Below are 57,671 nucleotides of genomic sequence, written 5' to 3' on the forward strand. Positions count from 1 at the left end.
CCTTCCCGAACTCAGAAGTGAAACCTCTTAGCGCTGATGGTAGTGTGGGGTTACCCATGTGAGAGTAAGTCATCGCCAGCTCATTATTCGAAACACCCCCTGATATCTCAGGGGGTGTTTTTTTATGTGGGGAAAAAGGGAAGAAAAAAATAATAAGAAAAGCAGAAGAAAAAACAGGGAAATGATAGATATTTAAAAAGAATAAGGCCGATCAACAATAAACTCGTCTAGAACTCTTTTATATCATTTAAAATGTTTTGCTAATGAAAATGTGTAATAAATCAATATAATAAAATCGTTTGTCTCTTTAATAATATATAGGGTATTTAAGATGTTTTTAAAAAAATTATTAGCTACAGTTTTATTTGCATTTGTTTCTTTCAATACTACAGCCGGTGTGTATCAGGGTAAACTAAGTGAATGTTTGGTAAATAAAATTTCAGCAAAAGAGAGTCAGAACTTAACAGCTTGGATTTATTTGGCATTTTCAGCACATCCAGAAATTTCTAAATATAGTAAAGTAACGCCAGTTGAGATACAAAAAATTGATAAAAATATGGCTATTCTATTTCAAGATTTATTTACTAAACGTTGTAATGCTGAAATCAAAGCTGTTACAGAAAATGAAGGAACAAATGCTCTAGGTAAAGCATTTGAACTATTGGGAAATCGTGCAGCTGAAAATCTGATGAAAAATCCAATTGTTGAAAAACGTATTGCATCATTTGCGCAATATTTTGATGAAGATAAAATGCGTCAATCTATGAAATAATTGAAGAGATTAGACCTAACAAAATTTATCCTCTTAAGCTTAGTTAGGTCTATATGGTTAAATAAAAGATTAAATTTTTAGAAATTATAAGGAACTTTTTAAATTATTTTGATGTTCTTTAACTTGTTTTGCATAACGTTTGCCTTGTTTTTTCATTTTTCGATTGGTGTTATAAGCAGTAGGTCCGACATTATAGTAGGCTAAAGCTTTTGGAATACTACCTGCCGCATTTTTATATTTAGTTAAAATAAATGACCCACAATTAATATTGGTTAATTCGTCATATAAATCCCCAGGGCATGTTGCTTGCCAATAACGTGGCATCACCTGAGTTAAACCGACTGCACCTGCAGGAGAACTGACATAAGGGCGGAAAGTTGATTCTTGGCGAATAACGGCAGCCAGTAGTAAAGGATCTAAGTTGTATTGATCGGCAGTTTGCACAATGTAGGGTGACACTCGATTTGCAGTTTCAGGATTGACTGAATAGGCCTTTTGGATCCCTGATGAAAGTTTAACTGCACGTTTTTCTACAGAGCCACCACCTAGTGATGAACATCCAGAAATCAGGGTTACAGATATAATAACAGTTGAAAACTTTAAGCTGTGAGCGTTTAGGAGCGACGAAAGACGAGTTGAAAGGCGAGTTTTATTCAGTACATTCTGCATTTATATTCACTTTAAAATAATCATGGCTAAGTGTAATTTCTAAAGCGATATTATGAACTGGAGACTTAGAGGTCAATATTTTCTTAAGATGCTCTGTACAGTGAAATTGTAAGAATTGATGGAAATGTACTCAAATTACATGATTTTTTAAGTGAAGAGAGAAAAACAGATCGTGTTAATTGAGTCAGTATTTCTCTCTTTACATTCTTACTTAAGATTGTGGGGCATTCAAATCCCGAGAACTTTAGTTATAAAAAACTAGAATATCCACTCATTAAATATCCCTATTTGGAAAAGCTATAACTCTTTTCAGAGGTATTAGTGGAATCTGAGTTTAAAGCGTTTTAAGCATCCAAATTTCGCATGCTTGGCTATGACCTGTATTGCCCTTGGGAGCTTGTAAGTGTTGAAATCCTACTTTTTCATAAAGTTTCACTGCTTGCCCAAGTGTATGTGTAGTTTCTAAATAACACGCTTTAAAATTATGATCTTTGGCGAATTGAAAACAAAGTTCTAAAATATCTTTGGCTAAGCCATGACCACGTAATTCAGGCATAAAATACATTTTTTGGATTTCTAAAATGCTTGAGTCTCCAACTAAAGGAGAAAGGCCCCCACCACCTAAAATTGTACCGTGTTGATTTTCAATAACCCAATATTGTGCATTTGCTTGCGTATAGACGTGATATAAATCATCTAAAATTGGATCTGCAACGGCAAATCCTGATTCAGGTGCTAATCCAAATTCTTTGGAAACTGTGCGAATGACATTGGCAATGCTTACATTGTCTTCAAGTTGAAGTGGTCGGATCTGAAACATAATCATCGAAAAACAAAAAGATGGATTGTTTATAGACTGATCCTATAAAAAAATCCATCTCTAAGTTTAAAATTACTCAAGCAAAAAATTACTTTAATTCGCTTGAACTTTTACCCAGTTCACGACGTGCAACGATTAATTGTTGAATTTGCTGTGTGCCTTCAAATATATCGAGGATTTTTGAATCACGTGCCCATTTTTCTAATAATTCATCTTCGCTATAGCCGACAGCCGCTGCGAGTTCTACACACTTTAACGTGATTTCATTACCTACACGGCCTGCTTTTGCTTTAGCGATGGATGCTTCACGTGAGTTTGGTTTTTTGTTGTCGGCCATCCATGCGGCTTTGAGCATGAGGAGACGTGCTGCTTCCCAGTCTGCTTCCATTCGATATATTTGTGCAGCAATATTCGAGCTTTGTAAGATCGGTGTTGAATACTGCTCATCTAATTCATCTTTAAAGATTTCTTTAATTCGCTCTAAAGATGCCTTGGCACAGCCAATAGCCATCGCGGCAACGAGTGGGCGAGTATTATCAAAAGTTTCCATAACCCCAGCAAAACCCTTTGCTACATCAATTTCAGCATTGCCTAATAAGTTTGCAGCAGGGACACGACAATCTACAAAGCTAATGGCAGCCGTATCAGAAGCTTTAATACCCAATTTATGTTCTAGGCGTTCTACAGTCATGCCCAGCGTACCTTTTTCAACAACAAAGGATTTAATCGCTGCACGGCCTAATTTTTTATCTAGCGTTGCCCAAACCACCACGGAATCAGCACGCTCACCCGAGGTGACAAAGATTTTTTCCCCATTGAGAATGTATTCATCGCCATCTTTCGTCGCTGTTGTCCGAATAGCAGCAGAATCAGAGCCGCAATTGGGTTCTGTAATGGCCATAGCGGCCCAAGTTCCTTTTAAGCGTTCTAGTTGTTCATCATTGGCTACTGCTGCAATAGCCGAATTTCCAAGCCCTTGTCGAGGCATACTGAGCAACAGGCCTGTATCTCCATAGCACATCTCGATGATACTGAGGGCTGTCGACATATTGACACCGTTTTTATTACCAGTGTCTGTGTCACCACGTTTATTGACGGCAGCACCTGCATTCATGCCATCTCCGCCATCATTCATACCGTCGACGAGGGAAGATAACATGTCTAACTCTTTAGGATAGGCATGTTCGGCTTTGTCATATTTACGTGAAATAGGACGTAGAACATTTAATGCGACTTCATGGGCTTGGTCGATCAGCAATTTAAATTTTTTCGGATTTTGTAAGTTCATGGACATTTCCTTGTTTTTATTTTGCTGAATTAAGCATGCAAGCCAGATTGAAGAATCGCTGTGGCACGTAAGTCTCGATACCAACGTTCTACGGGATGTTCTTTGGTAAAGCCGTGACCACCTAATATTTGCACGCCATCGGTCCCAATTTTCATCGATTTTTCAGCACATAGCACGCGAGCTAAATAGGCTTCACGATGAAAAGGCTTGCCGGCTTCGGCTAGGCTTGCTGCATTGAGGATGAGCATATGCATGGCATCAATTTCGATTGCCATATCTGCAATCATAAATGCCACACTTTGACGGTGCGAAATTGGCTCTCCAAAAGCTGTACGTTCGTTTGCATATTGAATGCAATATTTTTTGACTGCAGTTGCGGTGCCAACAGCCATGGCACACCACATTAAGTTGCCAAGATCGATAAATGAGGTGTAATTGAAATCTTGATCTCCTAAGCGTTGGGCAGGGGTCTGATCAAATTTTAAAGTTACCGTTTCAGTGGCTTTCAAACCCATAGCAGGTGTTTTTTTTGCGCTAATGCTTTGGTCGCGTTGCACAATAAAAACTTCAGGCTGTCCATTGAGCATGGCACTCACTAACAGCACATCTGCCTGTTCGCCTAGAAGGACTAAGGTTTTCTCCCCACTGATTTTATACTGCTGGCCATCAGCAATCGCGTGAGTTTTAAGTTGATAGGGATTAAATGCCGCTGTTGCCTCTTGAACCGCAAAGCTTGCACGTAGGGCTGAATCATCTGCAAATGCCGCTAAGTAGGTTGCTTGAACAGATTCGGAACCCCATTGGGTAATGGCGTTGATACAGCTAAACGTCGACAGTAAACCTGCTGTTAAACTAAAGTCACCTTCAGCCAATTGTTCAGCAATTAAGATATTGCTAATGATATTTTTTTCTGCCGCGACGCCACCCAAATCTTCAGGTAAGGCATAATAATTTAGACCTAGATCTTGGATATGTTGCCATAACGCTTCAGGAAATCTTTCCTCTTGATCGGCTTGATGAGCAAGTGGATACAAGACTTCTGTGGCAAACTGCTGCATCGCATCAGCAGTCATTTGTTGTTCTTCAGTCAGGTTTAAATCAAATAATGATTTTTGTTGATTAGGCAAACGTTGCTTATGCACATCTTTGTTGGTCTGAAATACTTTTTGCGTCTGGCTCAGGGTTTTAAAACCAGCTTTTGAGCTTTGATACAAAGATTTTTCAACAAATTTGCGCAGTTTAAACTGATCGAGTACATCACTTCCGGCAATTTTCGTTAAAAGTGAGAGTCCAAATCCTTGTGCCTTGTTTACCATATTGGTCATTGTTGTTTTCCATTTGCGCTGTTCTTATTTAATGCTGACATGCCAAAGATAGAAAAACCATGTCATAAATGACATGCATGATTGTCAAAGATAAACGGCGAGATTAGGTGGGATTTGATAGCTAAATGATTAATTAAGAATAGAAAAGTAAAAAGGCTTAAAAGTGTTGTTATTTTAAAATTGACTTGGCTGACATTTGAGTCAGCCAAGTTTTAAGGTCTGTATTGAATGATTATTGATATTTTTGAATCATACGACGAACATTGGTTTTTGCTTCAATGACGGTCATAAAGGTATATGCACCGATAAATTTACGGCTAATAAACATAAACTCTTTAGGTGGAACTGAGAAATAGCGAGATGCCATCGATTTTGACGCTTGTTGCATCACACGGCTATGTAATTGGCTTTTTTTCCAGTCATAGCGTTGTTGTTCGTCCATAACACCAGCAGGGATGTTTGGGTTATTTTCAGTGCTACTAAATGCCTCTGTCGCTAACAAAAAGACTTTAGCCATATCAGGTTTAATACTTTGTGGAATACCATCAAAGAACTCATAACCTGTCATCGCTTTGACCATTTGCTCAGAGCTGTGATGGTAACCCGCGGTAATCAAATTACGCGCAACGCCTAATAGATGCTCATCGAACTGACGGATCGCACCAAAGTCGAGGAGAACAATTTTATCTGGCACATCCGCACCATTGCCTAAACGGACCAAATAGTTTCCGAAGTTAGGGTCGGTTTGCATTTCACCCCATTCAAAAATTTCGCGTACGGCAATTTCAAGTGATGCTTCACCTAAGGCATTACGGCGCTCTTGAGGAAGTGATAGCATTACAGGGCTATTAATCGGCACACCACGTTCAAAGGTCATACACAGCACTTGAGGTGTTGAATAACCTTCAATGATTTGCGGGACGATATATCGTGGATCTTCTTTTAAGCGTGCAGCAAAACGGCGTGTGGTATCTGCTTCGATTTTATAATTTACTTCACGATGCATCATTTCACGAACTTCATCAAACCACTGATCAAATTCACGCGTTTGGGGCACCATTCGTGTCAGTTTGAGCATGTTTTTGAATAGATTCATATCTGAATCGATAGCATCAGCCACACCCGGATACTGGATTTTTAATACCAGTTCTAAACCATCAGATTTACGTTTTGCACGATGAACTTGTGCCAAAGATGCTGTACCAAGCGGCTCATGATCAATCACGAGATCATCAAGTTTTGAGCCAAGTTGATTTTGTAATTGTACTTTGATGGCTGGCCATGCCAATGCGACTGTTTGATTGTTAAGGGTATTGAGGGCTTGGGTGATTTCTTCAGGTAGAAAATGTTCACCATACAACGCCATCATTTGCCCAATTTTTACAATTGAACCTTTTAATTTACCAATTTCTGCGACGAGATATTCAGCCTGATCTTTCATGGCTTTTTTACGCTTTTTCTCTTTTTCTTCTTCACTCGAAAAAATAGAAGTGGCGTTTGATGCTGCCCAACGAGTTCCCGCAAGTAGCGATGCCTTTGCGATAGATAAGCGTCGATCCATAGAAGACGTTTTCAAGTGTTTGAGCTTATCGTTCTGATCTGACATGTAAATTAAATCCTTTAATCAGCAATTCGCAGAAAAATACATTGTAGCTAATTTTAACGTTTCTTAACGTATTAAAATAGTTCAACTTACTGAATATGCAGTAAGCATTTGCAAACTTAAGCAAGATGCCACGTAGACAGGCACATTGGAAAAGAAAACTATAAACGATATTTGATTTTTACCGTATCGTTTTGCATCAATGCGGCTTTATGTTCTTCAATATGTTGATGAATAAGATGTTGGACAGATTCGTCTTTAAATCCGGCAGCATAACCTTTGACAATAATAATGCTCGGTAAGCTAAAAAATAGGGTACGTGCGTTTTCTAGACTCGCATCAGGGAAAACTTGATGTTCGATCAGCAGTTGCTGAAAAAATGCCTTTTCAGTTTGCACGTTTAAAGACTGAGTGTCTTCCCAATAGCTTTGACGCATAGCCATGAGGTTATTGTGCTTATAGCTCATTGGAGCTCCGCATTTAAAATTTAACTGTTTGTATGGGGATGATTTTAAGAAAATAAAGCTTAGGATCAAGTACAAATTGCTAAACAATTGAGCTTGAATTGGTTTTTATTCGTAATTTTCATCTAATTAGATTTTATAGAATGCTGAAAGGCATAAAGTACACATTTCATTTCAGCGAATGTATCAGACCTCATATATACGGTTATGAAATGCTTTCAAGCGGTGAATAATGCCGTATTTTTATTATAAATAGCATTAAAACAAGGTATCATAGGGCGTTTAAAAAATTATGAACTGGAGACGCCTTAAGTGGATCGACCGACTATTAGCCCTGAACATTTACAGGAAGCAGCTGAAAACCTATCTACAATTCGTGATTATATCCGCTTTGGGGTAACAGCTTTACGTCAATATGATGCCCACTTAGGACAAGGTACAGAAGACTATTTTGCTGAAAGCTCAGCATTGGTTTTACAAACGTTATCTCTAGATTGGAATGCAGATGCGGAAATCTTAGATGCGAAATTATTGCCAAGTGAAGTTGCAGAATTTTTAGCATTGTTAGAACGTCGTATTAATGAAAAAGTTCCGACGTCTTATTTACTAAACTTGTCATATTTCTTTGGTAAGCCATTTTATGTCGATGAACGTGTACTGATTCCACGTTCTCCAATTGCAGAGTTAATTGAAAACCGTTTTGCGCCATATTGCTTAGGTGAAAATGGCGAAATGGGTGCTGCGGTTAATAATCTACCTGAAAATGCCAGTCCAAAAACTCCTCAGCGCATTTTAGATATGTGTACGGGTTCAGGTTGTATCGCGATTGCTTTAGCTTATGCATTCCCAGATGCTGAAGTTGATGCAACAGATTTATCTAAAGATGCACTTGAAGTGGCGCAAATTAACTGTGAACACCACAATAAACAATATCAAGTGGCTTTACTTGAGTCTGATTTATTCGCCAAAATTCCAGCAGAAAATCAATATGATTTAATCGTGTCGAATCCACCGTATGTGGATGCTGAAGACATGGCAGATTTACCAGAAGAATTCCACCATGAACCTGAAATGGCGCTTGCTGCGGGTCAAGATGGTTTGGATCTTGTACGTAAAATGTTGGCACAAGCTGCAGATTACCTGACTGAAGATGGCTTAATTGTGATCGAAGTGGGTAACTCAGAATGGGCAATGCGTCAAAACTTCAATACCGTTGATTTTTATTGGTTACAGTTCCAAAAAGGCGGTACAGGTATCTTTGCATTGACTGCTGCTCAATGCCGCGAATACCGAGATTTATTCATTCAATCTGTTCAAGCATAAGGAGTCGTTTGACATGGCAGGTAATAGTATAGGGCAACTCTTCCGTGTAACGACTTGTGGTGAATCTCATGGCGTTGGTCTGATGGCCATTGTAGATGGGGTTCCACCGGGTATTGAACTGACTGAAGCCGATTTGCAAAAGGATTTGGATCGTCGTAAGCCGGGCACATCTAAGTTTGCGACTCAGCGTAAAGAACCCGATGAAGTTGAAATTATTTCAGGCGTATTTGAAGGCAAAACAACCGGTACATCGATTGGTCTATTGATCCGTAACACAGATCAAAAATCAAAAGATTATGGCAACATTGCGCAAACCTTCCGTCCGGGTCATGCAGACTATACGTATACACATAAGTATGGTTTCCGTGATTATCGTGGTGGTGGCCGTTCGAGTGCTCGTGAAACTGCGATGCGTGTTGCTGCAGGTGCGATTGCTAAAAAATACTTGTTTGAAAAATTCGGCATCGAAATTCGTGGTCATGTAACGCAAATTGGTACCGAAAAAGCACAGAAATTGGACTGGAATGAAGTTCCGAATAACCCATTTTTCTGTGGTGATGCAGATGCCGTCCCACGTTTTGAAGCTCTAGTAACGTCACTTCGTGAACAAGGAACGAGCTGTGGCGCTAAACTGGAAATTATTGCGACACAAGTGCCAGTTGGCTGGGGCGAGCCTGTATTTGATCGTTTAGATGCAGATATTGCACATGCTATGATGTCCATCAACGCTGTAAAAGGTGTTGAAATTGGTGATGGCTTTGGTGTTGCCGAGCAGTTTGGTCATGAAACCCGTGATGAGTTAACTACGGATGGTTTCTTGGCAAACCATGCTGGCGGCATTTTGGGTGGTATTTCGAGTGGTCAGGACATTCGTGTTGCGATCGCCTTGAAACCAACAGCTTCCATTACTACGCCGGGTAAAACCATTACGATTAATCGTGAAGATACAGATGTGTTGACCAAAGGTCGCCATGATCCTTGTGTCGGTGTTCGTGCGACACCAATTGCAGAGGCGATGTTGGCAATTGTGCTTATGGATCACTTCATGCGTAACCGCGCACAAAATGCGGATGTAGTCGCACCATTTGCCCCAATTGAACCCAAGTGAGGAAACAAAGCGCTGCTTTGTTCCGAACGCGGTTGGTGAGTAGCGTTAGCGAGTCACAGTAGATAAATAACAAAGCGTTGCTTTGTTCCGAACGCGGTTAGTGAATAGCGTTAGCGAGTCACAGTGGATAAATAACAAAGCGTTGCTTTGTTCCGAACGCGGTTAGTGAATAGCTTTAGCAAGTCACAGTGTATAAATAACAAAGCGTTGCTTTGTTCCGAACGCGGTTGGTGAGTAGCGTTAGCGAGTCACAGTGGATAAATAACAAAGCGCTGCTTTGTTCCGAACGCGGTTGGTGAATAGCTTTAGCAAGTCACACTGATGAGAAAATTGCATAAAAAAACCAGACAATTGTCTGGTTTTTTTATTTCGGTAAACTAGGCCTATGAAAATAAATAGCAAAAAAATATGAATATACGAAATGCTTTACTTGGTGATATTCAGCAGCTTGAAAGCTTAATGAATACAGCCTATCGGGAAAATCATCCCAAGAGTTGGACGACAGAACATCATATTGTTCGAGGAAATCGAATAAATGTGTCTCAACTCAGTCAACTCTTACAAAAAAGGGATTTTCATTTATATGTGATTGAGTCGGTACATGCGCAGATCATGGGGTGTATTGGTATTCAAATGCAGGGGAAGAGCTGTGAAATTGGTCATTTTGCAATTCATCCAAATGAGCAAGCTCAGGGCTTAGGAAAAAAATTATTGCAATTTGCAGAACAACAAGCGATGTTGATGGAACCCAATGTTGAAGAATTTGTCATGTATGTGATTGATCGGCGTTTAGAATTAATAAAATATTATCAACGACGTGGCTATAACATAACAGATGAAAATCAAGCCTATCCTCTTCATCTAGAGGTGGGTCAACCGATATGTGAACTGACAATTAAACAATTAATTAAACGAATAAAATAAAGATCATGTGATGCATTTGATCAATTTATAAAGCGAGATGAATAAAAAATCCCCAAAAAACATACACTAACTTTTGGGATTTTGATTTTAGACTATTTGGGCTTAAGAGTAAGCACGTAAAAATAGTCGGTAGGCATCTGATGATTTTTGGTTTTTTAGCATATAGTGTGCGATTTCACCTTGGTTGGTATTCATAATCACCGCAATATCTTTTGCGTCACAAAATTGTTTAAGCACAGTATCTGGGATCATCACGGTATTAGAAGAATCAATCACATTTGAATTATCTAAGCGACGATAATTTGTTTGACCTATTGCAGGATAAGACAATACTTTGCCGTCGATCACAAAAGATATTTCATTCATATCAAGCTGCTGTTGATCATAAGAATGCAGTGAAAGTGCATACTCACCTTTATTCTTTTGCTAATCAATTGCAAGTTCAGGACATTTTTGTCCAGTACAGTAATTGACCTCGAGTAATGGTTCGTTGGATTACGTTACTGTTTTCAACGGTATTCACACCTTTTAGCTTCAAGGTTCTTGTTTCAGGTTTATTTTTAGGTACGGTAATACAACCTGTGAGTAGTAGGAGTGTAAATCCTAGAACTAAATAATTTTTCATGTGTTTTTCCATGTTAGCGTTATTTTTATAAGCAATATTTATTTTGGCGCATATTCACACAGAAAAAACAAAAAAGTAAAATACATCACACTTTTCTAGTTTTGTTTGAGCACTGCTTTGATATAAGTGGTCGATATTCAAATAAAAAATATTATTAAGTGATGTAAATCTTATTTCATTGAAATTTAGATAACTTAAGTAAGATCTGTGATTTTGCGCTATCAATCTGCTCGGGATTGGTTTGTCGAGACAATTGGTCACGTGGTTTTTCGCCTAAAAAATATTTGATCCGTTCAGCATTCGCACCCGATGGATGGGGAAGTCCTGCTAAAATCTGCTGATCTTTTAAATAGCCTAAGCTGCTTACATAATTTAAAACCTCATCTACACCTTTGCCTAGCGGAATATAAATTGCGTTCGGAAGCTGTTGAATCATAGGAATAAAATAATCATCAATATGTTGTTTTAATAATTCATTTTTCAACATTGCGGGCGTTGAGCCTGCATAATTTTTTCCATTGACCAAAATACATTGCTGTAAAACCGAACACATTTGCACCATATCTTGATGATTGCTAAATAGCTCTGCAGTGGTCTGTATGCCTAATTGATTCTGTAATCCAATATGATCTAGCAGTTGAGTTAAATTTTTACGAATAGGACCACTAAAAGCACCACTATTCTTGGCAAGTTTAAGTATGTTTTCCTCAGATAATTGCTGCTCTACGCCGTCCTTCGCTGCAATTAATGCATTACGCCATTGTTGTTGGCCTGGGCAGATGCCGACGATGACCACTTTTGCATCATGATTTATGGCCTCGAATGGTGCATAAAAGCTTTGAATAGTTCCCAGAGTTTTAAGACGGAGTAAATCACTTTGAGTTAATTCTTCAATAGAATGTGTTTTGATCACAGATGCAAAGCAAGAGAAAAGGGTAGAATCCGACATAAAACTTCAATCTTTCTAGATATAAATTTCATTCAGTATTTTAAACCTTTATTTTAAAGATGAAGTATTTAGGTATAAAAAAATTGATTTTAAATTTATAACCTAACAACTTAAATCGATATAAAAATATTATTTAACAATATTGACCCAAATAGGACTTGAGATTTGGTACAAATATTGCTCATATCTAACTAAGGCAATACCAAGATGAATGCCGAATAAAAAAACGAATGGATGATTGCAGGAGAGAAGCACAGATCGTGCTCGCCGAAGGAGCAAGTTCCCCCAGGAAACTCTCAGGCAAAAGGACTGTAATCATATAAAAATCTGGAGAGAAGTAGGCTAGACCTACTCACCGAAGGGGAAGGTTCACATTGCTTCGCAAGGAACCAAAGCTCTCAGGTAACAATGACAGATGGGGCGAACATAGGAAATATAATTTCCAAGGAGCCTATATGTGTCATATTGTTGTGATTGGTGCAGGTATTACTGGGGTAACGACAGCTTACGAACTCGGATTACTCGGTTATCGTGTCACTGTGGTCGATAAACATCTTTATCCTGCGATGGAAACGTCGTTTGCCAATGGTGGACAATTATCAGCGTGTAATGCTGAAGTCTGGAACCAAAAAGCAACGGTAGTGAAAGGCATCAAATGGATGTCACAAAAAACCGCGCCATTATTATTAAATCCAAGTTTTAATCTACACAAATATTCATGGCTCTTTGAGTTTATGGGGCATATTAAAGATTACCGTGAAAATACTCACGAGACCGTCCGTCTTGCATTGATGGCACGTCAGCGTTTATTTGAAATTGCTGAGCATGAAAACTTGCAGTTTGATTTAGAAAAACGCGGCATTTTACATTTCTTTCATAATCAACATGATTATGAGGTGGCGACTCAAGTTAATAATATGCTCTGTGAGGGTGGCTTAGAGCGTCATCCTGTGACATTAGCTGAAATCCGTGACATTGAGCCTAGTCTGACAGGTGAATACTATGGTGGATTTTATTGCCCAGGGGACGCCACGGGCGACATCCATAAATTTACGACGCAGCTTGCCAAAGCAACAGAACGCTTTGATGTGAAATATATGTGGGGCTTTGAGGTGACTGACTTTGAACATCATGCAAAAGGTGTCAATGTTCAGTTAAAAGCCAGTGATGAAAATATGGAACATCCTGATGCAAATACCTTACTTGAGGCAGATGCTGTGGTGGTCTGTGGTGGTGTAGGCAGTTATGAACTTGCGCATAAACTCGGTGACCGTGTAAATGTCTATCCAGTCAAAGGATATTCAATCACCATAAACTTAAATGATGAACAAAGTCAGACCAATGCGCCTTGGGTGAGTCTGTTGGATGAAAGTGCCAAAATTGTGACTTCACGCTTAGGGGTAAATCGACTACGTGTTGCAGGCACGGCAGAGTTTAATGGCTATAACCGAGACATTCGTGCAGATCGCATTCAGCCCTTAATTGATTGGTCGAATCGTAACTTTAATCTATCAACAGAACATGTGGTGCCATGGGCGGGTTTACGACCAATGATGCCCAATATGATGCCTGTAGTGCATGCAGGTAAGCGTGATCATATATTCTATAATACAGGGCATGGTCACCTTGGATGGACTTTATCTGCGGCAACAGCTGCAATGATTAGCCAGCAAGTGCAGCAAACACATCCGATTTAACTGACATATTGTAGACATCAAAAAATTGTAGATATCAAAAAAGCCTCAATGTTGAGGCTTTTTTGTATGTTTCTAAGTCATTTGAAATTGATCTTAATCATATAAGCGATAAATCCCTGCAAAACGTTCACAGCCTTTTTGTTCAGTTTTTACTGAGAGTAAGGCTTTACTGTAATTGAACTGATATTTGCAGTCGTGTTCATTATCTGTGATTTGATTTTTTTGTTCGGGTGTTGTGTAAGCTAAAAATGGAATGGTTTGTGTTTCAACTCGATTGTTCGGATTACGATAGGCAATGCCTTCGATTTTGATGCTGTCTTTGCCCAGTTGATGCACTTTTAAATGTACAGGTGATGTCGCAAAATGGCCATTTTCAAATTTAAGATAATGCTGCGTTAAACTTTGGTTCATTGAGGTATAAATATTCAAATCTTCATAGCGAAGCTCGAATTGTTGTTTAAAACACTCCAAGTTTTTGCATTGCTGAACTCGGCTGTACCATAATTTTTGCGTATCTATCAGCAAGCGTATTGGGGCATCGGTAATCAACTGCGCTGTTAAAAAAAGCCCATCTAGCTTTTCACGTTGTTCTTCAAAACCGTTAGAACAGTAATTTTTTTTTGCATGAGTATTGGCATGATCACAGTCTATCTTTTCTGCATGCGTAAACGTCGCTAGGCCAGAACCTATGAGCAGAACCAGTCCGAATTTTTTGATGATATTTATTTCAGTTTTCAACAGCATGATCGCTTATACTTTCACTATGTTGCGCTTGCCCACACTATAGCGAAATAGAAAGCGTGAATACAAGATTTCAATCATTATTTTCTCAAGGAACTCAAGCATGATAGCTCAAATTCGTATCGGTCAGGGCATGGATGTGCATGCATTTGAAGAAGGTGACTTTGTAACGCTTGCTGGTGTTCAAATTCCACATACACATGGACTCAAAGCACATTCAGATGGTGATGTGGTACTGCACGCGCTTTGTGATGCATTATTAGGTGCTTTGGCACTTGGAGATATTGGTCAGCATTTTCCAGATACAGATCCAAAATTTAAAGGTGCCGATAGTCGAGTACTTTTAAAACACGTCTACCAACTGATTTTAGATCGTGGATATGTACTTAATAATGCTGATATTACCGTGGCTTGTGAGCGCCCTAAACTAGCAAAACATAATTTAGAAATGCGTCAAAGTATCGCAGATGTTATGGATGTTGAAGTCACACAAATTAGCATCAAAGCGACCACCACCGAAAAATTAGGGTTTACTGGTCGCCAAGAGGGTATTCTTTCTACTGCAACAGTACTGATTTCTCACGCAAAATGATCTGGATGGATCAGTGCATGTTGTAAATCTTGAGTTGCTTTACGGCCTTGAAGTTGTAAGGCAACCGCATGGATTAAACCTGTCCATGTTTCATTGGGTTCCCAAATTTGATGCATCAAATCTTGAGCCTTTGGCATATCAACATCCATATAGTATTGACGATATAAATACATCAAACTGCTGACACGGAAGTTTTTCGCACAGTGTAGCCAAACCGTTTGACCTTGAACCAAATGGTCAATCATATCGAGTACTAAAAGGCATTGATCATCTGAAGGGGTATCCCAAGAGATCGGAACTTGGATATAGTTCAGGCCTAGATCTAGGCAAATGCGGTCTTCATGCTCGATATGATTGGATGCATCGGTTAGTGCTAAATTAATAACCGTTGAAACACCATATTCTTTAATCGTTTGAAGCTCAGAAGGAGATGGTTGACCGGACGTTAATAAGTGTTCATGTATATATTGGAAGTTTTCAATGTGACTTAACGCATTTTCGATTTCATTCATCTGACAAATAATCCTTCAAAGTAAAACGCCATCTCGAAGATGGCGTTTTTCATTCACTTAGCGTGTCGGTAACACGTCTTTAAGTGCTTCATGCATCTCTAACAAGACTTTTTCAGTCGTATCCCAATCGATACAGCCATCAGTCACTGATTTACCATATTCGAGGTCACAGAGGTTGGCAGGAATATCCTGACGACCACCTTTTAAGTGACTTTCTACCATAATACCCACGATTGACTTGTTTCCGTCAAGGATTTGTTCAGTAATATTTTTGAGTACAAGGGGTTGTAGGTACGGGTCTTTGTTTGAGTTTGCATGACTGGTATCAATCATAATTTTGCCACTAACTTTTGCTTTGGCTAATGCCGCTTCAGCATCTGCAACTGAACCTGCGTCGTAGTTTGGTTTACCGTTACCGCCACGAAGTACAACGTGTGCATATGGGTTACCACTGGTACGAATAACAGAAACTTGACCTTGGTCGCTTAAGCCCAAGAAGCTATGACCATGTTTAACAGATTGCATGGCATTGGTCGCAACGGTTAAACCGCCATCTGTACCATTTTTAAAGCCAACTGGTGAAGAAAGCCCAGAAGACATTTCACGATGTGTTTGGCTTTCAGTGGTACGCGCACCAATCGCTGACCAAGAGATAAGATCTTGGTAGTACTGTGGTGAGTTTGGATCGAGCGCTTCAGTTGCACAAGGCAAACCTTTTTCATTCAATTCAAGTAAAAGTTTACGACCAATACGTAAGCCTTTTTCGATGTTGAAAGAGTCGTTCATATCTGGGTCATTAATTAGACCTTTCCAACCAACAGTGGTACGTGGTTTTTCAAAATACACACGCATCACGACATAAATCGTATCTTGGATTTTGTCACTTAAAACTTTTAAACGGTCAGCATAATCATGTGCAGCGACTGTGTCGTGAATTGAACATGGACCAATGACAACAAAAAGACGTTTGTCATTTCCATCTAAAATATTACGTACAGTTTCACGGCCCTTAAGGACTGTTTGATAGGCAGTTTCAGTCAGAGGTAGCTCTTTTTTTAGTTCTGCAGGAGTAACAAGAGGCTGAATGCTTTTTACATTCACGTCATCAATGTCGTTTTGGGTAATAGAATTTGACTGTAAAGTATTCATTGCCGTCACTGGTTTGATTATACAAAAGGTTGTTTCGTGAGCCGAATATAACATGAATATAGCATTCAAATGTTATAAAAAAGATCAATAAGTCTCTGAAAAAAAAGTGATGAATCGGGCAGTTAATTTAAACCTGCTGACTATTCACCGTCGGTGCGATCAACATTGCAGTTGTTGGTTTTTCGACAGGTTTTGATTTTACTGGATTAATGATGAAATTCATGCCTAAAACAAACAAGGTAATGCCTAAGACTTTACGAATGACTTTTTCAGGTAAACGTGAGCTGATTAAAGTTCCGACCACAATTGCAGGAATAGAACCAACCAATAACCAACCCAATAAATGAAAATCGACATTACCTGAGCTCATATGACCCAAGCCTGCAACCAGTGTAAGAAGCACGGCATGTACGACGTCAGAGCCGATAATACGAATCATTGGTAAATTCGGGAACATAAGTACCAAAGCCATAATACCGAAGGCACCTGCACCCACAGACGATAGGGTAACGAATACGCCTAAAATAATGCCCATGATGATGATATATGCACGCTTATTTTTAGCTTGGAAATTGATACGTTCAAGATCCGCACTCATATCATCCAACTGATCAGTTTTTCGAAATTTATTAAAGAATTTTTCGATATGACCACGGAAAATAATTGAGATCCCTGTAATCGTCAGCATAAAACCCAAAAACATGGTTAACACGGTTTTGTAATGTGTCGATTGGCTGAGATAGTTTTCCAGTACCCAATGGGTCGCAAATGACGCAGGGATACTGCCGACTGCAAGCCAAATGACAATGGTCCAAACGATATTCATTTTACGGGCATGGACTAAAGAACCACAAAATTTTGAAATTGCGGCATACAGTAGATCTGTACCGATCGCAATGTGGGGTTCAATTTTATATAGGCTAATCAGGATCGGGGTCATCAATGAACCACCACCAACACCGGTAATACCTACGCAGAAACCTACAATTACACCTGCCAGAATGAACTCTAAAGGACCGACCATCGCTGAATGCCAAATATCAAAAAACGTGCATATCTTATGACTAATTGATATAAGTCGTTGTCTCGATTAGTGATTTGCTTGTGAAAAAAATAGATAAAGAATGTCATTAATTTTGAAATAAATGAATTTTATCTAAACTAAGTTATTGATTATGGTTTTCTCAAGTAGTTAATAGTTAAAATGGAGATTATGCTGCAGTGAAATCATAAATTTTGAATATAAGGCTTTGAATATCTGAAGTGGATATCCAATACCTAAATGCACTGTAGGTTTTCAATTCTAAGCTTTTGATTTGTTATTTATCGATATATGCAACAGTGTATATAAATTCCACTGCTGCTAAGTCTCATACGCCTTAAAAAGATAAGGTTTCGCCATTATTCCAATATGAGTAGAAGGACACTGACCAGACATTTTAAACATGCGACAGGACTACCTATTGTCACTTGGTTAAACAATGAAAGACTGCGATATGCGGCTGAATTGCTTGAAGTGACAGATTATTCGATTGATAAAATTGCGGAAAGCGCAGGTTTTAATACCGCAGTGCTATTTCGTAAATTGTTTAAGAATAAATACGGTACAAATCCGAACCATTGGCGGAAAAATTTTAATCAGCAGCTAAATAGCAGTGATGAATATTCCTAAAATGTTGAATTAAAGACGTGCAGCTTTTTTTTGGAAATCTATTAACTTTGTGAAGGACTCGTATAGAATCTATAGCTAAAGAACATTGAGTTAAAAGGACAGACTTTTGCAAAATCGGAAACTGAAAATTGGCATCGTGGTTGGGGAAGTATCCGGGGATACATTAGGCGCCAAGCTTATCCGCAGTTTTCGAGAGCAAGGGATTGATGCGGAATTTGAAGGCATCGGCGGTCCGCAAATGATTGCAGAAGGTTTTAATAGCTATTATCCGATGGATATTTTATCGGTAATGGGGATTGTTGAGGTCTTAAAAGATATTAAAAAACTCTTTGCTGTACGCGATGGTCTGGTTGAAAAATGGACTGAAAATCCTGTCGATGTTTTTGTGGGGATTGATGCGCCGGATTTTAATTTGCGTTTATCTAAGAGCTTAAAGCAAAAACAGCTACCAATTAAAACAGTACAATATGTTAGCCCTTCAGTGTGGGCGTGGCGTCAAGGGCGTGTACATGGCATTAAAGCAAGTATTGATTTAGTCCTTTGCTTATTTCCATTTGAAAAAGCGTTTTTCCAAAAATGGCAAGTTCCGGCTGCATTTGTCGGACACCCATTGGCAAGTCAGTTGCCTTTAGATAATCCACTCGTTGCGGCTAAACACGAGTTAGGCTTAGATGAGCATCAAAAACACATTGCATTACTTCCGGGCAGCCGTCGCGGGGAAATTGAGCGCTTAGGGCCTTTGGTGCTGTCTGCCGCACAGATTTTGACGGAGCAGCATCCAGACTATGTATTCCTGATTCCTGCAATTAATGATGCACGTAAACAGCAAATCGAAGTGTTGCTCAAGCAGTTTCCTGAAGCATTACAAGCCAAAGTTCGCTTGATGGAAAACACCGATACCGAATCTAAAATTGGCCGTCTGGTGATGAACGCATCGAATATTGTCGCTTTGGCTTCGGGTACAGCGACTTTAGAAGCGATGCTTTTACACCGTCCAATGGTGACCTTTTATAAGTTAAATTGGCTGACCTATCATGTGGTGAAATTGCTGATCAAAATTCCGTATTATTCATTGCCAAATATTATTGCGGGCAAAAAGGTGATTCAGGAACTCATCCAACATGATGCAACGCCTGAAAAATTAGCAGCAGAAATTGAAAGCTTGATGGATGTTGAAAAATCGCAAATTCAAGTGATGCAGCACATCACCATGCATAAACAACTGCTTTCAGGTAACAGTGAAAACCCTGTGGAAGCGATTTTAAAGCTTTTAGATTAAACCTCTAAGGTGACTCAGTTTTTGCGAGTTGATGCTGCTGTCGATACTGGCTCGGTGTTAGATCATAAAACTTTTTAAAAGTTTGGCTAAATGCTGTTTCAGATGAGTAACCGATACGATGGGCAATTTGCTGAATAGTCAGTTGCCCCATTTGTAAGTGCTGTGTCGCCAGTCGCAAACGATGTTGCTGCAAATAGGCGAGTGGAGATTCACCGAGCATTTGAGTGAATAAACTGGCAAATTTAGAACGTGACATGCAACATTGTTCTGCCAAGCTTTCGACGGTCCAAGCATGCTGTGGTTGTTCATGAATCGCGGCCAAAGCGTTGGATAATTCAGGATGACTTAAGGCATGCAACCAACTGCTTGAATCTGACAAGGCTGCAATATAATCACGCACACATTCGATAAATAAAATACTCACCAAATGATCCAAAATTTTGTCGCGGCCTGGACGGATCTGATTCGCTTCAACGGCCAGAAAATGTAAGCCAATTTGCAACCATTCAGGTGCGGTACTGCTCATGATGTGTGGTGTGTGTAATAGCGTGGGGAGTGCATTCACTAAAGGCTTTGCCATAATGCTGTCGACATGTCCACGGATCGCGAGTACAAATAATTCTTCTGCTTCATGAGATTCGGCAGAATTTAATTCAATGGTTTTATTTCGTTGCTCTTGAAACAGTGGTGTGATGTTCACTGATTCGACCAAGATATCAGACTGTATAGATTTGCAGTGGTGGTTTTGCCCTGACGGAATAAGGCAAAGATCGCCAGCTTCAAGCAAAACCTGCTCTTGATCTATATGCACAACACACTGACCTTGAATCACCACATACGCAACCATGGCATTGTGATCTTGAAAATGAAAAGCCCAAGGATGCTTTGATCTCAAATAAATATATTCAGATCGGTGGAGATGAATATCATCAAAAATTTTACTTAAAGCATCCATATTTCAAATATTTACTCATATTAATTTTGTATTTATAGATGGTCACTATGTGTTTAAAGGTCAACATTTATCCTTAAATGCCAAAGACGATCGCATATTTTTTTTGGACGCTTAAAACTGTTCTGGCTGCCCATATTTTACGAATATAAACACAGAAGAAGTAATTAGGGAAGTCTAGCGCATGAATGCACCAGTAAAATTAAATGAACAGCAGCTCGCTCAGTTAGAAAGCAAAATCGGTAGTGTTTTAGATAAAAAACGTTATGGTTGGCTATTGAGTCCAGGTTTACCTGTCATTGGTATGGGGATCTTGGCGGGTTATCATTTTGGTCCAAAACCGACAAAAAAACTATTTGCCATGGGCGGGCCGCTTCTATTGCATGTCATTATTCCTGCACTGGATGCACTGATCGGTGATGATGCCAATAACCCGACAGATGATGACATTAAAGTTTTAGTAAATGATCCTTATTATGATCGTATCGTCAAATTATTTATTCTACTGCAAATGGCAGCGAATGCTTTTGCTGGCTATGTGGTTACCCGTAAAGATGTTTCAATATTAGATCAAGTTCTACTTGGGATTTCGATGGGTGCAATTAATGGCGTCGGTGTAAATACAGCACATGAACTCTGCCATCGACCACATAAAAAAGACCATTACTGGGCACATGCGACGCTCGCACCATTAGGTTATAGCCATTTCCGTATAGAACATCCATATGGACACCATAAACGTGCGGCAACTCCTGAAGATCCTGCATCTTCAAAAATGGGCGAAACCTTTTATGAGTTTTGGCCACGCACTGTATTTGGTGGAATTAAATCGGCGGTGCAGATTGAGAAACAACGTTTAAAACGTAAAGGTTTAAGTTTCTTTTCGAAGGAAAATGAACTGTTTCATGGTTGGGCGATGAGTGCAGGTTTTCATGCCTCGATGCTGAAAATGTTTGGTAAAGGCGTGACACCGTATTTAGTTACACAGGCCTTTTATGGAATCAGCCTTTTTGAAATTATTAATTATATTGAACATTATGGCCTGAAGCGTGAGCAAAAACCGGATGGAAGCTATGCGCGCACCATGCCTGAACATAGTTGGAATAACAATAATATTGTGACCAATCTATTTTTGTATCAATTACAGCGACATTCAGACCATCATGCATATCCGACTCGTCCATTTCAGGCTTTAAGACATTTTGATGAAGCGCCAGAGTTGCCTAGCGGCTATGCCACTATGCTAATTCCTGCTTTAGTACCCTCTATTTGGTTTAAGATGATGGATAAACGTGTCTATGATCACTACCAAGGCGATTTAACTAAAGCCAATATTCATCCTAAACGTCGTGCAAGTATTTTTAAAAAGTTTGCAATTTCAGACATTTAAATCGAATACCTGATAAGAAGAATCCCAAGCTTGTTTGCTTGGGATTTTTTATTGTGCGTATTATTAACCGATGCTACGCAGTAACATCAGAAGCGCACGTTGATTCAAATAAAAGAACGATACACGGTAACGTCATCCGCAATTGTTTGAGACAGGACTAATTGTAATCAAAAATGTTTCTGCGATTCTTTGAATAATTTGCCGCTAGTGAACTATTTTTACGGTGAGGAGCAATGCTCCGCAAGATTGTTTCCTTATGAAGCACGCTTCTCATTTTGCCGAATAAGAAACAACGCTTCGTAAGAGTATCTCCAGCCGAAGGCTAATACCTTTATTCAATCCTTAGATGTAAGACTCCGTCGCATAGACTTAAAAATCATTTTTAAAATGTAAAATTAATTCTACGTGCGTAACATCATTTAAAATCCCAAATTTTCTGTTTGAAACTTAGTCATTTCTTAAGACCACCAATAGCGCAAAATGTGGAAAAAAATCGGTGCAGAAAAGCAGATTGAATCAATTCGGTCGAGCATGCCACCATGGCCTTGGATAAGTTGTCCCCAGTCTTTTACACCACGATCGCGTTTAATGGCTGACATGACAAGACCACCAAAGAAGCCAAATATGCAAACAATAAATCCAATACATGCAGCCTGTAGATAGCTAAAGGGTGTAAGCCATGACATAGCAACACCTAATGCAGTGGCTAAAGCAATGCCTCCGATTAATCCTTCTACGGTCTTAGATGGTGAAAGTATCGGTGCGACTTTGTGCTTTCCAAATAGCTTGCCACAGACATATTGCAAGACATCGGAGGCTTGTACCACCATGATCAGCCAGATTGCTAGCCAAATTTTTTCACCCTCAAATCCGGGAAGTTTGAGGTTTAATAGCGCAGGCACATGCGAAATACAGAATACGCTGATCATCAGACCCCATTGAATTTTTGAACTGCGCTCTAAAAATCGCGTGGTATCTTCGGCTTTGAGTGTAGCGATAGGGATAAGAAGAAATACATACAGCGGAATAAAAATCGAATATAGCCCGTACCAGTCGATATACACCAAGTAATACTGGTAAGGGATGACAAAATAAAAAGCGATCAATAAAGGAAGATAATCACCGCGACGGGTTGGAAGTAAGCTGATAAATTCACGTAAAGCAAAGAGTGAAATCAACGCAAACAGGATCACAAAGGCAATTTTGCCTAATGAAATTGCTACACCAAGTACCAACAACATGACCCACCATGCATTGATCCGCGCATTTAAATTGTCGATGACCGGTGCCGGCGCATAACCCGCTTTAAATTTTAGTATTGAGCCAATGGTTGAGGCAATAATCAAAATAACCGCAAAGATACCAAACAATACATAGGTCATTTGCGCATTGGTGAATTCCATTATTGATACTCCAATGCTTTTAATTTGAGTAATTCGTCCTGAGCGTAGTTTAAAAACTCAGTTTTACTCTGTTCATTATGGGCTTCTAAAGGTTTGCCAAAAATAACGGTAGATAATAATGGCAATGGTATAAGCGCGCCTTTAGGCATGACACGTTTTAAATTAGAGATCCATACCGGTACGATTTCAACATCAGGAAATTGATTTTTGAGATGAAATAAGCCGCTTTTAAAGGCTAATAATTCAACGTCATCATTTAAATTTCGAGTACCCTCAGGAAAGAAAATAATCGAGTCACCTTGAGCTAATACGGTTTTGATCGGTTCTAAGGGGTCTTGATTTTGCTCTCGATTTCGCTGAATAGTGACGCCAGTAAACGTGTCTTGAATGAGAAAACGTCGAAAGCCATCTTTTAACCAATAATCCGAAGCCGCTACAGGACGGGTCCTCCGTCTGAGATCTGTCGGCAGTGATGACCAAAGTAAAATAAAGTCGATATGGCTATTATGATTTGCATAATAAATACGCTGTTTCATAACCGGTTTGCACCCGACCCAGAGACTCCGCGCACCCGTGAGCAGCCGCGCACCACGACGAGTGAGAAAGGCAATATAGCGAGCAATTGAACGGCTTAAAAAATTACCTTTCATTGGTGAGTGAGCATTCCCTGAAGTGTCTAATGGATTTGGCATGGTTTCAAATTATTGTGAATTATTTATACAGTAAAAATATGCAGATGAATGCGATGTATTGCAAGCAAAGCACAAAGATCTGCCATTTAAATAAAGCCAGACAACCTAATTCACGCAGCTCCCATGCGCGACCACATTTATTTGCAGGCATTAATTTTAAGTTGATTAAACTTAAGTCCAGCTCCTTGGTGGTTTGTTCAAGGTTTTGAGTTTGGCTGTATTCAGCGACAGTGGCTAAAAGTGCCGAATCAAATTTGATTCTCAGGCTTAAATAATGTTGTATTCCGAGCAAAACTAGACAAATTAATATATATAGCAAATCGAATAGCATCACATTACCAAACTGGATAATGAGCCAGAGCGTGAGGATCGCTGCTACATAAGCTGAAATGAGCAATCCAGTGGTGGATTGCAACAACTTTGATAGCACCACAAGTTGTAAATTCATGGTGCAAGTCCTTTAAGTTTTAAACGATAAGTATTTAAATGTTTTATTTGCGGTGTTTTAAGCACAACCCAAGGACGGTTATGGCGAATAATCCGTAAAACATCTTCGACTGAATATTCAGGATGTTGTTTCAATAATAATGCAGCAACTACAGCACTACTTCGTGAATATCCCAAAGCACAGAAGACCAAGATGTTTTGTGCTTCATCATTGTTATTAGATTTCAAGAATAGTTCTAAAGACTCTACAGCATTATGTAGCTGATTGGCCTGTAAAGGAATCAGGTCTAAACTCAAGTTTTGAGCATAGGAGCATTTTGGATAAGTGGGTAATTCTGCGCAACAATCGAGTAAAGCATCATATTGCTGCATGACGTGTTTGGACGGATAGCGACCTAAATAAATATAACTCTGATTGATTTTGATGATTTTAGAATCTTCAGGATGGCGATAGGTCCAGATTCGGCTATTGATCCAAGCAAATACAAAGTAAGGCGCAAACAATATTTTTGCAGCAATGGTCATATCACCATGACTGAGTTTTTGAAAAAAATGGGGACGATTGAATAAATATGCAAACGAAACTAAAAGCAGACTGCTTGCAGGATAGAGCAGCCAAAGCCACCAACCTTTTGCATGTGCGATTGCGCTACACAATAAGGCAGCAAACAGATAAAGGATGCCGATTTTAATGTGCTTTAAGCTTAGCCGACTTTGTTTATTTTGAACCCATGGCGCAGAGCCAGCCATCGGGAATAGCCATAAACATAAGGCACCGACCAATAAACCTGTTGGAATATCTATAAAATGGTGCTGCCAAGTGGTTAGAACTGAGAGACCAATCAAAAAGGACCAACCATCTACCAGATATTTTAGCTTACCTGTGCTATGCCGACGGAAAAAATCCCAAAGTATCACCAGTAGCACAATATGCAGAGAGGGTGCTTGATTAAACGGTTTATCAAAGCCCATCAAGACATCAAACCACAGCCCGAAAAAACCTGTGAGTTCGGGGCGCTCAAAGCTAAAACGTAGCGGGAAAAGTAAAAAGCAGCTGATTGAAAGGATTTGTGCCGAAAATAGTCGCAGTACATGTTGTTTTAATTCAAACTTATTCCAACAAAGTAATAAAGACAAACCATAGAACAGATCAATCGACCAATACGGCACAATACTCCATGGCCAAAGTGGAATATATTTTTCCCATTCAAAGACGATAACAGGTACGGAAGCTAAGCCCGCAGCGTATTGATTGGCAAAACCATAACTTAAGAAGAAAAAAGGTGCCAGAAATGCCAAACACAGTAGGCCGTATTTCCAAGTTCCTTTTTCAGTATCCAGTTTATGCATAAGATTGACCGTCCAAGCTTAAATTTTTTGTGCAACGGAAACGGTGAAAATACCAAACTCATCAATAACTTGATCGATTTTTTTGAAACCAGCTTGCTCAACTAATGCATCCATTTCTGCTTGTGAGCGTAAACGCATCACCCATGCATCTCCTTGGCGATGTGAGGTCAGAGCACGGGCAATAAACTCTTGTTGCGGATGCCAAATTTGACCTGTGTAGATGAGATACCCATCTTTCTCAATGGCCTGACATAAGCCGGATAAGGACTGTCTGAGTAAATCATTATCACTAAATAATTCGTATAAACCTGAGACCACGGCTAGAGTGGGTTTAGGTTCAACACTGGCTAATGAAGTGGCATCAAAGGCATCCGCTTCTACAAAATTGGCAATCTGGCTTAAACCTCTTTGCTCAATCATTGCTTGACCTGCTTGTACATTGATCGAGCTATAGTCTCTAAGCAGGATGGATTCAGGCTGTTGAGGCAGTTTTTGTACAGCATCTAAAATATATCGGCCATGGCCTGCAGCAATATCCATAATCCGTACCGCGTGTTGGGCATCATTTAACTTAGAAGCATATTTCGTTAATAGCGCTTCAATATTTTGTTTTCTAACGCGAATACCACGCCAACCAATCGCATTTAAATATTGTCGATCGATGATTTTACCCAGTGCATTTTGGCTTTCTGATTGATCTCGATAGACAAAATCTAAGGTACTGCCGGAGTCATATCCTGTCTCTTCACCAATTTTTAAACCCTTGGAAAAGAGACTACCAATTTTAAGATTTTGTTTGGTTAAGCTCCAAAATGCATGTTTTAAAGAATGTTTTGGAAGCGTTGAACTTAAGGTTTCTGCTACAGCACAGCTCGGGCCAATTTTATCGGCATCTAAAAGTTTAGGTGCGGAATAGGGTTGTTTAAAACATTGTTGAATAAAGCGATAGATTTTATCTGTGGCGATTTTGCGATGTTTTTCACCCAAAGTATCATGATAAAAACCATCTAAGACGTGAAATTCCTTCAATGGATGAGGGAGTTTTTGATAAAACGCCAATTGCGGTTTTTGATGCACCACGAAGTCAGATCCTGAACATAAGACTTGAGTAGGAACAAAAATATTTTGTGCATCTTTAACGATTCGATCTGAGGCTGCATATAGACCCAGCAGCATACGGACCGATATGGCCCGAGCGATTTGCGGGTCAGTGTCATAACTCTGCGCACGTGCAGTATCGTGCGTCAGCATTTTGGCTTTGACATAACTATTAATAAAAAAGTTGCCAGCGAATTTATTGAGAAGTGTTAAGCCAGGTTTTGCAAAAGGCACATAGAGTTTGATGTCAAATGCAGGCGAGGCAAGGCATAAAGCACGAATTTTAGGGGCATAATCATGCACCCATGTCGCGGCTAAAACAGCGCCAACGCTTTGAGCTACAATTGCTATATTTTCTGATCGAATTTGGTAATTTTGTTCTATATGCTGAACAAAATATTGAATGTCTTGAACGCATGCAGAAAAGCTCGGTGCATCTCCTCGTTCACCAGGAGTATTACCGTGACCTCGCGCATCCCAAGCGAAAAAATCAAAATCAGGCAAATTCAATTCATTGACCAAATGCGCCATTCGTCCCGAATGTTCATGGCCACGATGAAATAAGATCACCGCTTTTTTCTTACGGTTGCTTTTTAAACTGCTATTTTCCCAATGTTGATAAAACAAGGATGTTCCATCATGGCTCGTAAAGGTATGCTGAGTATTGTTATACATTGTGTTGTTCTCAAAATAATGAATCGACTGACGATCTAAACTGAAATTTATTGTGGGTTGATAATGCTATTTTTAATGCGGTTATAAATCGTAATAAATAATAAAAAGATGGTAATAATCAAAATACTATTGCAGATAAGAGACAATGTATTTAAGCCAACATTCAATATAGAAGAGGTCACGATGATGACGCAGATGATGCTAAATACAAAAGCGCGGTCACTTTTTCCCATTGGACCATCGTAACGACGTTCTTGCCCCACTAATGGCGCCATCACACCGGTATATTCGGCAAGTATGGCGAGAAAACAGGTTAAAATAAGTAATTCAGCTTGAATAAAAGCAAAACAAATTAAACTAAAATAGAGTGCTGAGTCGGAAATCACATCACATAATTCATTATAAAAAGCACCGAGTTTGGATTGTTGGTTGAACTCACGTGCCAGCATGCCATCTATGGCATTGAAGCCCATTCGAATAAGCATCCACACGGGGAAAATCAACAGTAAAATGCCAATACCGTTGTGAGAAAAATAGATATAAATAAAAAATGCCACAGCTAGCGAAATGAACATTGCCAGTAGTGTTACTTGATTTGCTGTAATACCAAGATGATGAAGTGATTTAACCAAAGGTCGAAGCAGGTTTTGAAATGCAGGCTTAAGCTGGTAGATCGAAGGCATATTATTGTTATAGCGGTATGATTTGCATGAATTTTATACGATTGATGCTTAACTTAACAAGAATTTGAATGTTAAAGATTGTCACAAGGCTGACGATTCGCCTGTATAACGCATTAAATTTTCTTGTGTGGTGCTTGCGACTAATTTTCCATCTTGCCACATTTGCCCATGACTAAGCCCACGTGATTGCGAGGTTCGAGTGGTATTCATGTCATAGAAAATCCAATCATCCACCCGAAAGGTATGATGAAAATACATCGAATGATCAAGGCTGGTTGCGATGAGTTCAGGAGACAGATAATTTAAACCATGTGTTTTGAGCGCCGCAGAATATAAATTATAGTCTGAATAGTATGCTGCAATGGCCTGATGTATATGAAGTTGGTCAAATTGGGCATCTAAGGCATCATGGAGTTTTAAATATTCTGCATATTGATTTTGATTTAAGACAGAAGCTTGACCGGACGGTGGCAAATCTGTCAGCACGTATTCAATTGGTTTAGATATAAGCTGAAAAGGCTGTAAAAATGTGGATAGATATTCAGGTGAAATAGATGATTGGATTTGCGCTTTATAGAATTGCTCCTCTTTGAGGCTACTTGGTGGAAATTGTTGGATCAAATCTGGTTCAGGTATTTGATACTGCATACCCATTTCGTTTTTCATATAGGACAACATCACCATATATATTGGTTTGCCATGCTGTATGGCGGTCACTTGTCGTGTAGAAAAACTATGGCTATCACGTAAATTTTCGACTTTAAATAATACGGGATGATTTGCATGACCCGCAGAAGTAAAGTTGGCATGTAAAGAGTGGAGTGGGAGTGTACAGGTATAGGATGCACTGACTATGCTCTGAGCAAGTAATTGTCCACCAAAAATATGGTCACCAAACAGTGGTTTACTTTGTGCTAAAAAGTAGCCCTGCTCTTTGGGCACTACAGATAATAATTGGATGAGGTCTTGAATCAGTGTTGTCATCTTTTTTTGAAATTTTTGCTTTGTTTAAATGTATTCAACTCGAACTTATTGCACAAGCCATGTTCATGAAAAATATAAAAGTCTTCGCCAGTCTTTCTAGAATAGGCTTATAATCGAGTTTTCCTAGTTGTCCGAATGGAATGACGAAAAAGCAATGACACCTGCATGTAAACTCTTAAAATCTAATAAAATCGACTTTACCATTCATGAATATGATCATGACCCAGAAGCAAAAAGTTTTGGTTTAGAAGCTGCGGAAAAACTAGGCTTAACGGTCGATGAAGTATTTAAAACATTGATGGTTACGGACGATAAAAATTACTTTGTTGCCGTATTGCCAGTGGAATATCAGCTGAATTTGAAAAAAGTGGCCACAGCATTTGGCTGTAAAAAACTCAAAATGGCCGATCCAAAAGATGCAGAGCGTTTAACTGGTTATTTGGTTGGTGGTATTAGTCCAGTTGGACAGAAAAAACGCTTAAAAACTGTGATCGATGCTTCCGCACAGAACTTAGCTAAAATCTATGTCAGTGGTGGTAAGCGTGGTTTGGATATTGGTTTAAAACCCGAAGATTTAGCAAAAGTTTTGGGTGCAAACTTTGCTGATGTGATTGATGATTAAATGTGGTTTTTGACTACTTAAATTTAAGTGAATTTAGAGGGAATACCTTCCACTTCAAAATCTATAAAATAACAAAAGCCGCATAGAGCGGCTTTGTGGTTCGATGATGCATCAAGTGTACGGAAGAGATGCTTAGGAATATAATCACAACTCATCTTCTCTTTTAAGCGAAAATTTAGTTATCTCGGAACAGCCGAAAAATTTTGGTTGATGATAATTACAACTTTTACTATTAGATTTTCAGCTGCTGTCTGGGGTGTTGATTAAATGTTCGATACTTATTTTTCTGCATAATATTTCAGGTGCAAGTTTATTAATTATGCACAAAATCACGAGAGATAACTTTATTTTAATTCAACATAACTTTCAGTGTTTACAAGCTTTATTAAGTAGTTTTGTTTTGTATTTAAAGTGAGCCCATTCGCATCTTTTAAATTTGATGTATGCAGGGCAATTAGACATTTTTGCGTGCCACAATGGATAACTTTAGCTTTAGCTGGATATGTAATAGTTAGTTTTTTAGCTTCGAGCCAATCAGTAATGAGGGCATCGTCAATGATAATTTGATTATGTTTTGTGCTATTAAATTCATTTTCAGCTTCTTTACGGGCATCTTTACCAATACTAATAACATAAAAAGTAAATGTGAAAAATAAAATATAAAAACCAACTAAATATGCATAGTAAATTCCACCACTTTGAACAATTTTATCAATTTTTTCACTGTGTTCTATGACTTCAAAATTATGAAATTTCTCTGATGAATCAATGGCGTCTTTAGCTGCAGGTTTTATGATATTGAGCGTAAATTGCCCAAGAGAAATCCAAAATAAGCCTACAATTGATAAAGGTTTTTGTATTTTGCTATTAATGGTATAGATAAAAATAGTTAGTAAAATTTGCCACAATTTTACTAAGATCCTTTTAAAAATCAGGTTGAAAATAAAGAGAAGGATAAATGTAATAAAGACAAATATAAATTTTATCATCACTTCATATAAATTATTTTGGTAGACAGTATGTACCAAAGCAGCGAGTAAAAGTATTAAGAAGCCTACTACTAGCCCTGACATACCGTTTACCCATCCATACATTAGATAGTCTTGAATAGATATGCCAAGTGAAACTTGATTAAATCCGTAGTAGCTGATTAAACCATCGTAGTAAAAGTAACCGCAAACAAATAAGTAAATAGTAAATATTGTTGTAAAGAGGGCTATATCAAAACTGAAGTTAAATTTCATATGTAATGTTTCTTGGATCCGCTTATATGCTTTTTTAAGTGCTTAGGTGAATAGTATTAAAGCAAAGTTAGAAGTGCAAATTGAGAATTAGACCTAGATCAGGGTATCTAAGATGTTTCTGTAATAGTGGACGAAATTGTCTTAATTCAGTTAGTACAAAATGCTCGCCAAATGTGGGTTTATTTTTAGCTTTGAATAACGAAAATGTATGTAGTCGCAGAAGTAGAATTTAGTAAAACTTCATGTTTAGAGGTTGATTCACTAATAGCACTTAAAGGTGTTTAATTATAAAAATACTTATAAAAAAATAGGTATTTAAAATCCGACTAAAACAGTTGTATTTTAATTTAAAAGCTGTAATTTGAAAGAGCGATCTAATAAAGAGACAACAAAATGCCTTATTCAAATACTAAAGCGATTATTGAGCAAATCTATAATTTTGTATTAGAAAAACATGGTTTAGCATCTAAAAGTCGATTTATGCAGTTATCGATTTTCTTTAAAGAATTACATGAAGGGGATGAGTCAAAATTTACCGCAGATAGGTCTTTTTATTACAAAGGAATATTTAACAACAGAGAAAAAAGTGTATTTGCGAATGCTGCGCCAGACTTTTTTGATAAGCACAAGTTTTTGGATTGGGTTGTTAAATCAATTGATTGATTTCAACCCAATCGTTGGAGTACATAATTCATGCTGTATAACCAGTCTGAATAGAAGATATGGATCAGAAATCAGTAGGTGTTTGTTATGAAATACATGCTTATAGTCAATAAAGATGCATGATCAGTATGATGCCAGTAAAGTCTTCAATGATTAAAATTTAACTGCACATTTCGTTCTTTGATTTAAATAAAAGCTTGGTTCAAAGCAGAATATAAAAACCCATGTAAAAGACATGGGTTTTTAGTTTAAGTTGCACAATGTGATAATATGGCTAAAAAATAAGCAACATGATTTATTTGTTCTATGCTAAATGAGAAAATTATCATTTAGTTCCATATCAAAAAATTGTATAAATAAAAACAGAAAAGTTCATATCAAAAAAATTAATTTTTAAATACATAGAGATAAGACCAAATTTGCAATCCTGTAGCAAATCTTCACATAAATGCAATTATTAACAATAATGATTATCATTAACATAGTTTCACGCTGGCCAGCGTACTAAGCATGACTTGCACAGTTAAAGAAACATAATTACATGACAAAGCTTGGAAAAGCTTAAAAATAGAGGATATGGTCAGATGAAAGAGCTTGCTAATCGCTTGGCGATGCAGCATCTTGTCAATGCATACTCACAAGAAACCGGTAAAGGTATTTTGCTGGAAAAGTATCAACAGAATTCATCACAATTGACGTTTAGCCAAGGCTTGACGTTGTTATGCATCCCTTTAGATTGCATTCAATCACAGTTATTTGTACCACTATCTTATGTCAGCCTTGTTGGTAGACATCGTCTTGCAGATCTCCCACACGTCTTTAACAAGGGACAGAAACAGTCATTTAGTATCACCGCGATCGCGAGTTTATTACTTGAACAGCTCGTACAAGAGTCAGGTCATACACTGGATGCTTCATCATTATTGGAGCGTTGGATCGAAAGTCGTGAAGCGCTTATTCAATTTTTGACACTACGTGAACATGATTTTGAGGCTTTGGTCCAAGCGGAACAAAGTTTCATTGAATCGGAACAAGCTTTAATTTTAGGGCACAGCATGCATCCTGCACCGAAAAGTCGGGTTGGTTTTGTGCATGAAGATTGGGAAAGGTATTCGCCAGAAGCCAAAGGTCTAAGCCAACTGCATTATTGGTTGGTAGCTCCAGAATATATTCAAGAAGGTTCAGCTTTAGATCAATCTATATCAGCGCAATTGAAAAGTGAATTGCAATGGCATTTATCAGAAACAGATCAAGCACTACTGAATGCTTATTCGCATTATAAGTTATTGCCTTTGCATCCTTGGCAAGCACGTTATTTACAGTCAAAAGCATGGTTTAAAAGTTTAAAAACCAAATTAAAAATTATCGATTTTGGCGAGAAAGGTTGGGTATTTTCCCCAACAACTTCGGTACGTACACTAGCAAGTTTTGCAGCACCGTGGATGTTGAAACCATCGCTATCGGTAATGATCACCAATTCAATCCGAGTCAATCTTGCCAAAGAATGCCACCGTGGTGAAATGACCCATCGACTTTGGCATTCAAGTCTTGGTGAACGTATTTTAAAACAATGCCCAACGCTCAAAGCGGTGAATGATCCTGCTTGGATGGCATTGAGCATAGATGATGAAATCGTCGATGAAACTATTTGCATCTTCCGTGATCAGCCTTTCAGGGAAAAGCAGCAGGTGAGCTGTATTTCGTCATTGTGCCAAGATCATCCTGCACAGCCTAAAAACCGTTTTAATGCCTTATTTGAACAAATCGCAAAACAACAACCTGAACTTGATCAAAGCGCCATTGCGATCAATTGGTTTAAACAATTCTTAGCTATCAGTCTAAAACCATTGATGTATTTGTATCACCAATACGGAATGGCCTTTGAATCACATCAGCAAAATGTCTTACTTGAGCTGGAACATGCAATGCCTAAATATCTATGGCTGCGTGACAATCAAGGCTTTTACTATATTGAAGAACTTGCAGGTGAAATCTTAAGCGCGTTTCCAGAGTTGCAAGAAAAAGCGCATGCCGTGGGTTCAAAAGCCTTTGTCGATGAGCGCTTTAGCTATTATTTCTTTGGCAATACTTTATTTGGAATCATCAATGCAATTGGTGCAACTGGATATGTTACAGAGCAAGTGTTGATATCGATATTGCAAAATGAACTGTTGGACTTACATCAGGTTTATCCAGAGAGTTCATTGATTCATTCATTATTGTATCAGCCAACCTTGCCGTATAAGGGCAATCTGTTGACGCGCTTGTATGAGCTGGATGAATTAATTGCCCCAGTCGATCAGCAATCGGTTTATGTACAGTTGCCAAATCCTTTATGTGTGGAACAGAAGGATGTGCAATATGCTTGATTTTATTGGGATAGGCTTAGGGCCATTTAACCTTAGTTTGGCGAGTTTGCTACATAAGCAAAATCATTTGCAGTATCAATTTTTTGAAAAGAAACCACAGTTCGACTGGCATGCGGGTATGCAATTGCCCAATACAGTACTGCAAGTGCCGTTTATGGCCGATCTGGTTTCCATGGTCGATCCAACCAGTCCTTTTAGTTTTTTAAATTACTTAAAGGCGCAGCAGCGTTTATACAAATTCTATTTTTTAGAACAAGCTCAGATTCCTAGACGTGAATATAACCATTATTGTCAATGGGTTGCAGACCAACTAGAGCATATTCAATATCAATCAACCGTAAAAGCCATTTATGCCCAAGAGCAAGGCTTTGAAGTCATGGTTGAACAAGATGGACGTTTTAGACGTTATCAATGCCGAAATTTGGTCATTGGTTCGGGGAATGTTCCGCATTTACCACAGTGTCTAAAAGACATTCAACAGCAATATCCAGAGCGTTGCTTACATTCTGCAAATTATTGCAATGCAGCGTTAAATCACATGAAAGGGAATGTGGTTGTACTGGGATCAGGCCAGTCTTCGGCCGAAGTCTTTATGGATCTGTTTGATCGTCAATATTTGCAGGATCAGACGACAACAGCGCAGTTTAAATTGCATTGGCTGACCCGTTCTAATGGTTTTTTCCCGATGGAATATGCGCCGCTGGGTTTAGAGCATTTTAGTCCGGATTATACTACGCACTTTTATCAACTAAGTCCTGAAAATAAAGCCGAACAACTGAAACAACAAGGTTTGTTATATAAGGGCATCAGTGCAAAAACCATCCGTGATATTTACCAAAAACTATATCACCGGAGTATTGGTCAAAATATTCAACAGACGCATTTACATGCTCAGGTGGGTTTGGTCGATGCCGAGCCTCATGGTGCGGGCATCCGTTTGCAGTTTCAGCATAAAGTCACGGCAGAACAATTCTATCTAGATGCGGACTTTGTCGTGGCTTCAACGGGATATCACAGTCCAGAGTGGCAATATCTCAAATATCTAAAACCACTGATTCAATGTGATGAATTCGGTCGCTGGAAAATCAGTCAGGACTACCGCGTACAGCATGACGCTGTTGGGGAGATCTTTGTTCAAAATCAGGAAATGCACAGTCACGGTGTCGGGACTCCTGATTTAGGGTTGGGTGCTCACCGTGCAGCGATCATTGCCAATCAATTATTGGGTTTTGACTTATACGATTTAGGTGATCAAGCGCAAAGTTTCCAACATTTTTCACCCAGTGAAAATGCTGAAATGCACAGTATGGGCATTGTAAAGAAATCAGCGCCAACCAATATCCAAAGACCATTTTCCGTAAAAAAAACCATTGCCAACTATGCAATGAACCGCAATACAACAATGCCGAATAAGCAAGAACAGAATGCGGTTAAACTCGAGAAATTATAATGACATTTGCAAAATTACAGATAAATCAAACGCAGTGGCGCCGTGCAGGGCAAAGACTGATTGAAATGGCGATTGCTGAATTTTTATATGAAGAAATTATTCAAATTCAGCCAGTGGAAAATAACACTTGGCAACTCAATCTGGATGATAAAACGTATCAATTTGAAGCGACTCAGTTTCTGCTTGGGCATTGGCGTATAGTTGAAGGGAGTGTTCGAGATTTAGGTGATTCGACAGCACAGCCCGCATGGAATCTACATGAATTTATTCGTGCCTTTTCAAATCAAGCTGAAGTGAAACCTTTTACCAAGGCCTATTTGATTAAAGAAATGAACAATACATGGTTGGCTGAAGCACATGTTTTTGATGAGCAAAGATTGCTGAGTCAGGCTGTGCTGTCAGCGCCACACTATCAAATTGAAGGCATGTTACGTGGACACCCATGGCTCATTATGAGTAAGGGGCGTATGGGCTTTGGCTATGATGATTATTTAAGCTCAGCACCAGAGATTTCTCCAACGGTCAAAGTTCTGTGGTTAGCTGTTCATCGTGATTTAGCTGAGTTTCGTTCGACCGAGGCTTGGTATGCGAAAAGCTTATATCGCCATGAATTGAATTCTGCGCAATTACACGATTTTCAACAGCAATTGGCGGACAACGCCTTAAATGCTGCTGAGTATTTCTTTATTCCTGTACATGCATGGCAATGGCATCAGTGGTTAATCCCGACCTATGCCAATGAAATCGTCGATCAGCGCATTGTAGAGCTGGACATTGGACAAGATGACTATGCGCCAATGCAATCAATTCGTACTTTATGCAATACCAGTCATCCTGAACGTCATTATGTAAAGTTACCTGTCAGTATCTTTAATACGGCGGTATATCGAGGTTTGCCTTCAAAACGAAATTTAGCTGCACCTGCGGTGACCGCTTGGCTGAAGGACATTCAACATCATGATGTAGACCTGCAAAAAACACAGGTAGCATTTTTGGGTGAAGTTGCAAGTTTAACTTTGCAACAGCCATGTTTTGATCAGATAGACGGTGCGCCTTACCAATTTAAAGAATTGTTTGGTTGTTTATGGCGTGAAAGTGTCGAGCCATGTATTGGTGAACACCAGTTAGCACTTTCCCAAGCAGCATTGTTGCATCGAGACATAAATGGTCGGTCTATTTTATCCGTGTTGATTGAGGCTTCAGGTTTGACCCCTTTGCAATGGCTGAAACGTTTTGCTGAAGTTTGTGTAACACCGCTACTGATTTGTTTATACAAATATGGTTTGGCTTTTTCTCCCCACGGTGAAAACACCATGTTGATCCATGAAAATGGCTTACCGAAAAAAATGGTGCTGAAGGACTTTATTGATGATGTCAATTTAGTTGATGAAGATTTTCCTGAACTCGAAAATTTACCAACTGAAGGGCAAATTTTACTGCGCCATCCTGCTGAAGAACTTAGTCACTTTATCTTTACAGGTTTGTTCATGGTGCATTACCGCTATATCTCTAATGTCTTCCTTGAAGATTATCCACAGCATACAGAACTTGAGTTTTGGCAAACCATCTCCACCGTGATTGACGAATTTCATCAGGCACATCCTGAATTGGCAGATCGTATTGAAAAATTCAGTATGTTCCGTCCACGTTTCGAGAAAATTTGTCTGAACCGTGTTCGACTGTTTACTACCAGTTATAACGACGAAGCAGAACGACCAGTACCTGTATTTTTAGATCCTATTGCAAACCCTGTGAGTCCAAGCACTTTAAATCAGTGGGCGAAACAACAGCATACCGCCGAACAGAAAACGACAACTAATCGTATTGCGTCATAAACAGATTTTTGAGCTAAGAACAGAAAAGATTAAACAAATTTAAAGGACGACATCATGACAACGTTATCACGACAACTACCTGATTTTTATGAATACCATGAGAATGAGACGCAATACTACTTACGACAAATGCAATATCCAGAAGATATGGCTTTGGTTCATAAATGGATGCATGAACCGCATGTTATTCCACAGTGGCAGCTCAATAAGTCAGAAACTGAACTAAAAGTGTATTACGAAAAAATGCTGGCAGATGATCATCACCGAATTTTGATTGTGGGGGTAAATGGTGAAGATGTGGGCTACACAGAGATCTACGAAGGAAAACGGGATCGATTAGGTTTGTACTACGACGGTGATGAGCTTGATCTAGGTTGGCATTTGTTATTTGGTGAAAAGTCCGTTTTTGGTAAAGGCTATTTACGTCCCGTCATGCGTTTATTGAGTTTTTATATCTTTGAAAATGCTGCATCAGCCAAGATTGTGGGAGAGCCTGATCATAGTGTGAAGCCTTATGCCGTCGTAGTTGAAGACATGTGCTATGAAGCGCAGCGCCTAATCCCAATGCCTGAAAAGACCGCCATGTTGTATTACTGCTTTAGAGAAACATTTTATTCAAAATTTGGTCATTACTTAAACGACTCCAAGGCATTTCAGCATCAGCAACTAGCTAAGGCGGTGTCATGAGTTATCGCTGCACCCACATGCACATACTGGACATGCGCTTTTCAGCGCATGTTTCAGTGGAAGAGTTTGAACAATGGTTGACTCAAGTTGAGCGCTTTTTTCTGAAAAGTCAGCCCTTTGTTTTGGTTATGCAAACGGCTGAGGGAACGACTTTTCCTGAAGAATATCGGCAAATACAGGCCGTTTGGTACAAGAAGTTTAAACATCTCTTTTTTCAATATTGTTTGGGTCTGGTGCGTATTGCGCAAGATCCAGATGACTTCAAACGTTTAAATACACCCGCGCTGCATGCAGCGTGGCGTGTGCCTTATTACGTTTCATTAGAACAGTCTGATGCGCTGCAATGGGCAGTGCAGAGGTGGATATGCAACAACACTCAAGAAAATTAAATCATGCAATTTCACCATCTCAAATTTCAGTCCTGAGTTTGAGCGTCGTGATTATTTTGTACTTAGCACATGCATTGCCTTTGTATTTTTACAATGTGGCTTTGCCTGCCATTTTACGACATCAAGGGGTAGATTTACGCTGGATCGGCATGTTATCGCTGCTTTATATTCCATGGGCATTCAAGTTTTTTTGGGCGCCTTGGATCGATCAGCTCTATGTCAAAAAACTCGGTAAACGTAAAACATGGCTGTTGTTTACGCAAATCGCATTGGTACTGGGGGTACTGGTTTTAGCCTTTACGCAGTTTTCTTATGGGCTGACTTTATTTGTCATTGTTGGTTTATGGATTTCAACGTTTGCGGCAACGCAAGATATTGCGATTGATGGTTATACCGTAGAGAAATTTACCGAAGGCAATTACCGTCTGGGCAGTATGGCACAGAGCATTGGGGTGGCCGTCGGTAGCATGCTTGGTGGCGCTGCAACTTTATGGATTTACCAATATTGGGGTTGGCAGTCAGCGCTCACAACTTTAGCGCTGCTGACATTTTTAACCATGTTTGCTGTGTTTTTTATTCAAGAAGAACCACAAACTCAAATTGCCAAAGCCAAACCAAGCCTACGACAAGCGTTTAAACGACCTGCGATTCGTTGGGCCTTGCTGCTCATCGTTTGTTATCGCGTGGTGGAAGCACCCGCTATGGCAATGCTGAATCCCATGTTGATCGATCAAAAATGGTCACTGTCTCAGATCGGGGTGTTGATGTCTGTGGTCGGTGCCGGTGTCGGTCTGATTGCAGCTGTTAGTGCAGCTGTATTGCTGAAAAAAATCAAAGCGACGCAATTGTTGGTCTGGGCAGGATGGTTACGTACATTGCTATATGCCGTCATTGGGGCAGCCGTTGTATTGGAGTGGTTGAATCAATGGCATCTGCTTTTAGGTCTATTTGTCGTGTTGATGCTAGCCATTCGTTATATCGCCATGACATCACTCTATGCCTATTTCATGCAGACCAGTTCTAAAGAACAGACGGGTACCGATTTCACCATATTAGTGTGCTTTGAATTGCTCGTTTACTTCATTAGCGGTGCATTTTCAGGCTTTCTCGCAAAATCATTAGGCTATGGACATTTTTACTTGGTATTGGCAATTGGCTCAGTAATCAGCGTCTTAATTAGTCAGCGCATTGTTTTAAAAACACAAAATTTTAAAACTCAAACACTTCCGACTCAATCGGAACTCTAAGAAATGGAAAAGAATATGAAACGTTTAGCTCTACCGATGCAACTGACGTGTCTCAGCCTTGCAATTTGCACTCAGCTTTATGCACAAGACGTCACAACGGACACAGCACAAAATACTGCAGTTGAAACACAAACTGCAGTAGCTACTAAAATGGCACCGATTGTTGTGACGGCAACTCGTTCTGCGAAAAGCATTGCAGATATTGCGGGTACGGTGTACAGCATTCCTAAAGAAGAAATTGAAAAACAAGCCAATGCAGGTAAAAGCACAGCTGATATTGTTGGTTTATTGGTGCCATCACTGACTCCATCGAGTGGTACAACGTCTAACTATGGGATGACCATGCGTGGACGTGTGGTGCAATACATGATCGATGGTGTGCCGCAAACGGGATATCGTGATGGATCTCGACAACTGGCGAGTATTAGCCCGTCGATGATTGAACGAATTGAAGTGGTCTCTGGCGCAAGTAGTATTTATGGTTCAGGTGCGACAGGCGGTATTATCAATATCATCACCAAACGAGGTGGATCTGAACCGCTGAGTTTTGAAACGAAAGTCGGTGTTACTTCTGGTAATAACTTTAAGTCTGATGCTCTGGCTTATGAAGCTGCACAAACCATGAACTTTAATCAAGGCAATTTACGCGGAACTTTAGGTGCAAGCTATACCAAACGTGGTGAAATACAAGATAGTCATGGCAACCGTATTGGACCTGAAATTGCACAAACAGACCGTCAAGATACCGACACTTTAGATCTAAATGGTCGTGTCAGTTGGAAAATTGCCGATGGTCAAACGCTGAGTTTTGGCGCGCAATATTATAATGATGAGCAAGATAGTGACTATGGTCCAAATTTAAATGCGCTGCGCTCACAGCCCGTGGGTGGCAAGCTGCCGTTGTCATTAAATGCGGTAAAAGGCTTACAACTTGCTGAACAACCACAAACTGAACGTTATAGCGTCAACGCACAATATGAAAATCAAGATATTTTAGGCCACCGTCTAAACGCTGAAACCTATTATCGAAATGAAAAAGCACGGTGGTTCCCATCTGCACGTCAAATGGCACCTGAACTCTTCTTGGTGTATCAGTCAGAAACCGATATCGATGTTTTAGGCGCGCGTGTTGCTCTACAAAAAGATCTTAACTTAAATGGTCGTGAACTGGGTTTAACCTATGGTGTGGACTATGAAAATGAAAAAGATCAACAAAATATCCAAATGTATGACAGCGCAACGTTTATTCAAAGTAATGGTTTGAGTTATCAGCCGTTTAACTACTATGCCTTTGGCCCAGATGTTGAAACAGAAAAACTTGGCGTATTTGCCCAAGCGCAATATGAATTAACCGACCGACTTGGCTTACAAGCAGGCATTCGCCATGAACGTGTAGAAAGCGATGTCGATTCATCTGTGCCTTATATGGAAGCAATTACTGCAGATTTAACCCCAGGTTATGTGGCGAAAACACTGAATGGCGGCAAAGTAAAACATGATGCAACGCTGTTTAATGTTGGCGCGGTGTATCACTTAACAGATGCACAGCAAGTGTTTGCTAATTTCTCACAAGGTTCAAACTTGCCCGATGTGCAACGTATGCTGCGCGATGTGCCGGCAAATTCTGTGATTAATAGCCAAACCATTGACCCGATTAAAGTCAATAACTATGAACTCGGTTGGCGTGTACAAAATGCCGGTGGTTTAAATGCAGGAGTCACGGCTTTTTATAATGACTCAGATAAAAGCCTGAAATTTGGTGCGCCGAATTACACCATTGATGTTATTGATACCGATGAACGTATCTATGGTGTCGAAGCCAATGCCAGTTATGAAGTTCAACCAAATTGGACGGTTGGGGGCACAGTTGCATATACCACGGGCCAATTTAAAAATACCCAAGGTGACTGGCAAGAATTGGATGCCATTCGTGTAGCACCTTTAAAAGGTACAGCATTTTCAGAGTGGCAATTTGATAATGACATGAGCCTACGTGTTCAAGCTTTAGCGATTGGCGGTACAGACAAAGCCCAAAAAGACGCTGTGAAATATGGATCTGCTCCAGCAGCGTCAATTAAAGGCTTTGCAACGATGGACGTGATTGCCAATGCAAAAGTAGGACCGGGTAATGTGGGCTTTGGTGTCTACAACGTGTGGAATACGGATTATAAGTCGGTATACAGTCAGTCGGTTGAAACTGTCTATGGCCCAATTTCTAGCCTAGCGGCTCAAGGTCGCACCTACGGTTTAAGTTATACGGTGAAATACTGATTTAAAGCCTGAATCAGGTTTAAAGCACGGTATCGTGACTTACAAAATAGAGGTGGCTTAAGTCACCTCTATTGTTTATAACGTAGCCATTAAAAATGGATAACAAAAATAATGGATCGAAATAATAAACTGTTTATTGCTGCCAGTCTTGCCAATGGTGCAAGTTTCTCGATGATATTGCCGCTGTTGGCGCCATTGGTTCGTGAGTTAAAATTTTCTGAACTACAAGGCGGTGCGATGGTTTCCGTCGGTGCGCTGCTGATGGCTGTTGGTGCCATTTACATTTCAAAAAATCAATCCAAGTTTTCGATTTATCAGTTGTTGAGTATCGGTTTTGTGGGCATGGCAGTGACATGGGGGCTATTTACAGCCCTGTTGATGTATGGCCTTACTGTTCATATAGGGATGTTGCTGCTGTTTAGTTTATTGATGTTGTCACGCGCAGCGACTGGGGTATTTATGGCGATGCCACAGATTGCCTTGCAAACTTATGTGATGACCCGTTTTAGCAATGAGCAGCAGCGTTCACAAGCAATGTCAAAATTCGGTGCATTAAATAGTGCAGGCGTGATCATTGGTCCATTTCTAACCACCTTGCTGCTGGGCTTTGGTGGAATCATGACGCCGCTTTGGGCAGCAATCATTATTTTAGCGTTGATTTCTGTGGTCTTGGTGTTCAGCTTTGACCGACATACCGAACAGCATAGCGTTGAAAAGCTAGTGACAGAAAAGCATGAGGCAGCATCTACGGATTTGAGCATTCAGCAATGCTATCCATGGTTAATGTTGGGATTTAGTCTCTATCTTGCCATCGTGACCGTAAATTTAACGGCCGGGTTTTATATTCAAGACCGCTTTAATATGACTGCTGCAGAAGGCGCAGTGCATTTTGCAGAATGTTCTCTTGTCGTCGGTATTGCTTTGGTGATTATGCAAACGCTGATTTCTAAGTATTTAAATTGGTCCGTATATCGCTTACTGTGGGTTGGGCTGTTTAGCATGGCAGTAGCCTTGCTGATTTCGGTTTTCACCAATGAATTACGGATATTTCAAGCCACGTACCTGTTATATGGTATATCGGTAGCATGTTTAATCCCTGCATTTACAACGGGTGCAGCGCAAACGGCGCCCAGTGCGTTACAGACTAAGGTGGCAAGTTGGTGTACAGCCACTCAGGCTTTGAGTTTTGTTGTCGGGCCACTGATTAGTACGGGTTTATACCAGTGGCACAAAGAATTTCCGTATTATTTTTTATTTTTAGTGATGCTTGGTTTAATCGTATTCTTTTTATTTCAAACCAAAACTCAAACCGTGAAGCGAGTAACTGAGTGAAATATGCAGAGACTTGTATACTTACTTCAATAGGTCGGTGTGAAGATAGGCCTATCCTGACAACAGTGGGTTTTGATTACATGATGTTACTTGATCAGCGATTGATTTTACAAAATAGATTTTAAAAGCAAGCTTTTTGATTAAAAAATAACCACAATTGTTTCATTAATTCTCAAAGTACTGAATCAATAGTTTTCTCCGTTATTCTTTTCACATAAAAAATAACGGAGGTTAAATGCTTAAATTTAATAATGATTTGGTTCTGGGCGCCATTTTTGATATGGATGGAACAATGTTTGATACTGAACGTTTACGGTTTCAAACATTGAAACAGGCATCTCTTGAATTGACCGGTGTTGAGTTTTCCGAATCATATCTGATGAATTGTTTGGGGCTAAGTGCACAAAGCGCGCATCGATTGGCCCAAGCCGAATATGATGAAAACATTCCATACGCAGATATTCGCAAACGCGCAGATGAATTAGAGCTGGAGCATGTTCGTCAGTTTGGTGTACCGATCAAAAAAGGCTTGGTTCAAGTATTAGAACGCTTACGCAAGTCAGGACTGAGGATGGCCGTGGCAACATCGAGTCGCCGTGCAATCGCAGAAGAATATCTCATCAATGCCAATGTGTATAAGTTCTTTGATGTCTTAGTTTGTGGCGATGAAGTTGAAAATGGTAAGCCGCATCCAGAAATATTTATACGTGCTGCCGCAAAGCTGAATTTAAGTCCTGCTGATTGTTTGATGTTTGAAGATTCTGAAAATGGTGTGACTTCAGCCTTTGACGCTGGCGGTATTACCGTACTGTTTAAAGATATTAAATCACCCAATGAAAACATGCTGTCCAAAGCCAAATATTATTATGAATGTATGTATGACTGCTTGACGGAACTTGACCCGTTCACCGCGCATTTAGAGATGCCACTTGTGCAAGAGGCTTTTCCACAAACACTCAATCAACTCACAGTCGGTATTCATGGTTTTGGGGCGATTGGTGGTGGCTATTTAGCTCAAATTTTGTCGCATTGGGATGGTTATACTCGCCCGAAAAAAATCTATGCATCGACTCGTAACCCTTTATATCGTTCTGCGGTCAATGCATTTGGTACCTATAGTATTCGCTATGGTCAATTGTCTTATGACGAACGTATTGAAAACATGGCAGTCATTGATGCTGAAAATATTCAGCAGATGCAAGAGATGTACACAGAGTCGAGTTTGGTTGCCATCTGTTTGCCTGAAAAAGCGATTGCGGAAGAAGCCAATACCATTGCACAAGGCCTGTATGCACGACATATTGCACATGATGAAAAAGCCATAGAACCTATAACGATACTCATCATTTTGAACAAAGTCGGGGCAAAACAATTATTAATGACACATTTAAAACAGGCTTTAACTGAGCTTGCAGGAGCTGTCGTTGCAGAGAAAATCATGCAACAACACTATTTTTGCGACACCGTGGTCAACCGCATGGTATCTAAGTTAAGTGACCAAAACTTATATCGTCAGCTCCGTATAAAATATAATATTTTCAAACAATTTCAATTGGATGAAGTCGAAGCAGATGCTCAATTAGACTTAGAAGATGCGACGAAATTAAATCCAGATCAGGAACGTCAGGCTACTTTATATGTTGAGGATATGCGCCGCAATTTCCACCCAAGTCATATATTGCAAAGCATGGATTTAATTTTATTCAATGCTGAGTCTGACATGCCGATCTATGTAGAAAATAACAGTCCTTTGTTAGAAAAAATGCGTCAAATGATTTTGGTCGATCATATTGAAGATATTCAGCTAATCAAAAATCGCTTATGGAATGGCGTACATGCCATGTTGGCTTGGCAATCTGCACTGTTCAATCATCAAACCATAGGTGTGGCACTTGCAGATCATCGTGTTGATCAATTTATGCATGAACTCATTGACGAGGTGCAGGCTGGTTTAGCACGATGCTTACCTAATCGTGCTTTTGATTTAACACGACTGGCAGAAAGCTTTATAAACTCTTGTGAACATGCGTATAAAGATCCATGTGCGCGTGTGGCACGAGATCCTTTACGTAAACTTGCAATTAATGAACGAGTGTTGGGATCGTTGGCGACCAATCTGAAATATGGACTGGAGACAACACATCTACAGCAAGGGATTGTCTATGGTTTAGTGTACGCCCTAAGTGTAAATCAATGTTCGATGGAACAGGTTATCAACTTTATCCAGTTGCAATTTTCAGAACTGAAAAAGACCAACGAGCTTGAACAACTGGAACGTATTGAACAGATTGAGGCCAATGTAATGATACAGTTGCAGCATTTTTCTGATCAGTCCACAGAGCAGTTTACATCTTGGAAAAACCATGCTGTAACGCAAGATCAGAAAGATACTGCGAAATTTGCCTAAAATATAATGCTTATCTGTGCGCAATGTATATTGAATCAAAATGCTGAGTATGACTCGGCATTTTTTTCTTACAAAGAAGCTTTAGATGAATGAATTTCAGCTTTAAATGAATATTACTAAATCAAAATTGGGCAAAGTCTGTTTTGATTCATGCTTTAATAAAGCAGATTAAATTTAAAGTGATTTATCTGTGTTTTTAAAACCCTCAATGCAAGTCGTACCGACGCTCAATCAGGATTATCCCGATTGGCATCAAGGTCGTCAGCACTATGCTTTGTGGTATCTAGAAATACAGGATCCTGAATTATTGGCATATCTCACAGCACTTCGAGCGCAGTTTTCAGATATTTTATACACGCCGAATACGCGCCAATTTCATATCACCGTGTTTATTTGTGGTTTTTTTGAAGAGTTAAATAAAACCCAATTAATCGATCATTCTGAACAACGATGGAATGATAATTTCTCAGCAGATGAGTTGGCACTGCATCAACAACAACTTCGACAGTTATCGCTATCTAATATTCGGCTACGTACAGGTCAGATCCATAGCTTTCAAAGCGCACTGTTTATTGAAATTTTGGATTTAGATCGTAAGTTTGATCATCTACGTCAAGCTTTCAATGTAAGCTCGAATGAAATTGCACCGATCGAATATTGTCCGCATATTACATTGGGCTTGTATAAACAGGCATGGAATAGCGATGATATTTTTGAAAGAATCCAACAAGTTGAACAGCACAGCTTTGATTTTGAAAGCAAGCAACTGACTTTTGGTCATTATCAGGCTCAAGTATTACAAGGGGCATTGAGTGCTTATTATCAACATCAGTTCAGACAAAATATAGAGATGGCACAATCATGATTCATTTCATTTTGGGTGGGGCACGTTCAGGTAAGAGCCGACTTGCAGAACAAAAAGCTAAAGCGAGTGCTCAAGCCGTCATCTATGTCGCTACGGCACAAGCATATGATGAGGAAATGCAGGAGCGAATTCAGCATCATCAAGCTGACCGTCCTGAGCATTGGGGGCTGATTGAAGAGCCTCTATATTTAGCCGACCGCTTAATTGAAATAGACCAAGCTCATCAAACCATTCTTATCGATTGTTTAACGCTGTGGATGAGTAATTTATTGCTGCATGAACAAGCAGATTTTCAACAGCAACAATGCCAAAAATTACTTACAGTGCTGCCAATATTAAAGTCAGACATTATTTTAGTCAGTAACGAAACTGGACTGGGCGTTGTTCCCATGGGACAAATCAGTCGAAAATTCGTCGATGAATCTGGGCGCTTACATCAACAAATTGGTCAAATCGCTGACCATGTGGTGTTTTGTGTTGCAGGTTTTCCAATGATCTTAAAAGGAGATAAAGCATGAACTGGTGGCAAGAACCCTGTCAAAATCCGAGTATCGAAGCTAAGCAACAGGCGGTAAATCACCAGTTACAGCTAACTAAACCTACGGGCTCGCTTTCAGAACTTGAAAATGTAGCGGTGCAACTTGCATCATTACAAAACACGGATCAGCCTAATATCGATTTCCCATGGATCACCATCTTTGCAGGTGATCATGGCGTGATGGAAGAAAATATTTCGGCCTACCCACAAGCTGTCACACGCCAAATGCTACAAAACTTCACGACCGGTGGTGCATGTATTAGTGTCATTGCACGTGAGTATCAAGCCAAACTACAAGTGATTGACTGTGGTTCGGTAGGCGAAGCTTATGAATATGCAGGGGTAGAGCGCTACTGTATTGCAGCGGGTACAGCAAATTTTGCTAAAACTGTTGCGATGAGCGAATCACAATGTATTGAAGCGATGAATCTTGGCCGTAAAAGTGTTGAAGATGCTATCGCTGCACGTGCGTCTATTTATGTCGCAGGGGAAATGGGCATTGGCAATACTTGTTCTGCTTCTGCTGTTGCATGTTTTTTATTTAATGAGCCGGCCGAAAAACTGACAGGTGTTGGTACAGGTATTCGTGCTGAACAATTGGCACATAAGAAACAAGTGATTGATCAAGCTTTAGCCTTACATCAGGACTATGTTGGCCAAGATGTCTTTAAAGCCCTATGTGCCGTAGGTGGTTTGGAAATCGCCGCGATGGTTGGAGCATACATTCGCTGTGCGCAATTGGGTCTGGCAATGGTCGTTGATGGATTTATTAGTACGGTTTCTGCCTTGGTCGCTGTTCGTTTAAATCCTGCTGTACGTGAATGGATGCTTTTTGGTCATCAATCGGCTGAATATGGGCACCAGCGTTTACTTCAAGCCCTTGAAGCTGAACCACTCTTAAAGTTGAATTTACGTTTAGGTGAAGGCAGCGGTGCCGGTGCGGCCTTGGGTTTAATTCGTTTGGCATGTCGTTTACATAACAACATGGCGACTTTTGCACAAGCTGCTGTGATTGGTGAAAAAGTTTAAATGGAACATTTCCGTTTAGATATATTGCGTCATGGTGAGACTGAACTGAGCCATACCTTACGTGGCTCTACAGATGATGCTTTGACGCAAAAAGGTTGGCAGCAGATGCAGCAGACCATAGATGATGTATTGAACGTCATTCATACACACGGTTTAGCGAGCTGGGATGTCATCATTACTTCTGACTTACAGCGCTGCCGTTTATTTGCTTTAGATTTGTCTCAACAACTTAAACGTCCAATGTTTGAAAATGCGAAGTTTCAAGAAATGCATTTTGGCGACTGGGAAGCGGTATCAACCAAGCATATCTATGAAAACACTCCAGAGTTACTCGCACAGTTTTGGCAAAGTCCCAGCACATTTACGCCACCGAATGCAGAAAGTCTTCAGCAATTTCAACAAAGGATCTTAAGCGGTCTAGATGAGCTAGTCTTGCAGGCTCAACAGCATCATTGGCAACGCGTTTTATTGGTTTCCCATGGTGGTGTGATTAAATTATTAAAATGTATGGCACAGCAAGGTCACTTAGATGATTTATTAAAAATGACGGCTGAATTGGGACAATTAAATTCATTTCTTGTTCAAAATCGCGCAAATATCCGTCTTTTGGAGCAAAGTGAATGACACCTTTTTGGATTGCTCTACAGTTTCTCACGACTTTTCCGATTCAACTTAAAGCGATGCCATCGAAACAGCAAAATGGACAGTCTTTACTGTTTTATCCAGTGGTGGGATTGCTGATCGGTGGCATTCTTGCCTTGCTTGCTTTTACATTTCACAGCCTGCCAATCATCTTACTCAGTAGCATTTTGCTTGTGGTTTGGATTTGGCTCACAGGTGGGTTACATCTAGATGGTTTAGCCGATACGGCAGATGCATGGGTCGGTGGCTTTGGTGATGCCGAACGTACACTTAAAATCATGAAAGACCCTGCATGTGGGCCGATTGGTGTGTTGAGCCTCGTCGTGATTTGCTTACTCAAATGGTCGGCGCTTTATGTTTTGCTACAACAGCAAATGTATTTGGCATTAATTGTATTTCCAGTATTAGGTCGTTTAGCCCCTTTATTTTTGTTTTTAACAACTCAGTATGTTCGTGAAAAAGGCTTGGGCTCATCGATAGCAGCAACTATTCCACGAAAGTCGGCATACCTGGTCTTTATACTCTGCCTAAGTGCATGTTTGTATTTTAGCTGGACTGGAGTGGTGAGTATATTCGCGTTTATTTGTACTTTACTGTATTTGCGATGGAAATTTATTCAGCGTATAGGTGGCGTAACGGGAGATACAATTGGTGCAGCGATTGAAATTACAGAAGTGTCGAGTCTCTTAGCGTTTGTCATAGCACTACATTATGTAATTGCTTAGTTTTTACAGTGAAATGACTTAACTCCTGATTTAAAAAAAGCCCAGCTATTGCACTGGGCTTTTTATTTTATCCCAACAGATAAATGACTAAATGAATAAGTGATGGCCCAAGCAATACCATAAAGACCCCAGCTAGTACCATGCTCAAGCAGGCTGCAACACCTTCTTCTTTATGACGTGATAACGCCTTACTTGTACCAAATCCATGTGCAGCATTGCCAAGAGCCGCACCTTGCGCAAAGCGTGAATGCAATTTAAGCCCAGCCAAAACTAGGTCAGCCAAAGCCACGCCGGCAATCCCAGTAATCATGGTAAATAGAATCACCAATTCGACTGACCCCCCAATATTCGAGGTAAGTTCCATGGCAAAGGGGGTAGAAATGGAACGTGCCATTAAGCTATAAGACGTTTCTTGGTCAAACTGAAACAACTGTGCCAAATAAAAAGCACTGATAATTCCTGCTAACATGCCAATCACGATGCCCAAACTAATACTCAGCGCATGCTGACGGATAATTTGCCGATATTCATAGATGGGAATAGCAAAGGCCACAGTTGCCGGGCCGAGCATCCATACAATCCATTGGCTTTCTTGCATATAGGTGTCATATGAAATATGAAAGCAAAGCATGAGTATAATCAGCACAAACGGGACGAATAGTGCAGGGGAAAGAACCATATACGGTAACTTACGATGTAGCTTTTTCGCCAAAATATAACCGACAAGGGTCAGGACGAAAAACAATACAGAGATGCTGTTCAACCCAAAATCGTTCATAAGGTTTTTCCTGCTGTGTTGACATCATGATCTGTCGCAGTTTGGTGTTTCGCTTTAAGTTTTGCCTCGAGTTTAAAGCCCCAATAAACCGTAAATGCTGTAAACACCATGACACAGACGGTACCCAGTACCACGGCTAAAATTAACTGCCAGCCAGAGCTGAGTAATAAATCTTGATATTTAATTAATCCAACTACACAGGGGATAAAGAATAGAACCAGTTCAGCCAAAATAAAATCTGAGCCTTGTTTGATCCACTGCATTTTAAATAAACCACTCAACAATGCGGCTAAAAGGAGCAATAAACCAATCACGCCAGCAGAGATCGGCAAGTTAAACCAAGATTGAATGCAAGAGCCAATCCACCAGATCAATATCAATAAACTTAGCTGCGCTAAAGTTTTAAGAAACTGGGTAAATTTGGAAGTAGATTGTGGAAACGTATCCATGAGACGACAGTAGAATAGGAGATGACGCTATTTTAAAAGTGCATACCCTGTATAATTATGAATAATTAATTATTAATTATGCTTAAATGGAATAATAATGGACATTAAAAGCCTAAAAGTCTTTGTGACCATCGTACAAAAACAGAGTTTTAGTCATGCAGCAGAAGCGCTTTTTGTCACTCAGCCGACCATTAGTAAATTAATTCGTCAGTTAGAAGACGAGATCGGCGTGCCTTTATTTCATAAAGGAGAAGCAGGTCGAAAAAGGGAAGCACAGCTCACCTATATGGGAGAGCAGATTTATCAGCATGCCTTAGTGATATTGAATGAACAACAACGGATGCTTGATACCGTTACCCAAGTTCGTGCCTTAAAACAAGGTAAATTGACCCTAGGTTTACCGCCATTGGCATCAGTGTTGTTCAGTCAGTTAATCGCGCTGTTTCATAAAAAATACCCCAATATTGAACTGAGCTTTTTTGAGGTTGGGGCGACAGGTATAGAAAGTGCCATTTTAAAAAAACAGGTCGACGTCGGGATTATTTTGGGTCACTTGAAACCGGTGCTGAGTGGTATTCCAGTGATGGAGTCACCTTTGTGTCTATTGTCCAAAAAAAACTCACAGTGGCGTAAGCGAAAAACCGTTTCGTTGATTGAATTAAAAGAAGAATCCTTTTTATTGTATGACGATACCTTCACACTCAATGACATCATTATACAGGCGGCAAATTACGTCGGATTTGAGCCCAATGTAGTGTGTAAAAGTAGCCAGTGGGACTTCATCGCCAAAATGGTAGATTCAAATGTCGGGATTGCACTCCTGCCTAAAATTTATTGTGAACAACTTGATGCGGCAAAATACCATATGGCTGAATTAGAAAATCCAAACCTAGACTGGAAACTCAGTATGGCCTGGAATACCACTGTTGCCATGAGTCCCGCAACGCGTGCATGGCTAGAAATAATTGAGGACAATAAAGACAAAATACATTTTTAGTTCATTTACAGATCAAGCAGATAAAATGAATGCGTTGAAACGATGGTGGATTTATGATTTGTACATCAAAGATTATTGAAAAGGATTTTGCAAAATCAACAGGCATGAATTAAATTGGGTGTTGGTCGTTATTTTTGATGGTTCATAAAATGAAATGGGATGATATTGGTCAACAACCGTGTTCAATCGCTCGTGCGCTTTCAGTGCTAGGGGATCGTTGGACCATGTTGATTATCCGTAATGCATTTATGGGCATTCGACGTTTTGATGACTTTCAACAAAATTTGGGTGTGACGCGTCATGTGTTATCCGACCGATTAAAGCGTTTGGTTGAAGAGGGTATTTTAACCAAAGTTGCTTATGTCGAGCGTCAGGAACGTTTTGAATATCGACTGACGCAAAAAGGCTTAGACTTGTATCCAATCCTTTTAGCTATGACACATTGGGCCGATCAATATATGGATCAGGGCTTGGGATCACCTGTTGAATATGTCCATCAGACATGTGGTGAAAAGTTTAAACCCGTTTTAGTGTGTTCATGTTGTGCAGAACCGATCCAAGCCAAACAGGTCAAACCAGTTTTTACCCAAGCCTATTACATCGCTCTCAATCAATTAAAACCTGCCTAAGCTGTTTTATGGCTTTCTTCAAGATGCTGATTTGCATCCATATAGCCAAAATAGCCTAAGCAGTATTTAGATTACTTTAAAATTACAAACAATTTGCAGGTTTAGGGATGCCCGCTAAACGACTTAAATGTCGAGCGACCAAACCGGTGTTAAATTTGTCTTGTAACACTGCATTATTAATATCAGCGCTCACGGTTTTCATTAAAAATTTAATGAGTGGGCGAGTTGCCGGTGAGTGACCAAACTGTTGATAAAACTGTCGTACAGCTTGTAAAACTTCAAAATGCCAAGGGCTTAACTCAAGTTCTAAACTTTTAGCCAGTTCTTGGGCAACAGCTTCATTCCAAATAGTGTAATCCACCAAATGGCCATCTTGGTCTAATTCAAGATTCATATTCATTCCAAAAGAGAAGATTGTAGAAATGGATCGCTTTTACTCAAATTATTTGAGTGAAATACATCGTTTAAATCTAAGGCATAGATCAGCAAAAGCGGCATAGTCGATCACTTTCATATGACTATAATTCATACTTTTACCTAAAATCTCAGCATCATTTTCAAGTACATAACATGTGCCAAATTGCTGAATTTGTTCATCTGCAATATGTAAGACTGCTTCACCCATCAAGATAATTGCATCTTCAGGATTGATTAAACTGGCTAACTGCTGGATGTGCTGTAGGGTATTGGCATAGCTGGCTTGGACTAAATACAGCGTAGAATTTGACATCATCATTCCTCTTTTACCAATACAACACATGATCAAATTGTTGAATTAATTCAGTATTGAATTGAACAAACTCTAGTTCTTGTTCACTGTTGATCACAAAAGGATGCTGTGAATTTTTTTGTTCAATATAAATCGGGGTGAGATCGTAAAACTCAAAGCTATCAACCATGTTGGAAGCGAGTTTAAACGCATGCTTGAGCTGACTAAACTCTTGTTCTGCCTGAAGTAAGCTCAGCGCAGCATCTTTGAGCAACACTTTAACGTCACAGCCGAAGGTTGCAAGCACCATGGTCGCAGAAAGACTTTCATGTACTTGTAAGCTTGCAAGATTTGCATGGGTTAAAACAACCAGTACAGATTTCACGTAATTTTCCTTTTCAATGCTACAAATGCGCGGCAATCAAAATACTTAGAATTGCAATAAACGGTCAGCAGCTTGTACGGCATCGGCGAGTTCGCCTAGGCCCACAAGTTCAAATTGCTCAGCTAGATTATGTTGCTGAATATTGTGACGCTGTGCATTTTCCTGATCTGTGATCCCACGTGCGAGAGCTGCACTTACGCAAACAGGTAAACGAATGCCGAGTTTTTGCCATTCACTACTGAGTTTGCGTTGATCATCTGGCACCCATTGCAGGGCATTTGCGACATTTACACCATCTTGATAGAAAAAAACCCGAAAGTTTTCGCCTTTTTGCTTCAGCGCTTGGGCAAGACCCAAAGCATGCCAAGCCAATATCGAAGTGGGTGAGGAGGTAATTAGTAATAGAGTACTCATCGAAATTCACTAAATGAATAAACGGTCTAGATCGACAGTTTGTTCTGAGTTCAGAAGAAAAAGCTAGTATACAATGATTTACTCAATGATCTGAATATTTGCACAGTTTTGCTTATTTAGGCAGCACTGCCATTGCAAATTTTTCTTCAAATAGAACGATTGGTATAACATTGGGTTTAATTTGGATTCAGCCTCGAGCCATCACTTTTTCATAAATAAACTCTACGGTTACATACTGAAAAATCTTTATATGAATAAAACGCAATTTTTGATTTTACAGAGTGCTATGATCTTTTCATTTTTTAAACCATCTCATGAATATAGAGAAATTTAATTTAAGTTTATTTAATTCAATCAATGCTTCGGACAATGCTTTAGATTTCACTATTTCTTTTGCCATATTTATTGCCAATGATCTATTTTATATCGTGATTCTTTTGATGTTTTTGGCTTGGTTTAAAGGCAGTTTTGACACCAAAAAACAAATCGTTAAAGCCACAGTTTTTACAATCGTCGCTTTTCTTATCAGCCAAGTGATTTCGAGTTTCTTTTACTATCCTAGACCCTTTGTCTTGGACGTCGGACGCACGATTATAGAACATTCACCGAATGGATCCTTCCCGAGTGATCACATGCTGTTTTTTAGCACGATTGCATTTTCTTATATATTTTCAAAGCAAAAAACCGTCGGCTATGTATTTCTCGCATTCGCTTTTCTTGTGGCGTGGTCGAGAGTCTATTTAGGTGTGCATTATCCAATGGATATGGCGGGCGCGTTGATCATCGCTGTTTTGCTTAATTTTGTCGGACTGTCTTTATGGCGAAGCTATGGTTTTCATTTGGTGAGCATGATATTAAAAGTTTACGAGTTCCTATTCTCAGCCATGATTAAAAAAGGCTATATCCGCTAAATTAAGTTGCTTAGATATTTGCGATTTCAAACGTTTGCTGCTGTTATAGTTACATTGCCAACATCTTGCCAGATGAATATTTATGATGATTCATCTGGCGTTCACATCCAGATTCTATACCTCAAAAAATAGTCAGACTGCTCAATTCCATTTGCTCATTCGAGCAGGTGTTTTCTAGTTCGACTGTCCTACATCAAATATTTAGTAGTGCGAATTTTTTTTAAATATCTTCTTCTAAAAGCGTTCACTCAAATACCACGTAATCTTGAGATTTCTTCAAAATTGATTGGCTAGCGAGGTCATTTTTCGTAAATCAAATACAGTTAATATTCATAACTGCAACACAGTCAAAATTCCAAAGCAGTAAGATAAAACTAGAATGCTCTTGCAGATTGTTCGGCTCATGGAAAATGCTGAGGCGAGGTTTAATAATTTTGATCTGTAGAAAAGTTGGTGACTACTTCAAGATGATGCCAAAGAGTTGTAAAAGCTTGATAACTATAAGGAGTATCTAAACAATGATTTTAGTGACTGGTGGTTTAGGCTTTATAGGCTCACATATAGCCTTGAGTTTAATGGCTCAAGGTCAAGAAGTCATTATTGTGGATAATTTATCCAATGCAAATTTACAAACACTTGAACGACTAGAATTTATTTCAGGCATGTATGTGCCTTTTGTCAAACTCGATATTCGCAATACTCCCGCACTCAATAAAGTATTTGAACAATATACCGTCGATGCTGTCATTCATACGGCAGGCTTTAAGTCATTGGAAGAATCCGTCCTTAAACCACTTGAATATTATAATGATAATGTCAGTTGTATCATGAGTTTGCTGCGTGCCATGCAGCGAACAGGTGTACGAACACTGATCCATTTATCAAGTTTAGCGGTATATGGTCAGTCGTCGGCAGAATTAACAGAAGACACAGAAATTAATTTTACCTATCCAAATCCCTATGTGAAATCTCAACAAATGGTGGAAGAAATTATACGGGATACTGCACGTACGGATAATGAGTGGAAAATTGCGATTTTGCGTTTAGGAAACGTCGCAGGTGCTTTCGAGCATGCAGTTTTAGGTGAGTTTGTAGCGCCATTGCCAAAAAATATCGTGCCACTAGCGATGCAAGTTGGGGCTTTACAACGAGATTTTATCGAACTTCGCAAACAAGCTAAAACTGGAGATGGTACTGTGGAACGGAGTTTCTTGCATGTACTCGACTGTTGTAAGGCGGTGTGGCAATGTTTGCAATGGTTGTCGCAGCAGCAATTCGCCTGTGAGGCTTTTAATATTTCAGGTGAGTTGGTTTCGATACAGCAACTATTAGATACGCTTTCAGAAGTAACTAAGGCCGAGATTAAGACTGTCGAATCTACTTTTTATCCAAGCCATGAATATGACCAGCTTGGGGCAAGTACACAGAAAGCGAAAAGTACTTTTGATTGGCAGCCTGAACAAGATTTAAAGAAAATGCTAGAAGATGAATGGCGTTTCTATCAACAAACATTAAGAGGTAATTAACTCGTCTTGTATTGGGTGAATTTAATCATCGTGCATGATTTTCTTTATAAAATCACGATAAAGATTATCAAATAAACCACTTATAATTGATAATGGTTATTATTTACAAGTCTAAACAAGTTACCTAAACTGTATTTATCAGCAGAATTTGATTCTGCACAGACGTTCAATTTTATAGATAAGGATATGAGGTCATTTATGCAAACACGTATTGAACATGACACAATGGGCGATGTTGAAGTACCTAGCGATGCGATGTGGGGTGCACAAACACAGCGTAGTTTGCAAAACTTTAAAATTGGTGGTGAACGTTTACCACGTCCAATGATTCGTGCAATGGGTCTCGTTAAAAAATCAGCAGCGATTACTAACGCAGCATTGGGTCAAATCCCTCAGGAACTTTCTGGTTATATCGTCAATGCAGCCGAAGAAGTGATCTCAGGGCAGTGGGATGCACAATTTCCACTGGTAGTTTGGCAAACTGGTTCAGGTACGCAAAGTAACATGAACTGTAATGAGGTAATTGCCAATATTGCCAATCAAAAACTGGGTAATCCGTTGGGCTCACAAAAACCTGTCCATCCCAATGATCATGTCAATCGTGCTCAATCGACCAACGATTCATTCCCAACCGCAATTCATGTGGCTGCAAGTCTACAAATCAATGAGCTTTTAATTCCTGCAGTAACAAAACTGCGTAATACCTTAGAAGCTAAATCTAACGATTTTAAAGATATTGTTAAAATTGGCCGTACACATTTACAGGACGCAACGCCTTTAACATTAGGCCAAGAGTTTAGCGGCTATGTTTCACAGCTCGATCATGGTTTGAAGCGTTTAAATCAAGCTTTAGAAGGACTGTATGAATTACCACTAGGTGGTACAGCGGTCGGTACAGGTCTGAATGCACATCCTGAATATGCTGTAAAAGCAGCAGCAGAACTTGCGAAACAAACGGGTCTGCCATTTGTCACTGCGCCAAATAAATTTGAAGCACTAGCAGGGCGTGATGCAGCTGTATTCGCGTCGGGTGCTTTAAAAACACTTGCTGCAAGTTTAAATAAAATCGCCAATGATGTGCGCTGGTTAGCCAGTGGCCCACGCTGTGGTTTTGGTGAGCTACGTATTCCAGAAAATGAACCAGGCTCAAGCATCATGCCAGGTAAGGTCAATCCAACTCAAAGTGAAGCCATGACAATGGTGGTTGCTCAAGTACTTGGAAATGACACAACCATTAATGTTGCCGGTGCATCGGGTAACTTTGAATTAAACGTGTTTATGCCTGTTATTGCCTTTAACTTATTGCAATCTATTCAACTCCTCGGTGATGCATGTAATAGCTTTAATGACCACTGTGCAGTAGGCATTGAGC

The 57,671-nt window shown here is 39.6% G+C and carries 57 protein-coding genes and 1 riboswitch (1 of these 58 running past the window's edge); of the genes, 30 read left to right on the forward strand and 27 right to left on the reverse strand.

Translation table 11 applies throughout. From position 1 onward, the window contains the following. Positions 1-331 precede the first annotated feature (331 nt). Positions 332-772 (forward strand): hypothetical protein, encoded by a 441-nt coding sequence (locus FTU79_RS08055; RefSeq protein ID WP_180009496.1) that lies wholly within the window; start codon positions 332-334, stop codon positions 770-772. Positions 773-856: 84 nt separating this feature from the next. Here the strand turns inward: FTU79_RS08055 and FTU79_RS08060 are convergent, their stop codons facing one another. The 6 genes from FTU79_RS08060 to FTU79_RS08085 form a co-directional block, all read right to left on the reverse strand. Then, complete coding sequence (locus FTU79_RS08060) at positions 857-1,441, reverse strand: lytic transglycosylase domain-containing protein (protein ID WP_180005579.1); 585 nt, start codon at positions 1,439-1,441, stop codon at positions 857-859. Positions 1,442-1,775: 334 nt separating this feature from the next. Beyond that, positions 1,776-2,261 (reverse strand): GNAT family N-acetyltransferase, encoded by a 486-nt coding sequence (locus FTU79_RS08065; RefSeq protein WP_180009505.1) that lies wholly within the window; start codon positions 2,259-2,261, stop codon positions 1,776-1,778. Positions 2,262-2,349: 88 nt separating this feature from the next. After that, on the reverse strand, positions 2,350-3,549 hold the full coding sequence (locus tag FTU79_RS08070; protein ID WP_180009497.1) for an acyl-CoA dehydrogenase family protein: 1,200 nt from the start codon (positions 3,547-3,549) through the stop codon (positions 2,350-2,352). Positions 3,550-3,578: 29 nt separating this feature from the next. Further along, entirely contained in the window at positions 3,579-4,865 is a 1,287-nt protein-coding gene (locus FTU79_RS08075; RefSeq protein ID WP_171263801.1) for an acyl-CoA dehydrogenase family protein, read from the reverse strand. A 241-nt stretch (positions 4,866-5,106) separates the two neighbouring features. Next, positions 5,107-6,480, reverse strand: coding sequence for an AarF/ABC1/UbiB kinase family protein (locus tag FTU79_RS08080; RefSeq protein WP_180005577.1), 1,374 nt, complete (start codon positions 6,478-6,480; stop codon positions 5,107-5,109). A 158-nt stretch (positions 6,481-6,638) separates the two neighbouring features. Next, a complete protein-coding gene (locus tag FTU79_RS08085; RefSeq protein ID WP_078191029.1) occupies positions 6,639-6,944 on the reverse strand; it encodes a hypothetical protein in 306 nt (101 codons plus the stop codon). 309 nt (positions 6,945-7,253) lie between these two features. Between FTU79_RS08085 and prmB the strand changes: the two genes are divergently transcribed. The 3 genes from prmB to FTU79_RS08100 all read left to right on the forward strand — a co-directional run bounded on the left by prmB (position 7,254) and on the right by FTU79_RS08100 (position 10,296). Next, on the forward strand, positions 7,254-8,264 hold the full coding sequence (gene prmB / locus FTU79_RS08090; protein ID WP_180009498.1) for a 50S ribosomal protein L3 N(5)-glutamine methyltransferase: 1,011 nt from the start codon (positions 7,254-7,256) through the stop codon (positions 8,262-8,264). 13 nt (positions 8,265-8,277) lie between these two features. Then, on the forward strand, positions 8,278-9,372 hold the full coding sequence (gene aroC / locus FTU79_RS08095) for a chorismate synthase (RefSeq protein WP_180009499.1): 1,095 nt from the start codon (positions 8,278-8,280) through the stop codon (positions 9,370-9,372). Between the two features lie 408 nt (positions 9,373-9,780). Then, positions 9,781-10,296: a GNAT family N-acetyltransferase gene (locus FTU79_RS08100; RefSeq protein WP_180049594.1), complete on the forward strand. Its 516-nt coding sequence runs from the start codon at positions 9,781-9,783 to the stop codon at positions 10,294-10,296. A 102-nt stretch (positions 10,297-10,398) separates the two neighbouring features. Here FTU79_RS08100 and FTU79_RS16545 read toward each other — a convergent pair whose 3' ends face one another. Beyond that, positions 10,399-10,662 (reverse strand): hypothetical protein, encoded by a 264-nt coding sequence (locus FTU79_RS16545; protein WP_252725827.1) that lies wholly within the window; start codon positions 10,660-10,662, stop codon positions 10,399-10,401. 434 nt (positions 10,663-11,096) lie between these two features. Next, complete coding sequence (locus FTU79_RS08110) at positions 11,097-11,870, reverse strand: hypothetical protein (protein WP_180005657.1); 774 nt, start codon at positions 11,868-11,870, stop codon at positions 11,097-11,099. 231 nt (positions 11,871-12,101) lie between these two features. Beyond that, a riboswitch (glycine riboswitch) is annotated at positions 12,102-12,192 on the forward strand. A gap of 133 nt (positions 12,193-12,325) precedes the next feature. Between FTU79_RS08110 and FTU79_RS08115 the strand changes: the two genes are divergently transcribed. After that, complete coding sequence (locus FTU79_RS08115) at positions 12,326-13,567, forward strand: D-amino acid dehydrogenase (protein ID WP_180049596.1); 1,242 nt, start codon at positions 12,326-12,328, stop codon at positions 13,565-13,567. Between the two features lie 93 nt (positions 13,568-13,660). Here FTU79_RS08115 and FTU79_RS08120 read toward each other — a convergent pair whose 3' ends face one another. After that, complete coding sequence (locus FTU79_RS08120) at positions 13,661-14,311, reverse strand: hypothetical protein (RefSeq protein ID WP_180003787.1); 651 nt, start codon at positions 14,309-14,311, stop codon at positions 13,661-13,663. A gap of 100 nt (positions 14,312-14,411) precedes the next feature. On the opposite strand from FTU79_RS08120, the gene ispF reads away from it, so the two are divergent. Further along, the gene (gene ispF, locus FTU79_RS08125) at positions 14,412-14,900 is read left to right on the forward strand and encodes a 2-C-methyl-D-erythritol 2,4-cyclodiphosphate synthase (protein WP_168378679.1); all 489 of its coding nucleotides are present in this window, start codon (positions 14,412-14,414) and stop codon (positions 14,898-14,900) included. Here ispF and FTU79_RS08130 read toward each other — a convergent pair. The 3 genes from FTU79_RS08130 to FTU79_RS08140 form a co-directional block, all read right to left on the reverse strand. Further along, positions 14,888-15,412: a protein tyrosine phosphatase family protein gene (locus FTU79_RS08130; protein ID WP_078191020.1), complete on the reverse strand. Its 525-nt coding sequence runs from the start codon at positions 15,410-15,412 to the stop codon at positions 14,888-14,890. The two genes, ispF and FTU79_RS08130, sit on opposite strands and share 13 nt — an antisense overlap. 57 nt (positions 15,413-15,469) lie before the next feature. Further along, positions 15,470-16,561, reverse strand: a complete 1,092-nt coding sequence (locus FTU79_RS08135; RefSeq protein WP_143221612.1) for a 3-deoxy-7-phosphoheptulonate synthase — start codon at positions 16,559-16,561, stop codon at positions 15,470-15,472. Between the two features lie 127 nt (positions 16,562-16,688). Then, positions 16,689-17,585 (reverse strand): sulfite exporter TauE/SafE family protein, encoded by an 897-nt coding sequence (locus FTU79_RS08140; protein ID WP_078193863.1) that lies wholly within the window; start codon positions 17,583-17,585, stop codon positions 16,689-16,691. Between the two features lie 387 nt (positions 17,586-17,972). Here FTU79_RS08140 and FTU79_RS08145 point away from each other — a divergent pair, with 387 nt between their 5' ends. Next, positions 17,973-18,233 (forward strand): helix-turn-helix domain-containing protein, encoded by a 261-nt coding sequence (locus tag FTU79_RS08145; protein ID WP_180009501.1) that lies wholly within the window; start codon positions 17,973-17,975, stop codon positions 18,231-18,233. A 106-nt stretch (positions 18,234-18,339) separates the two neighbouring features. Continuing rightward, complete coding sequence (gene lpxB / locus FTU79_RS08150; protein ID WP_180022776.1) at positions 18,340-19,512, forward strand: lipid-A-disaccharide synthase; 1,173 nt, start codon at positions 18,340-18,342, stop codon at positions 19,510-19,512. A 4-nt stretch (positions 19,513-19,516) separates the two neighbouring features. Here the strand turns inward: lpxB and FTU79_RS08155 are convergent, their stop codons facing one another. Next, on the reverse strand, positions 19,517-20,467 hold the full coding sequence (locus tag FTU79_RS08155; protein WP_180049598.1) for an AraC family transcriptional regulator: 951 nt from the start codon (positions 20,465-20,467) through the stop codon (positions 19,517-19,519). 181 nt (positions 20,468-20,648) lie between these two features. Between FTU79_RS08155 and FTU79_RS08160 the strand changes: the two genes are divergently transcribed. Next, positions 20,649-21,854, forward strand: coding sequence for an alkane 1-monooxygenase (locus FTU79_RS08160; protein WP_180049600.1), 1,206 nt, complete (start codon positions 20,649-20,651; stop codon positions 21,852-21,854). Between the two features lie 458 nt (positions 21,855-22,312). Here FTU79_RS08160 and FTU79_RS08165 read toward each other — a convergent pair whose 3' ends face one another. The 7 genes from FTU79_RS08165 to FTU79_RS08195 all read right to left on the reverse strand — a co-directional run bounded on the left by FTU79_RS08165 (position 22,313) and on the right by FTU79_RS08195 (position 29,186). Then, a complete protein-coding gene (locus FTU79_RS08165) occupies positions 22,313-23,257 on the reverse strand; it encodes a phosphatidate cytidylyltransferase (RefSeq protein WP_078191012.1) in 945 nt (314 codons plus the stop codon). Further along, the gene (locus FTU79_RS08170) at positions 23,257-23,907 is read right to left on the reverse strand and encodes a 1-acyl-sn-glycerol-3-phosphate acyltransferase (protein ID WP_180007876.1); all 651 of its coding nucleotides are present in this window, start codon (positions 23,905-23,907) and stop codon (positions 23,257-23,259) included. Before FTU79_RS08170 ends, FTU79_RS08165 begins: the two co-directional genes overlap by 1 nt. A gap of 61 nt (positions 23,908-23,968) precedes the next feature. Next, positions 23,969-24,397 (reverse strand): hypothetical protein, encoded by a 429-nt coding sequence (locus tag FTU79_RS08175; protein WP_180007868.1) that lies wholly within the window; start codon positions 24,395-24,397, stop codon positions 23,969-23,971. Beyond that, on the reverse strand, positions 24,394-25,746 hold the full coding sequence (locus tag FTU79_RS08180; protein WP_180007867.1) for a phosphatase PAP2 family protein: 1,353 nt from the start codon (positions 25,744-25,746) through the stop codon (positions 24,394-24,396). Before FTU79_RS08180 ends, FTU79_RS08175 begins: the two co-directional genes overlap by 4 nt. An 18-nt stretch (positions 25,747-25,764) precedes the next feature. Continuing rightward, complete coding sequence (locus FTU79_RS08185) at positions 25,765-27,519, reverse strand: bifunctional alpha/beta hydrolase/class I SAM-dependent methyltransferase (protein WP_180049602.1); 1,755 nt, start codon at positions 27,517-27,519, stop codon at positions 25,765-25,767. A gap of 47 nt (positions 27,520-27,566) precedes the next feature. Continuing rightward, positions 27,567-28,202 (reverse strand): CDP-alcohol phosphatidyltransferase family protein, encoded by a 636-nt coding sequence (locus FTU79_RS08190; RefSeq protein ID WP_168378667.1) that lies wholly within the window; start codon positions 28,200-28,202, stop codon positions 27,567-27,569. Positions 28,203-28,283: 81 nt separating this feature from the next. Next, a complete protein-coding gene (locus FTU79_RS08195; RefSeq protein ID WP_180049604.1) occupies positions 28,284-29,186 on the reverse strand; it encodes an acyl-CoA thioesterase II in 903 nt (300 codons plus the stop codon). A 154-nt stretch (positions 29,187-29,340) separates the two neighbouring features. On the opposite strand from FTU79_RS08195, the gene ybaK reads away from it, so the two are divergent. Further along, positions 29,341-29,808 (forward strand): Cys-tRNA(Pro) deacylase, encoded by a 468-nt coding sequence (ybaK, locus tag FTU79_RS08200; RefSeq protein ID WP_180007875.1) that lies wholly within the window; start codon positions 29,341-29,343, stop codon positions 29,806-29,808. A 344-nt stretch (positions 29,809-30,152) separates the two neighbouring features. Here ybaK and FTU79_RS08205 read toward each other — a convergent pair whose 3' ends face one another. Further along, complete coding sequence (locus tag FTU79_RS08205; protein ID WP_180007864.1) at positions 30,153-31,052, reverse strand: hypothetical protein; 900 nt, start codon at positions 31,050-31,052, stop codon at positions 30,153-30,155. A 393-nt stretch (positions 31,053-31,445) separates the two neighbouring features. Here FTU79_RS08205 and FTU79_RS08210 point away from each other — a divergent pair, with 393 nt between their 5' ends. The 15 genes from FTU79_RS08210 to FTU79_RS08280 all read left to right on the forward strand — a co-directional run bounded on the left by FTU79_RS08210 (position 31,446) and on the right by FTU79_RS08280 (position 49,501). After that, positions 31,446-31,715 (forward strand): hypothetical protein, encoded by a 270-nt coding sequence (locus tag FTU79_RS08210; RefSeq protein WP_168378663.1) that lies wholly within the window; start codon positions 31,446-31,448, stop codon positions 31,713-31,715. Positions 31,716-32,299: 584 nt separating this feature from the next. Further along, the gene (locus FTU79_RS08215; protein WP_180049606.1) at positions 32,300-34,084 is read left to right on the forward strand and encodes an IucA/IucC family siderophore biosynthesis protein; all 1,785 of its coding nucleotides are present in this window, start codon (positions 32,300-32,302) and stop codon (positions 34,082-34,084) included. After that, complete coding sequence (locus tag FTU79_RS08220; RefSeq protein WP_180007862.1) at positions 34,077-35,534, forward strand: lysine N(6)-hydroxylase/L-ornithine N(5)-oxygenase family protein; 1,458 nt, start codon at positions 34,077-34,079, stop codon at positions 35,532-35,534. Before FTU79_RS08215 ends, FTU79_RS08220 begins: the two co-directional genes overlap by 8 nt. Next, positions 35,534-37,369 carry an IucA/IucC family siderophore biosynthesis protein gene (locus tag FTU79_RS08225; RefSeq protein ID WP_180007861.1) on the forward strand — a complete coding sequence of 612 codons (1,836 nt, stop codon included), beginning with the start codon at positions 35,534-35,536 and terminating at the stop codon, positions 37,367-37,369. The genes FTU79_RS08220 and FTU79_RS08225 overlap by 1 nt, the downstream gene beginning before the upstream one ends. A 54-nt stretch (positions 37,370-37,423) precedes the next feature. Next, a complete protein-coding gene (locus FTU79_RS08230) occupies positions 37,424-38,056 on the forward strand; it encodes a GNAT family N-acetyltransferase (protein WP_168378659.1) in 633 nt (210 codons plus the stop codon). Beyond that, the gene (locus FTU79_RS08235) at positions 38,053-38,445 is read left to right on the forward strand and encodes a hypothetical protein (RefSeq protein WP_078190999.1); all 393 of its coding nucleotides are present in this window, start codon (positions 38,053-38,055) and stop codon (positions 38,443-38,445) included. The genes FTU79_RS08230 and FTU79_RS08235 overlap by 4 nt, the downstream gene beginning before the upstream one ends. After that, positions 38,421-39,692: an MFS transporter gene (locus FTU79_RS08240; RefSeq protein ID WP_257224277.1), complete on the forward strand. Its 1,272-nt coding sequence runs from the start codon at positions 38,421-38,423 to the stop codon at positions 39,690-39,692. Before FTU79_RS08235 ends, FTU79_RS08240 begins: the two co-directional genes overlap by 25 nt. 15 nt (positions 39,693-39,707) lie before the next feature. After that, a complete protein-coding gene (locus FTU79_RS08245; RefSeq protein ID WP_180049610.1) occupies positions 39,708-41,963 on the forward strand; it encodes a TonB-dependent receptor in 2,256 nt (751 codons plus the stop codon). Between the two features lie 111 nt (positions 41,964-42,074). After that, positions 42,075-43,295, forward strand: coding sequence for an MFS transporter (locus tag FTU79_RS08250; RefSeq protein ID WP_168378656.1), 1,221 nt, complete (start codon positions 42,075-42,077; stop codon positions 43,293-43,295). Positions 43,296-43,530: 235 nt separating this feature from the next. Continuing rightward, positions 43,531-45,702, forward strand: a complete 2,172-nt coding sequence (gene mtlD, locus FTU79_RS08255) for a bifunctional mannitol-1-phosphate dehydrogenase/phosphatase (protein ID WP_180049612.1) — start codon at positions 43,531-43,533, stop codon at positions 45,700-45,702. A 190-nt stretch (positions 45,703-45,892) separates the two neighbouring features. Beyond that, positions 45,893-46,567 (forward strand): 2'-5' RNA ligase family protein, encoded by a 675-nt coding sequence (locus FTU79_RS08260; protein WP_180049614.1) that lies wholly within the window; start codon positions 45,893-45,895, stop codon positions 46,565-46,567. After that, positions 46,564-47,085, forward strand: a complete 522-nt coding sequence (cobU, locus tag FTU79_RS08265; RefSeq protein WP_180049616.1) for a bifunctional adenosylcobinamide kinase/adenosylcobinamide-phosphate guanylyltransferase — start codon at positions 46,564-46,566, stop codon at positions 47,083-47,085. The genes FTU79_RS08260 and cobU overlap by 4 nt, the downstream gene beginning before the upstream one ends. Continuing rightward, the gene (gene cobT / locus FTU79_RS08270) at positions 47,082-48,134 is read left to right on the forward strand and encodes a nicotinate-nucleotide--dimethylbenzimidazole phosphoribosyltransferase (RefSeq protein ID WP_111884330.1); all 1,053 of its coding nucleotides are present in this window, start codon (positions 47,082-47,084) and stop codon (positions 48,132-48,134) included. The genes cobU and cobT overlap by 4 nt, the downstream gene beginning before the upstream one ends. Beyond that, positions 48,135-48,758, forward strand: coding sequence for a histidine phosphatase family protein (locus FTU79_RS08275; RefSeq protein ID WP_180049618.1), 624 nt, complete (start codon positions 48,135-48,137; stop codon positions 48,756-48,758). Further along, a complete protein-coding gene (locus FTU79_RS08280) occupies positions 48,755-49,501 on the forward strand; it encodes an adenosylcobinamide-GDP ribazoletransferase (protein ID WP_180022108.1) in 747 nt (248 codons plus the stop codon). The genes FTU79_RS08275 and FTU79_RS08280 overlap by 4 nt, the downstream gene beginning before the upstream one ends. Before the next feature lie 67 nt (positions 49,502-49,568). Here the strand turns inward: FTU79_RS08280 and FTU79_RS08285 are convergent, their stop codons facing one another. Beyond that, complete coding sequence (locus FTU79_RS08285; protein ID WP_171262654.1) at positions 49,569-50,279, reverse strand: LrgB family protein; 711 nt, start codon at positions 50,277-50,279, stop codon at positions 49,569-49,571. Beyond that, positions 50,276-50,728 (reverse strand): CidA/LrgA family protein, encoded by a 453-nt coding sequence (locus FTU79_RS08290; RefSeq protein WP_180022109.1) that lies wholly within the window; start codon positions 50,726-50,728, stop codon positions 50,276-50,278. The genes FTU79_RS08285 and FTU79_RS08290 overlap by 4 nt, the downstream gene beginning before the upstream one ends. A 97-nt stretch (positions 50,729-50,825) precedes the next feature. Between FTU79_RS08290 and FTU79_RS08295 the strand changes: the two genes are divergently transcribed. Both FTU79_RS08295 and FTU79_RS08300 read left to right on the forward strand, forming a co-directional pair. Continuing rightward, positions 50,826-51,725, forward strand: coding sequence for a LysR family transcriptional regulator (locus tag FTU79_RS08295; RefSeq protein ID WP_180007851.1), 900 nt, complete (start codon positions 50,826-50,828; stop codon positions 51,723-51,725). Positions 51,726-51,874: 149 nt separating this feature from the next. Beyond that, positions 51,875-52,354 carry a helix-turn-helix domain-containing protein gene (locus FTU79_RS08300; protein ID WP_180007850.1) on the forward strand — a complete coding sequence of 160 codons (480 nt, stop codon included), beginning with the start codon at positions 51,875-51,877 and terminating at the stop codon, positions 52,352-52,354. A gap of 82 nt (positions 52,355-52,436) precedes the next feature. Here the strand turns inward: FTU79_RS08300 and FTU79_RS08305 are convergent, their stop codons facing one another. The 4 genes from FTU79_RS08305 to tusD are packed head-to-tail and all read right to left on the reverse strand — an operon-like array spanning position 52,437 to position 53,862. Further along, positions 52,437-52,748: a TusE/DsrC/DsvC family sulfur relay protein gene (locus tag FTU79_RS08305; protein ID WP_111884335.1), complete on the reverse strand. Its 312-nt coding sequence runs from the start codon at positions 52,746-52,748 to the stop codon at positions 52,437-52,439. A 48-nt stretch (positions 52,749-52,796) separates the two neighbouring features. Next, the gene (locus FTU79_RS08310; protein WP_078190986.1) at positions 52,797-53,084 is read right to left on the reverse strand and encodes a DsrH/TusB family sulfur metabolism protein; all 288 of its coding nucleotides are present in this window, start codon (positions 53,082-53,084) and stop codon (positions 52,797-52,799) included. A gap of 13 nt (positions 53,085-53,097) precedes the next feature. Next, positions 53,098-53,448 carry a hypothetical protein gene (locus FTU79_RS08315; protein ID WP_078193833.1) on the reverse strand — a complete coding sequence of 117 codons (351 nt, stop codon included), beginning with the start codon at positions 53,446-53,448 and terminating at the stop codon, positions 53,098-53,100. A 45-nt stretch (positions 53,449-53,493) separates the two neighbouring features. Beyond that, entirely contained in the window at positions 53,494-53,862 is a 369-nt protein-coding gene (gene tusD, locus FTU79_RS08320) for a sulfurtransferase complex subunit TusD (RefSeq protein ID WP_078190984.1), read from the reverse strand. 314 nt (positions 53,863-54,176) lie between these two features. On the opposite strand from tusD, the gene FTU79_RS08325 reads away from it, so the two are divergent. The 3 genes from FTU79_RS08325 to fumC form a co-directional block, all read left to right on the forward strand. Next, the gene (locus tag FTU79_RS08325; protein WP_180026274.1) at positions 54,177-54,773 is read left to right on the forward strand and encodes a phosphatase PAP2 family protein; all 597 of its coding nucleotides are present in this window, start codon (positions 54,177-54,179) and stop codon (positions 54,771-54,773) included. A 518-nt stretch (positions 54,774-55,291) separates the two neighbouring features. Further along, the gene (locus tag FTU79_RS08330) at positions 55,292-56,299 is read left to right on the forward strand and encodes an SDR family NAD(P)-dependent oxidoreductase (protein ID WP_180003741.1); all 1,008 of its coding nucleotides are present in this window, start codon (positions 55,292-55,294) and stop codon (positions 56,297-56,299) included. 198 nt (positions 56,300-56,497) lie between these two features. After that, positions 56,498-57,671, forward strand: the 5' portion of a protein-coding gene (gene fumC / locus FTU79_RS08335; protein WP_180003739.1) for a class II fumarate hydratase. 221 nt of this gene lie beyond the right edge of the window; the window shows 1,174 of its 1,395 coding nt (coding positions 1-1,174); its start codon is at positions 56,498-56,500; its stop codon lies off the right edge, out of view.

Source organism: Acinetobacter sp. YH12144, from assembly GCF_013418345.1.
Taxonomy (GTDB): domain Bacteria; phylum Pseudomonadota; class Gammaproteobacteria; order Pseudomonadales; family Moraxellaceae; genus Acinetobacter; species Acinetobacter amyesii.

Bases quoted from the DNA above. Each gene is read 5' to 3' on its own strand.
- FTU79_RS08055 (WP_180009496.1), top strand. From the start codon at position 332: ATGTTTTTAAAAAAATTATTAGCTACAGTTTTATTTGCATTTGTTTCT.
- FTU79_RS08060 (WP_180005579.1), bottom strand. From the start codon at position 1,441: ATGCAGAATGTACTGAATAAAACTCGCCTTTCAACTCGTCTTTCGTCG.
- FTU79_RS08065 (WP_180009505.1), bottom strand. From the start codon at position 2,261: ATGTTTCAGATCCGACCACTTCAACTTGAAGACAATGTAAGCATTGCC.
- FTU79_RS08070 (WP_180009497.1), bottom strand. From the start codon at position 3,549: ATGAACTTACAAAATCCGAAAAAATTTAAATTGCTGATCGACCAAGCC.
- FTU79_RS08075 (WP_171263801.1), bottom strand. From the start codon at position 4,865: ATGGTAAACAAGGCACAAGGATTTGGACTCTCACTTTTAACGAAAATT.
- FTU79_RS08080 (WP_180005577.1), bottom strand. From the start codon at position 6,480: ATGTCAGATCAGAACGATAAGCTCAAACACTTGAAAACGTCTTCTATG.
- FTU79_RS08085 (WP_078191029.1), bottom strand. From the start codon at position 6,944: ATGAGCTATAAGCACAATAACCTCATGGCTATGCGTCAAAGCTATTGG.
- aroC (WP_180009499.1), top strand. From the start codon at position 8,278: ATGGCAGGTAATAGTATAGGGCAACTCTTCCGTGTAACGACTTGTGGT.
- FTU79_RS08100 (WP_180049594.1), top strand. From the start codon at position 9,781: ATGAATATACGAAATGCTTTACTTGGTGATATTCAGCAGCTTGAAAGC.
- FTU79_RS16545 (WP_252725827.1), bottom strand. From the start codon at position 10,662: ATGAATGAAATATCTTTTGTGATCGACGGCAAAGTATTGTCTTATCCT.
- FTU79_RS08110 (WP_180005657.1), bottom strand. From the start codon at position 11,870: ATGTCGGATTCTACCCTTTTCTCTTGCTTTGCATCTGTGATCAAAACA.
- FTU79_RS08115 (WP_180049596.1), top strand. From the start codon at position 12,326: ATGTGTCATATTGTTGTGATTGGTGCAGGTATTACTGGGGTAACGACA.
- FTU79_RS08120 (WP_180003787.1), bottom strand. From the start codon at position 14,311: ATGCTGTTGAAAACTGAAATAAATATCATCAAAAAATTCGGACTGGTT.
- ispF (WP_168378679.1), top strand. From the start codon at position 14,412: ATGATAGCTCAAATTCGTATCGGTCAGGGCATGGATGTGCATGCATTT.
- FTU79_RS08130 (WP_078191020.1), bottom strand. From the start codon at position 15,412: ATGAATGAAATCGAAAATGCGTTAAGTCACATTGAAAACTTCCAATAT.
- FTU79_RS08135 (WP_143221612.1), bottom strand. From the start codon at position 16,561: ATGAATACTTTACAGTCAAATTCTATTACCCAAAACGACATTGATGAC.
- FTU79_RS08140 (WP_078193863.1), bottom strand. From the start codon at position 17,585: ATGGTCGGTCCTTTAGAGTTCATTCTGGCAGGTGTAATTGTAGGTTTC.
- FTU79_RS08145 (WP_180009501.1), top strand. From the start codon at position 17,973: ATGAGTAGAAGGACACTGACCAGACATTTTAAACATGCGACAGGACTA.
- FTU79_RS08155 (WP_180049598.1), bottom strand. From the start codon at position 20,467: ATGGATGCTTTAAGTAAAATTTTTGATGATATTCATCTCCACCGATCT.
- FTU79_RS08160 (WP_180049600.1), top strand. From the start codon at position 20,649: ATGAATGCACCAGTAAAATTAAATGAACAGCAGCTCGCTCAGTTAGAA.
- FTU79_RS08165 (WP_078191012.1), bottom strand. From the start codon at position 23,257: ATGGAATTCACCAATGCGCAAATGACCTATGTATTGTTTGGTATCTTT.
- FTU79_RS08170 (WP_180007876.1), bottom strand. From the start codon at position 23,907: ATGAAAGGTAATTTTTTAAGCCGTTCAATTGCTCGCTATATTGCCTTT.
- FTU79_RS08175 (WP_180007868.1), bottom strand. From the start codon at position 24,397: ATGAATTTACAACTTGTGGTGCTATCAAAGTTGTTGCAATCCACCACT.
- FTU79_RS08180 (WP_180007867.1), bottom strand. From the start codon at position 25,746: ATGCATAAACTGGATACTGAAAAAGGAACTTGGAAATACGGCCTACTG.
- FTU79_RS08185 (WP_180049602.1), bottom strand. From the start codon at position 27,519: ATGTATAACAATACTCAGCATACCTTTACGAGCCATGATGGAACATCC.
- FTU79_RS08190 (WP_168378667.1), bottom strand. From the start codon at position 28,202: ATGCCTTCGATCTACCAGCTTAAGCCTGCATTTCAAAACCTGCTTCGA.
- FTU79_RS08195 (WP_180049604.1), bottom strand. From the start codon at position 29,186: ATGACAACACTGATTCAAGACCTCATCCAATTATTATCTGTAGTGCCC.
- ybaK (WP_180007875.1), top strand. From the start codon at position 29,341: ATGACACCTGCATGTAAACTCTTAAAATCTAATAAAATCGACTTTACC.
- FTU79_RS08205 (WP_180007864.1), bottom strand. From the start codon at position 31,052: ATGAAATTTAACTTCAGTTTTGATATAGCCCTCTTTACAACAATATTT.
- FTU79_RS08210 (WP_168378663.1), top strand. From the start codon at position 31,446: ATGCCTTATTCAAATACTAAAGCGATTATTGAGCAAATCTATAATTTT.
- FTU79_RS08215 (WP_180049606.1), top strand. From the start codon at position 32,300: ATGAAAGAGCTTGCTAATCGCTTGGCGATGCAGCATCTTGTCAATGCA.
- FTU79_RS08220 (WP_180007862.1), top strand. From the start codon at position 34,077: ATGCTTGATTTTATTGGGATAGGCTTAGGGCCATTTAACCTTAGTTTG.
- FTU79_RS08225 (WP_180007861.1), top strand. From the start codon at position 35,534: ATGACATTTGCAAAATTACAGATAAATCAAACGCAGTGGCGCCGTGCA.
- FTU79_RS08230 (WP_168378659.1), top strand. From the start codon at position 37,424: ATGACAACGTTATCACGACAACTACCTGATTTTTATGAATACCATGAG.
- FTU79_RS08235 (WP_078190999.1), top strand. From the start codon at position 38,053: ATGAGTTATCGCTGCACCCACATGCACATACTGGACATGCGCTTTTCA.
- FTU79_RS08240 (WP_257224277.1), top strand. From the start codon at position 38,421: ATGCAACAACACTCAAGAAAATTAAATCATGCAATTTCACCATCTCAA.
- FTU79_RS08245 (WP_180049610.1), top strand. From the start codon at position 39,708: ATGAAACGTTTAGCTCTACCGATGCAACTGACGTGTCTCAGCCTTGCA.
- FTU79_RS08250 (WP_168378656.1), top strand. From the start codon at position 42,075: ATGGATCGAAATAATAAACTGTTTATTGCTGCCAGTCTTGCCAATGGT.
- mtlD (WP_180049612.1), top strand. From the start codon at position 43,531: ATGCTTAAATTTAATAATGATTTGGTTCTGGGCGCCATTTTTGATATG.
- cobU (WP_180049616.1), top strand. From the start codon at position 46,564: ATGATTCATTTCATTTTGGGTGGGGCACGTTCAGGTAAGAGCCGACTT.
- cobT (WP_111884330.1), top strand. From the start codon at position 47,082: ATGAACTGGTGGCAAGAACCCTGTCAAAATCCGAGTATCGAAGCTAAG.
- FTU79_RS08275 (WP_180049618.1), top strand. From the start codon at position 48,135: ATGGAACATTTCCGTTTAGATATATTGCGTCATGGTGAGACTGAACTG.
- FTU79_RS08280 (WP_180022108.1), top strand. From the start codon at position 48,755: ATGACACCTTTTTGGATTGCTCTACAGTTTCTCACGACTTTTCCGATT.
- FTU79_RS08285 (WP_171262654.1), bottom strand. From the start codon at position 50,279: ATGAACGATTTTGGGTTGAACAGCATCTCTGTATTGTTTTTCGTCCTG.
- FTU79_RS08290 (WP_180022109.1), bottom strand. From the start codon at position 50,728: ATGGATACGTTTCCACAATCTACTTCCAAATTTACCCAGTTTCTTAAA.
- FTU79_RS08295 (WP_180007851.1), top strand. From the start codon at position 50,826: ATGGACATTAAAAGCCTAAAAGTCTTTGTGACCATCGTACAAAAACAG.
- FTU79_RS08300 (WP_180007850.1), top strand. From the start codon at position 51,875: ATGAAATGGGATGATATTGGTCAACAACCGTGTTCAATCGCTCGTGCG.
- FTU79_RS08305 (WP_111884335.1), bottom strand. From the start codon at position 52,748: ATGAATCTTGAATTAGACCAAGATGGCCATTTGGTGGATTACACTATT.
- FTU79_RS08310 (WP_078190986.1), bottom strand. From the start codon at position 53,084: ATGTCAAATTCTACGCTGTATTTAGTCCAAGCCAGCTATGCCAATACC.
- tusD (WP_078190984.1), bottom strand. From the start codon at position 53,862: ATGAGTACTCTATTACTAATTACCTCCTCACCCACTTCGATATTGGCT.
- FTU79_RS08325 (WP_180026274.1), top strand. From the start codon at position 54,177: ATGAATATAGAGAAATTTAATTTAAGTTTATTTAATTCAATCAATGCT.
- FTU79_RS08330 (WP_180003741.1), top strand. From the start codon at position 55,292: ATGATTTTAGTGACTGGTGGTTTAGGCTTTATAGGCTCACATATAGCC.